This is a genomic window from Variovorax sp. PDC80 (assembly GCF_900115375.1).
Classification (GTDB): domain Bacteria; phylum Pseudomonadota; class Gammaproteobacteria; order Burkholderiales; family Burkholderiaceae_C; genus Variovorax.
Window position 1 is genome coordinate 441,149 of record NZ_FOWG01000003.1, and the last position, 56,127, is coordinate 497,275.

Sequence of the window (56,127 nt, forward strand, 5' to 3'; positions counted from 1 at the left end):
GGCATCGCCCTGCGCAAGGCGGGCTACGGCGTCTGGCAGGCCTGAGCTTCAGGAGTAGGTAACCCAGTCCTCGTACGCCGGCCCGTCGAGATGCGGCAGCGTGTTGTAAGTCACCAGCATGTGGCGCTTGGGCGTGAAGGCGAACTCGGTCACCGACGAGTTGCGGATGCGCAGGTTGAGCTCGATCGTGGTCTCGGCGCTGGTGCCCAGCACATGGCCCACCGCCGTGCTGATCGGCCCGCCGCTCGACACCACGAGCACCTTGGCCCCATGGTGCTTGTCGCGCACGTGATCGAGCGCGGTGGTCACGCCCGCGAGAAAGTCCACGTAGCTGGGCATGCCGACCGGCTTCGTGCGCCCCTGCATCCACGCGCCCAGCCCTTCGCGCAGCAGGCGGAAGTGATGCCGGTACATCTCGGGCGAATCGGGCTTCTCGAGCTTGCCCTCGTGGATGGTCGCGATCACCGCCTCGCTGTCGTACTCGTTGAGGCCGGGCCATGGCAGCACGTCGTTGCGCGTCAGACCGAGGCCCTGCGCGATGCCTTCCCAGGTCTGCCGATGCCGGCGCAAGGTGCCGGTGATCACGGCGTCGAAACGCATGCCGCGCTCGCGCCAGTACTCGCCGAGCCGCACGGACTGCCTGTGGCCCAGTTCGCTCAGGTGGTCGTAGTCGGCCGCGCCGAAGCTGGCCTGGCCATGGCGCACGAGGTAGAGAGTTCCCATGCGCGGATTCTGGCAAGAAGCGACCGCGGCGCTTGTCCCACGCGAGACGGAAAAAGCAACGGGCCGCACAAGGCGGCCCGCGAAGGGAAGAGGAAGCGCCTCGCGGCGCGACCCGGTCAGCGTGCGCCGGCGAACGGCAGTCCGTCGGTCGCGGGACGCGGCACCAGGATCTCGGCCTTGTAGCGGTCCTTCAGCAGGTTGTAGTAGGCGGCGTCTTCGGCGGCGGCGATCGACTGGCCGACCTGCGCGTTCTCCTGCTTGGCGACTTCCGCCGTCGGCGCGGTGCGCGGCACGGCCTTGGTCACACGCACCACGGCATAGCCCTGCGTGCCGAGGTCGACGCCGACCAGGGTCGGCAGCTTGCCGGCGTCGGCGCGCAGCGCGGCCTCGACCACCACGCCCGGCTGCGCCTTCGCATCGATGCGCGACACGGTGACGGGCGCCGCGAAGTTGGCGCCGTCGGCCTTCGTGGTCCAGGCCGCGAGCTTGGCCTCGCCCTCGGTCTTCGCAAGGGCGGCGGCGCGCTCGGTGACGAGCTGTGCGCGGATCTTGTCCTTCACGTCGGCCAGCGGAATCGGATGCGCGGCCGAGTACTGGGTCACGCGGCCCGAGGCGAGCTGGTTGGTGCCGACCTCGATCGCTTCGGTGTTCTGCTTGCGGCTCAGCGAATCGGGCGAGAACAGCGCGCTCAGGAAGTTGCGGCTCGCGAGCGGTCCGGTCGCACCGGGTGCGGCCGTGCGGCCGATGTTGGTCGCGGTCTGGATCGTGAGCTTGAGCTTCTCGGCCGCTGGCTTCAGGCTGTCGGGCTGCTGGTACACCGCATCGGTGAAGGTCTCGGCAGCCTTGGCGAACTCCTGCGTGGCCTGCTGGGCGCGGTAGTCGTTCTCGAGGGTGGCGCGCACCTGCTCGAACGGAGGCACCACGGCCGGCTTGATGTCGTCCAGGCGGATGATGTGATAGCCGAACTCGGTCTCGACGACGTTGCTGATCTCGCCCTTCTTCAACGCGAACATCGCGTCTTCGAAAGGCTTGACCATCGCGCCGCGCGTGACGAAGTCGAGGTCGCCGCCCTTCTCGGCCGAGCCCGGATCCTGCGAGTTCTTGCGCGCGACATCGGCGAAGGTGTTGGGCGCCTTGCGCACGTCGGCCAGCAGTTGCTCGGCCTTGGCCTTCGCCTTGGCGCGATCGGCCGCCGGCGCGCTGGCGGCCGCGGTGATCAGGATGTGGCTCGCACGACGCTCTTCCTTGGTGCCGAAGCGCGAGGTGTTCTGGTCGTAGTAGCTCTTGAGCTCGGCCTCGTTGACCGTCACGTTCTTCTTGGCTGCTTCGAGGTCGAGCAGCAGGTACTCGATGCTCGCCTGCTCGGGCGCCTGGAACTGCGACGTGTGGTCCTTGTAGTAGGTCTCGATGTCGGCATCGCTGACCGTGACCTTCGACGCGAAGCCCTCGGGCGCGAAGCGCGACACCTGGATCTCACGCTGCTCGTAGAAGGCGTTGATGGTGGCGGCGGCCAGCGCGGGCGGCGTGAAGGTGGTGCCCGACACGCCCAGCAACAGTTGCTGCGTGGCGAGCTCGGCGCGCATCGACGCTTCGTACTGCTCGGGGGTGCGGCCGGTCACGCGCTGGAAGGCGTCGCGGTCGAACTTGCCCTCGGGCGTGCGGAAGGTCGCGAGGCCCGGATCCTGCGCGAAGATGCGCGAGAGGCGCTCCTCGGAGACCGTCATGTTGGCCTTGTTGGCCGCCACCGTCAGCACGCGGTCGCGAACCATCTTCTCGAGCGTGGCGTAGCGCAGCGCATCGGAGTCGAGCACCAGCGGGTCGACGTTGGGCGACTGCTGGCGGATGCGGTCGGTTTCCACGCGATGCTGCGCATCCCATTCGGGCCGCGTGATGCTGGCGCCATCGACATGCGCGACGGCCTCGTCCTTGGAAAAGCCCTGGTAGCGCTCGACGCCGAACAGCACGAACGACGGGATGATCAGCAAGAACAAGACAATCATCATGATCTTGTTGTACTTGCGGAAGAAATCAAACATGCTTGAACACTCTCATGCGGTGGCTGTCGGACGGCAATAAAAAAGGCGAACCGTTGTTCGCCTTTGCATCGGGTGGTGGTGGGTGCTGAGGGGCTCGAACCCCCGACCTACGCCTTGTAAGGGCGCCGCTCTACCAGCTGAGCTAAGCACCCCACCGGGAATACTTTTCTTCCGAGTTCTCGTCGTCGACTTAGTTCAACGCGTCCTTGAGGGCCTTGCCGGGACGGAACTTCGGAATCTTGGCGGCCTTGATTTTAATCGCGTCGCCGGTGCGGGGATTGCGACCCGTACGGGCTGCACGTTTACCGACTGCAAAAGTACCGAAACCGACGAGCGACACGGAGCCGCCCTTCTTGAGCGTTGTACGAATGGCGCCGATGGTGGATTCGAGCGCGCGCGTGGCGGCTGCTTTGGAAATATCGGCGTTCTTTGCGATGTGCTCAATCAGTTCGGTCTTGTTCACAAGGGCCCCTTGTAGAAAAAAGTTGGTCGGCTTTCGTCGGCTGGCGAGTCGGTCGCGACGTGGTGCGACGCAGAAGCTTGGCAGGCCTGACGCCCCGGCAGCGCGCTGCCATCGGGGATTACAACCACTGGCCTGCGGGGTGTCAATACGACATCAGCCCGTGCGGCGCAGCGGAGCGCGCGATTCTAGGGGCGTTTCGCGAAGACCTTTTTCCGCCGGGGCCGCGGCCGTCTCACAAGGCCTCGGCGATCGCTTTTCCGAGGTCGCTGGTGCTCGCCTTGCCACCGATATCGGGTGTGCGCGGCGCACCGCTTCCGGGCGCGAGCACCTTCTCGATGGTCGACAGGATCGCGTCGTGCGCGTCCTTGTGGCCGAGGAACTCCAGCATCATCGCGCCGCACCAGATCTGGCCGATCGGGTTGGCGATGCCCTTGCCTGCGATGTCGGGCGCCGAGCCGTGCACCGGTTCGAACAGCGAGGGCGTGGTGCGCTCGGGGTTGAGGTTGGCGCTCGGCGCGATACCGATGGTGCCGGTGCAGGCCGGTCCCAGGTCGGACAGGATGTCGCCGAACAGGTTGCTCGCCACCACCACGTCGAAGAAGTCGGGCCGCTGCACGAAGTGCGCGGTGAGGATGTCGATGTGGAACTTGTCGAGCGTCACGCCCGGGTAGGCCTTCGCCATCTCGGCCACGCGCTCGTCCCAGTAGGGCATGGTGATCGAGATGCCGTTCGACTTGGTGGCGCTGGTCAGGTGCTTCTTCGGCCGCGACTGCGCGAGTTCGAACGCGAACTTGAGCACGCGGTCCACGCCCACGCGCGACATCACGGTCTCCTGCACCACGATCTCGCGCGGCGTGCCTTCGTACATGCGCCCACCGATGCTCGAGTACTCGCCCTCGGTGTTCTCGCGCACGATGTACATGTCGATCTCGCCGGGCTGGCGCGGCGAGCCGTCGCGGCGCACCACCGGTGCGACGATGCCGGGCATCAGGCGCGCGGGACGCAGGTTGATGTACTGGTCGAACTCGCGGCGGAACAGCAGCAGCGAGCCCCACAGCGAGATGTGGTCGGCGATCTTCTCGGGCCAGCCGACCGCACCGAAGAAGATGGCGTCATGACCGCCGATCTGGTCCTTCCAGTCGTCGGGCAGCATCTTGCCGTGCTTCTCGCAGTAGTCCCAGCTCGAGAAGTCGAAGTGGTCGAACTTCAGGTCGATGCCGAACTTGCGCGCCGCCGCATCGAGCACGCGCACGCCCTCGGGCGTGGTTTCCTTGCCGATGCCGTCGCCGGCGATGACTGCGATTCTGTGGGTGGTCATGGTCTGGGTCCTTCCGATGGGATGAGCGGTGCAAAGAAGTCGAGTGCCTCGGCGAGCAGTTCGCCCGGCGCCTCCTCGGGAACGTAGTGGCCGCAGGGCAGCGCATGCCCCTCGACCCGGTCGGCGCGCTCGCGCCACAGCGCCAGCACGTCGAAGGCGCGGCCGACCACGCCGTGCGCGCCCCACAGCACGCGCAGCGGCATCGCGAGCCGCGCGCCCGCGGCGATGTCGGCACGGTCGTGGTCGAGGTCGATGCCGGCCGAGGCGCGGTAGTCCTCGCAGATCGATTCGGCGCTGCCCGGGATGGCCGCGCAGCGCTCGTACTCCGCGAGCACCTCGGGCGCGAAGGGCGCGAGCCCCGCATGGCGCCCGCCCATCACGCTGCGCACGTAGCGCACCGGATCGGAGGCGATCAGCGCCTCGGGCAGCGGCGGCGGCTGGATCAGGAAGAACCAGTGCCAATAGGCGCGCGCGAAGGCTTCCGAGGTGTGCTCGTACATGGCGAGCGTGGGCGCGATGTCGAGCAGCAGCATGCGCTCGACCGCCGCCGGATGGTCGGCCGCGAGCCGGTGCGCCACGCGCGCGCCGCGGTCGTGCGCGAGCACGCCGAAGCGCTCGAAACCGTGATGCCGCATCGCCGCGAGCGCATCGAGCGCCATCGCGCGCTTGCTGTGGTTCTCGTGCGCGGCATCGGCGGCAGGCCGGCCCGAATCGCCGTAGCCGCGCAAATCGATCGCCACCACGGTGAAGCGCTCGGCCAGCGCGGGCGCGACACGGTGCCAGATGGCGTGCGTCTGCGGGTGTCCGTGCAGCAGCAGCAGGGGTGCCCCACTGCCGCCGATGCGGCCATGCACGCGCACGCCATCGCGTTCGATGTCGAAGACGGGAAAGTCGAGGAAGGAGGCGGTCACGCGGCGATTGTGCGTTGCGCACCCGGGTCCATCAAGCAACAATCGGCCAATTCATACTTTCCGTTCTGGCATGAATTCATTGGCACTGGAGCGCGGCGACCTGGCACTGGCGCTCGCCATCCGCGAACACGGCAGCCTCGCGGGCGCGGCCGGCGCGCTCGACGTCGTGCCCTCGGTGGTCACCAAGCGGCTCGGCGCGCTCGAGGCGCGGCTGGGCCAGCGGCTGTTCGACCGCACCACGCGGCGGCTCAGTGTCACGGCCGAAGGCGAGGCCGTGTGCCGGCACGCGAAGCAACTGCTCGAAGGCTTCGCGGCGCTCGAGGGCGAACTCGGCGAGCGCCAGAACGAGCTCACGGGCGCGGTGCGGCTGGCCGCCACCTTCGGCTTCGGCCGGCGCTGGCTCGGTCCGGCCCTGGCGGAGTTCCAGGCTGGCCACCCGGCCCTGCGCATCGAGCTGCAACTGACCGAGCGCCTGCCCGACCTCGGCGCCGAAGGCTACGACGGTGCGCTGTGGTTGTGGGCGGTGCAGCAGCGCCACGCCTCGGACTGGGTCTCGCGCCGCATCGCGCGCAACCAGCGCGTGCTGGCGGCGTCGCCCTCCTACCTCGCGCGCCGCGGCACGCCGGCCAGCGTCGAGGCCCTGGCAGCGCACGACTGCCTGGTCGCGCGCGAGAACGGCGAGCTCCATCGGCAGGAATATGCGCTGTGGTCGCTGCGGCACGGCCGCGACGGCAGCACGGCGCGCGTGCGGGTGCAGGGGCCGCTGTCGAGCAACTCGGGCGAGATGGTGCGCGACTGGTGCTTGGCGGGCCACGGGATCATGCTGCGCAGCCTCTGGGACATCGCGCCGCAGCTGGCCTCGGGCACGCTGGTTCGGGTGCTGCCACAGTACGCGATGCCCGATGCCGACATCCACTGGATCGCGCCCTGGCGGCCGAAGACGCCGCGGCGGGTGCGGCTGCTGGTCGACCACCTGGCCGAACGCTTTCGTGGCGAGCCCTGGAAGCCAGCGCGCTAGGCGAAAGCCCCGAGCCTCAGCGGGCCGCGCGCACCACCAGGCTCACGCCCACCGCCGTGAGCGCGGTGCCCAGCAGCGTGGCCAGCGTGATCTGCTCGCGGAACAGCAGCCAGGCCATGAGGGCCGTGCAAGGCGGCACCAGGTAGAGCAGGCTCGTGACCGCGGTCGCGGTGCCGCGCTGGATCAGTATGTAAAGCAGCGAGCTCCCACCCAGCGAGAGCGCGAGCACCGACCAGGCCATCGCGCCGATCGAATGCGCGTTCCACGCGATGGCCTCGGGCTCGAGCAGTGCGAACGGCAAGGTCACGACCACGGCCGCCGCCATCTGCACCGCGCTGGCGCTGCGCACGTCGCAGGGCGCGACGAAGCGCTTCTGATAGAGAGTGCCCGCGGTGATCGCCCCCAGCGCCATGAGCGCCAGGCTCATGGTCTCGGCATTGACCTCCGAGCCGTCACCCAGCTTGCGCCACACCACCAGCACCAGCCCCGCGAAACCCAGGGCCAGGCCCAGCCACTGCCGCGGCGACACGCGCCCGCCGTTGAAGGACATCCAGATCGCGGTCAGCACCGGCTGGATACCGACCAGCAGCGCGACCAGCCCCGAGCCCATGCCCGCGCGCACCGCGGCCCAGACCCCGCCGAGGTAGCCGGCCTGCATCAGGATGCCGGTGACCGCGAGGTGCCCCCACTGCGCCCGGGTCGACGGCCACGCCACGCGCGCCAGCGCGACCCACAGGCCGAAGCAGAGGAACGAGAGCACGAAGCGCACGGCCAGGAACTTGAAGGGCGGCGCATGCGGCATGCCGTAGCGCGCGACGATGAAGCCCGTGCTCCAGATCAGCACGAAGACCGCGGGCATGGCCCGCAACCAGCCCGCCTCGCGGGCTGAGGCGGCGCTCATTTGGCCCGGGCCCGGATCTCGGGAATGGCCTTTTGCAGGTAATAGACCATCGACCACACGGTGAGCACGGCCGAGACCCAGATCAGCCACTGGCCCCACAGGCCGGTGTCGATGAAGCCGAACAGCTGCCCGTCGTAGAGCAGGAACGGGATCGCGACCATCTGCACGGTCGTCTTGACCTTGCCGATCATGTGCACTGCCACGCTCTTGCTGGCGCCGATCTGGGCCATCCATTCGCGCAGCGCGGAGATCGCGATCTCGCGGCCGATGATGATCAGCGCCACGAACACGTCGGCCCGGTTCAGGTGCACCAGCACCAGCAGCGAGGCGCAGACCAGGAACTTGTCGGCCACCGGATCGAGGAAGGCGCCGAAGGCCGAGGTCTGGTTGAGCTTGCGCGCCAGGAAGCCGTCGAGCCAGTCGGTGGCCGCGAACACGATGAACATGACCGTGGCGATCACATTGCGCATCGGGTCGGCGATGGGCAGGTAGAACACGCCGACGATCAGGGGGATCGCGACGATGCGCGTCCAGGTCATGATGGTCGGCAGGGTCCAGAACATGCGCTCGATTGTGTCACGCGAAAACGATGGATTCGAGAACGGGGGCAAAGCCGTGCCGGCGGCCTGCTCCCGCGCCGTCAAGTTCAGTGCAGCGCACGGTAGATTTCCTCGGCCAGGTCGAAGGCGATGCCCTCGACCGAGGCGATGTCTTCCACGCTCGCCGCCGCCACGCCGCGGATGCCGCCGAAGCGCTGCAGCAGACGGGCCCGGCGCTTCGGGCCGATGCCCGGGATGTCCTCGAGCTGGCTGCCGCCCACGCGCACCTTGGCGCGCTTGGCGCGCATGCCGGTGATGGCGAAGCGGTGCGCCTCGTCGCGGATCTGGGCCACCAGCATCAGCGCCGCCGAATCCTTGCCCAGGTAGACCTTCTCGCGGCCGTCGGCGAACACCAGTTCCTCGAGGCCGACCTTGCGGCCCTCGCCCTTCTCGACCCCGACGATCAGCGACAGCGGCAGGCCCAGCTCGCTGAACACCTCGCGCGCCATCGACACCTGGCCCTTGCCGCCATCGACCAGCACCAGCTCCGGCATGCGCGCGCCGCGGGCTCGCACCGGAGCCGCCGCACCCTCGACGCCCTCTGCACCTTCGCTCTCGGCATCGCCGGGCGGCAGCGCCTCGGTCTCGGCCGCCATCGCCTCGGCCAGCTTGCCGTAGCGGCGATGGAGCACCTGGCGCATCGCCGCATAGTCGTCGCCGGGCGTGATGCCGTCGATGTTGTAGCGGCGGTATTCCTTGTTCTGCATCGCGTGGTGCTCGAACACCACGCACGAGGCCTGCGTGGCTTCGCCCGCCGTGTGCGAGATGTCGAAGCACTCGACGCGGAAGTTGTCGAGGTCGTCGCTCGCGAGCTCCAGCGCATCGGCCAGCGCGCGGGTGCGGGCCTGCTGCGAACCCTCTTCGGCCAGCAGCCGCGCTAGTTGCAGGCTGGCGTTCTTCTCGGCCATCTCGAGCCAGTGGCGGCGCTGCTCGCGCGGCTGGAACACGGCCGTCACGCGCGTGCCCGACTGCAGCGACACCGCCTCGATCAGCTCACGGCCCACGGTTTCGCTGAGCACCAAAGTGGCCGGCACCGGCACGTCGATGTAGTGCTGCGCGATGAAGGCTACGAGCACCTGCACCTCGACCGAATCGGTGACGGCGGGCACGGCGCCCTCGCCCTCGCCCTCGCCCTCGTCGTTGTCGAGCTCGCCATGCTGCATCAGCGAGGCATCCTCGACGTGCACCGGGAAATAGGGCCGGTCGCCCAGGTGACGGCCGCCGCGCACCATGGCCAGGTTCACGCAGGCCTTGCCGCCCTGCACCTTGACCGCGAGGATATCGACGTCCTTGTCGGAGGCGATCTCGATCGACTGCTGGTGCAGCACGCGCGAGATGGCCGACATCTGGTTGCGCAGCTCGGCCGCCTGCTCGAACTCCAGCTTCTCGGCATGCGAGGTCATGCGCTGCTCGAGCGTGGTGAGCACCAGTTGCGTGTCGCCGCGCAGGAAGGCCTCGGCGCTCGCCACGTCCTGCGCGTAGGCCTCGGTCGAGATGTGGCCCACGCAGGGACCGGTGCAGCGCTTGATCTGGTAGAGCAGGCAGGGCCGGGTGCGGTTGGCGTACACCGTGTCCTCGCAGGTGCGCAGCTTGAACACCTTCTGCAGCAGCTGGATCGACTCCTTGACGGCCCAGGCGCTCGGGTACGGCCCGAAGTAGCGGTGCTTCTTGTCGACCGCGCCGCGGTAGTAGGCCAGCCGCGGAAACTGGTGCGAGGCGATCTTCAGGTAGGGGTAGCTCTTGTCGTCGCGAAACAGGATGTTGTAGCGCGGCTTGAGCGTCTTGATGAGGTTGTTCTCGAGCAGCAGCGCCTCGGCCTCGGAGCGCACCACGGTGGTCTCCATGCGCGCGATCTTCGAGATCATGTGGCCGATGCGCGTGCCGCCGTGGCTCTTCTGGAAGTAGTTGGCGACCCGCTTCTTGAGGTTGCGCGCCTTGCCCACGTAGAGCACGGCGCCGGCCGCGTCGAAGTAGCGGTAGACGCCCGGCAGCTGCGGCAGGGCCGCGACTTCGCTGAGCAGTTGATCGGAATGCACGTCTGACATGGCGGCTATTGTGGCGCGCGGCGGCGGGTGCCATGGCCGGCCCCGCGCAAACCCCGAGGTGGGTGGAACGGAATCTGCAGATGATGGGATGCGGGCACGAGGAGCGCCCGCGTCGTTCCATCAAAACTATTCGGGAAAACTCTCCATGACAAAGAAGATTCAGCCGCTGGGCTGGCGGGCGCTTTCGCCCTTGGCGCTCGCATTGGCCGTGGCCGGTTGCGGCGGCGGTGGTGGCGGGCAGGACAACGCGGCGCTGATCGCGGCGATCGCCGCCATCAACGCGGCCAACCCGCCGGCGCCGCCTCCCCCGGCGGCCGACAAGGGCTGCCTGATCGGCGACAGCGGCACGCCGGTGACGGTGGGCTCGGGCGACCCCGGCGACCCGGCCGCGCCCGAACCGGCCTCGGGCTACGTGGTCGGCCACAAGCTGGTCTATGCCAAGAACTACATGGTGGTGGCCAACCATCCGCTGGCCACGCGCGCGGGCTGCGACATCCTCAAGGCCGGCGGCAGCGCGGTCGACGCCGCGGTGGCGGTGCAGGTGGTGCTGGGCCTGGTCGAGCCGCAGTCCAGCGGCCTGGGCGGCGGCGCCTTCATGCTGCACTACGACGCGAAGACCAAGAAGGTGCAGGCCTACGACGGACGCGAGATGGCGCCCGCCGCAGCCACCGAGAACTACCTGCGCTACATCGACGACGTCAGCGACAAGAACCCGCCGCAGCCCACCTCGCGGCTGCGCGCGAGCGGCCGCTCCATCGGCACGCCCGGTGCCGTGCGCATGCTCGACATCGCCTACAAGGACCATGGCAAGCTGCCGTGGAAGGATCTGTTCGGCTACGGCATCACGCTGGCCTCCGACGGCTTCCCGATCGGTGGCCGCATGGCCACGGCCATCTCCGGCGCGGCCACCGACATCAAGCGCGACGCCGACGCGACCGCCTATTTCTTCAACGAGGACGGCACGCCGAAGGCGCTGGGCACGCGGCTCAGGAACCCGGCCTATGCCAAGACCCTCACGACCCTCGCTACGCAAGGCGCGGACGCGTTCTACACCGGCGCGATCGCCCAGGGCATCGTCGACAAGATCGCGGTCTCGAAGGCCGTCGACGGCTCGGCCATCACACCCGGCAAGACGACCATGGCCGACATGGCGAACTACGTGGCCAAGCGCCGCGATCCGGTCTGCGGCACCTACCGCGATTACTACATCTGCAGCATGTCGCCGCCCTCCTCGGGCGGCATCGCGGTGGTGCAGGCGCTCGGCATCCTCGAGAACTTCAACATGGGCCAGTACAAGCCGACGGCCATCGACCTCGAGGGCGGCAAGCCCAGCGTGATGGGCGTGCACCTCGTGAGCGAAGCCGAGCGCCTGGCCTATGCCGACCGCGACAAGTACGTGGCCGACACCGACTTCGTACCGCTGCCTGGTGGCTCGCCCGACAAGATGCTTCGCAAGTCCTACCTGCAGGAGCGAGCAGGCCTGATCAGCCTGACCAAGAGCATGGGTCTGGCCGACCCCGGCAACCTGGACAACGTACCGCGGGGCATCGACAAGACCGAGGAGCGCGGCACCACCCACTTCACCGTGGTCGACAAGCAGGGCAACGTGGTGACGATGACCACGACGGTGGAAGCCTCGATGGGCTCGTTCCACATGACCCAGGGCTTCCTGCTGAACAACCAGCTGACCGATTTCTCGGCCGACCCCAACGACGCCAAGGATCCGAGCATCAAGGTTGCCAACCGTGTCGAGCCGGGCAAGCGCCCACGCAGCACGATGGCGCCAACCCTGGTGTTCAAGAAGAACGCCGACGGCAGCATGGGCGATTTCGTGATGGGCACGGGCTCCCCGGGCGGCGGCACGATCATCCAGTACGTGGTGAAGACGCTGGTCGGCGCGCTCGACTGGGGCCTCGATGCCCAGCAGGCCACCTCGCTGGTCGATTTCGGCGCCACCAACAGCAAGGCGAAAGCCGAAGACAAGTTCTCGCCCACCAACGTGGGCGGCGAACACCCCGCCATCGACACCTCGAACTCGGGCAACAACGATCCGCTGATCGCCGGCCTGCGCGCACTCGGCCACACGGTCAACTTCGGCGCCCAGTCCAGCGGCATCAGCACCATCATCCGCACCAACGTGGGTGGCCAGCCAGTGCTCACGGGCGGCGCCGATCCCCGGCGCGAAGGCATCGTGCTCGGCGATACCTTCACGCCCTGATCCGGGCCCGAAGCCCGGCGGCGCCTACTTCGCGAGTTCGCTCACCAGCCGGTAGAGGAACTCGCGCCCGTCGTAGAGCCGCTGGATCTCGATGCGTTCGTCCAGCCCGTGGGCGCGCGCATCCGAGGGCTCGAGGAACATGCCGGTCACGCCGTACATCGGAATGCCGGCATTGCGCAGGAAGCGGCTGTCGGTGGCGCCCGTGCTCATCGCGGGAATCACCGGCACGCCCGGCCACATCTGCTCGGTCAGCCGCTCCACCGTCTTCACCAGGTCGCCCTGCAGCGGCGACGCCGGGCTGCGCAGCGGCTTGCCGAGGTTGCGCACCACGATCTTGTCGTTGCCCACGGCCTGGGTCAGCAAACGCTCGACCTCGTCCGGATCGTCGTGCGGCAGGATGCGGCAGTTGACCGTGGCCTTGGCCGACTGCGGCAGCGCGTTCTCGGCGTGGCCGGCCTGCACCATGGTCGCCACGCAGGTGGTGCGCAGCTGGGCGTTGTAGGCCGGGTTGGCCGTCATGCGCTCGAGCACGCCGGCGTCGGGGTTGCCGGTGCCGATGGCGCGCATGTCCTCGGCCAGCTGGCCGGTGGCGAAGGGCGCGCTGCGCGCGAAATAGGTCTTCGTGACGTCGGCGAGCTTGATCGGGAAGGCGTAGTTGCCGAGCCGCTCCAGGCCGGCCGACAGCGCGTAGATCGGGTTGTTCTTCGTCGGCACCGAGCTGTGGCCGCCGACGTCGCGCGCCTCGAGCATGTAGGTGGTGTACATCTTCTCGGCCACCTGCAGCCGGTGCAGGTTCGGCTTGCCGTTGCGCAGTTCGCCGCCGCCGCCCTCGTTGATGCCGAACTCGGCCTGCAGCAGCTCGGGCTTGTTGTTGATGAGCCAGAAGGCGCCGTTGCTCAGCGCATCGCCACGTTCCTCGTCCGCGGTCAGCGCGAGGATGATGTCGCGGCTGGGCTTGAAGCCCTCCTGCTTCAGTTGGCCGAGCACGGACACCAGCGCCGAGGCCATCGCCTTGTCGTCGATGGAACCGCGTGCCGTGAAGTAGCCGCCCGACTCCTGCAGCTTGAACGGGTCGGTCTTCCAGTCTTCGCGCCGGGCCTCGACCACGTCGATGTGGGCCAGCAGCAGCAACGGCTTCTTCGAGCCATCGCCCTTGAAGCGCATCACGAGGTTGCCCTTCTTGGGGAAGGGTTCGAAGATCTGGATATCGCCGGGTGCGAAGCCCGATTCGACCAGGCGCTTTTCCATCGCGCGCGCGGCCTGCGTGTTGTCGCCCACCGAGTGGGTGGTGTTGATCTCGATGAGCTCCTTGTAGATCTCGCGGAAGCGCTGCTGCTGCGGCGTGAGCGTCTGGGCCGCCGCCGTGGCGAGGCCGCCGAGCGCGAGGGACAGAGCCAGCGCGCTGCGCAACGTGCGCAGTCGCGAGGTCGCAGGCAAGGCGGCGCCGGGATGGCGGGCGCGGATCTTCTTCAGGCTCATTAGCTCTCTCCGTTGTGGTTGTGGTGTGCGGCCAGCATAGCGACGGCCCCGCGCGAGGGCCATTCAGAAGAAAGGCGCAAGGTGCACACTCGCGGCCATGCAACGCGACTGGGACATCTTCTGCAAGGTCATCGACAACCATGGCGACCTCGGCGTCTGCTGGCGGCTCGCACGCCAGCTCGCCGGCCTCGGCGAACAGGTGCGGCTCTGGGTCGACGACGCCAGCGCGCTGGCCTGGATGGCGCCCGAAGGCTGTGCGGGCGTGCGCGTGATCGACTGGAGCGATCCGGCCGCGGTGAGCGCGGCCGCGGCCGAGCCGGCGCCCCAGGTGCTGATCGAGGCCTTCGGCTGCGACCCGGCGCCCGCGCTGATCGCGCGCTTCGCCGCAGCCTCGGCCGCCGACGGCGCCCCGCGCGCCTGGATCAACCTCGAATACCTCTCGGCCGAACCCTATGTGGAGCGGCTGCATGGCCTGCCCTCGCCGGTCTTCAGGGAACCGGGCGCCGGGCTCACCAAGCGCTTCTTCTATCCAGGCTTCACCCAGGCCACCGGCGGCCTGCTGCGCGAACCGGACCTGGCCCGGCGGCGCGCGACCTTCGATCGCGCTGCCTGGCTCGCGCAACGGCAATTGCCCTGGCGCGAAGGCGAACGCCTGGTGTCGCTGTTCTGCTACGAGCCGCCGGCCCTGGCGGCGCTGCTGGCGCAACTGGCCGATGACGGCACGCCGACCCGGCTGCTGGTGACGCCGGGCCGGGCGACCGAGGCCGTCAAGGCCTGCCTTTCGAGTACGGAATGGCTCGAACGCTCGCCCAGCCATGCGAGTGCGCTATCGATTTCATACCTGCCGCCCCTCGACCAGCCCGATTTCGACCACCTGCTCTGGGCCTGCGACCTGAATTTCGTGCGCGGCGAGGATTCGCTGGTGCGCGCCCTCTGGGCCGGCGCGCCGCTGGTCTGGCAGATCTATGCGCAGGACGACGACGCGCACCACGTGAAGCTGAACGCCTGGCTCGACTGGCTGGAAGCGCCGGCCTCGATGCGGCGCTTCCACCACGCCTGGAACGGCTTCGGCAACGCGACCCTGTCGCTCGCCGACATCGGCGAAGAATGGCGTCTTGCCGTGACCCGAGGGCGCGAGCGCCTGCTCGCGCAGGACGATCTCGTGACCCAACTGCAGCATTTCGTCGCCGGAAAAAGCTAAAATAGCGGGCTTTGCGGATTTCGGCCCGGATCCTGGGAAATTCCTGGGGGTTCGAGATGCACTCCGCTGAACCTGCCGCGGGACATGTACCGCGGGGCTTTTTCCAACCGGCACTCCTGCCCGGATTCTGGAAACCCCGCGCACCGAGCGGCTTACATCCAGAGACCCTGATATGAAAATCGCTCAAGAAATCCGCGCCGGCAACGTCATCATGCACGGCAAGGATCCGATGGTCGTGCTCAAGACCGAATACAGCCGCGGCGGCCGCAACAGCGCCACCGTGCGCATGAAGATGAAGAGCCTGATCGCCAACTTCAACACCGAAGTGGTCTTCAAGGCCGACGACAAGATCGACCAGATCGTGCTCGAGAAGAAGGACTGCACCTACTCCTACTTCGCCGACCCGATGTACGTCTGCATGGATGCCGACTACAACCAGTACGAAGTCGAAGCCGAGAACATGGGCGACGCCCTGAACTACCTCGAAGACGGCATGGCCGTCGAAGTGGTGTTCTACGACGGCAAGGCCATCTCGGTCGAACTGCCGACCAGCGTCGAGCGCGAAATCACCTGGACCGAGCCGGCTGTCAAGGGCGACACCTCGGGCAAGGTCCTGAAGCCCGCCAAGATCGCCACCGGCTTCGAAGTGCCCGTGCCGCTGTTCGTCTCGCAAGGCGACAAGATCGAAATCGACACGCGCACCGGCGAATACCGCAAGCGCGTCTGAGCGCCGCCTTCCCCGGCTGACCACCACCCGCAAGAGGCTCCGCAAGGAGCCTTTTGTCTTTGCGGCCCGTCCGCACGCAACGAATCCCGCGCTGCACAATCCCATCCTTATGACCAACAGCACGCACGACCTTCACGACAAGCGCCTCGCCGATGCCTGGGCCACGCTCCAGTCCCATGCCGACAAGGGGCTGCCGCTCGATCCCGATCCCTCGCGCATCGCCTTCGCCGATCCCGAGTTCCTGCTGCGCCGCGAAACCCGCGGCGTGCGCATGCAGCTCGAGCTGATGAAGCCCGACATCGAGCAGCGCGCCCACGGCATCGAGAACACCATCGTGGTCTTCGGCAGCGCGCGCTTCCGCAGCGAGGAAGAAGCCGCCGCGCTGATCGTCGAGGCCGACAAGGCCGGCGACACCGCCGCGGCCGAGCGCTGGCGCCGGCTGGCGCGCAGTTCGCACTACTACGAGAAGGCGCGCACCTTCGGCAAGCTGGTCGCGCGCCACAGCGAGAACAAGGAGCCGCAGGACAAGCTCTTCATCTGCACCGGCGGCGGCCCCGGCATCATGCAGGCGGCCAACCGCGGCGCGCACGAGGCCGGCGGCCTGTCGGTCGGCCTGGCCATCGCGCTGCCGATGGAGGAAGCGGCCAATCCCTACGTCACGCCAGCGCTGAGCTTCAAGTTCCACTACTTCGCGATCCGCAAGATGCATTTCATGATGCGCGCGAAGGCACTGGTGGCGTTCCCGGGCGGCTTCGGCACGCTCGACGAACTGTTCGAGGTGATCACGCTGGTGCAGACGCGCAAGTCGAAGCCGGTGCCGATCGTGCTGTTCGGCTCGGACTACTGGAAGCGCCTGATCGACTTCGACTTCCTGGTCGACGAAGGCGTGATCTCGCCCGGCGACGTCAAGCTCTTCGAGTACGTGGATGCGCCCGAAGACGCGTGGGAAGCGATCAAGCGCTTCTACAAGCTCTGATCCGAGCGGGCGCGGGCCGCGCCTCGACTAGGCGGCCTCGTCGTCGCCATCGTCGTCATCGGGCCGCAGCGCGTGCTCGAAGAAGCGCGTGAGCGCCTTGGCGCGCCGGCGCCGCTCGGGCCCCGGCCCGGTCGCGAGGCCCATGGCCACGGCATCGTCGGCCACGCCGTGCAGCGCATTGAACAGGATCACGGCCGTGAGGGTCGGGTCCTCGACCTCCCACACGCCCGCCGCGTCGCCATGCTTGAGCAGGCCGACCAGCTGCGTGATGACCGCGTTGTCGTTGCGCATGCGCCGGTCCTCGGGCCGGTACTCGTGGAACACCACGTCGTGCAGCGCGACGTTGTCGAGGTAGGTCTCGAGCCCCGTCTCGACCCAGGCCTTGATGCGGCCATTGTGGTCCTCGGGACGATGACGGTCCATTGCCTCCTGCAGCCGCGCGCAGAAACTGTCGACGAAGCGCTGCTGCAGCGCGCCGAGCAGCGCCTCCTTCGACGGGAAGTACAGATAGAAGGTGCCCTTGGCCACCTGCGCGCCGGCCGCGATGTCGTCGATGCTGGTGGTGGCGATGCCCTTCTCGATGAACAGCCGCTCGGCCGCGTCCATCAGCGCCGCGGCGCGGGTTTCGGGCGCCTTGACGCGGCGGCGCGGTTCGGACGCCTCCGAAGGCGGTGACGGGTCCGCCGCATCGGGCGTGGAAGAAGTGATGGTGCGGCGCCCCGTCGTCATTCGGTTCCCTCAGGTTGTGGCTGCGGCGGCACGTGCCGCCGCGATGGCCGCGTTCACCGCGGCCGCGTCGAGCGCCAGGCCGCGCGGCGCCAGCACGCGCTCGCCGAGCCAGGCGATGGCCTCGTCGGTGCGCGCGAAGGTGTCGGCCGGCACGCCGAAGAGCTTCTCGACATTCATCTTGCGGATTTTCTCGTATTGATCGGGCGGCACCACGCTGGCCATGCCCATCATATGGCGCCGGATGTCGGCGCCGCGCGCCTGCAGCCACTGCTTCGCGCTCTGCGCGCTGCCCTCGGGATGCACCAGCGCGTCGGCGTCGGCGAACACGCGCAGCGAGGCAAAAGGCTCGCCACGGTCGAGCCAGCGGTTCCAGTCCTCGGTGAAGACCTGCATGTCCTCGAGGGTCTGCAACCCCGAAGACACGCTGATGACCAGCGGCCACTGGCCGAGTTCGTGATGGATCATGGACAACTCCTTGATGACGGTCCGGGAACGAAGAACGGGAAGGCGACGCGCGGACAGGCGCAGCGGCACGCGCGCGGCGGGCATTGGAGAGACGCTCCTCAGGCGCGGGCCGGCACCGCGGCGGTGCGCGGCCTGACGCCGAGCAGCAGCCCGGCCGCCAGCAGGCCGGCCAGCCCGGCACAGGCCACGGCCGCATGGAAGCCGCCGGCCAGCGCACCCGACACCAGGCCATGGGCCAGCGAAGGATCGAGCGCGCCCAGCGCGGCGGTGTCGTGCCGCGCCACGGCGGCCACCGCCATCTCCTGCGCGCGCGCCGCCGGCAGGCCGCTGCGCTCGAGTGCCGCCGCCAGCAGCGCGGTGGCGCGGCCGCTCATCAAGGTGCCGAGCAGTGCGATGCCGATCAGCATGCCGGCCTGGCGCAGCGCATTCATCGTGGCCGAGGCCATGCCCGAGCGCTGCGCCGGCACCGAGGCGATCACCGCCGTGCTGGTGGCCGGCACCGCGAGCCCCGTGCCGGCGCCGAGCACCACGAACAGCAGCGCGAGCACCACGTAGGGCGTGTCGGCCGCCAGCAGCGTCATCGCGAGCATCGCGGTGCCGATCAGGCCGTAGCCCGCCACCATCAGCGCGTGGACGCCATGGCGCCGCGACAGCCGGCCGAACTGCGAGGACACGATGCCGGTCGCGACGAACTGCGGCACCATGCGCCAGCCGGTGTCGGTGGCCGACCAGCCCTGCACCTGCTGCAGGAACAGCGAGAAGAAGAACAGGCTCGCATAGGCCGAGAAGCCCAGCACGAAGGACGCGAAGTTGGTGACCGAGAAGCGCGCGTCGCGAAACAGGCCCAGCGGCAGCAGCGGCCGCTGCACGCGCGCCTCCACCGCCAGGAACAGCACCAGCCCGAGCGCGGCCAGCGCCAGCGATACCGTGGTGCGCCCCGACAGCCAGCCGTGCTCGCCGGCTGCGATCAGCCCGAAGGTCAGCGCCCCGAGCCACAGCACGCTGAGCACCTGCCCCGCCGGATCGAGCGCCGCATGCTCGGGATGCGAGGTCTCGCGGATGCCCCAGAGCCCCAGGCCCACGGTCAGCAGGCCGATCGGCAGGTTGATCAGGAAGATGCTCTGCCAGCCCGTGTGGTCCACCAGCAGGCCGCCGAGCATCGGCCCGAGGATCAGCGAGATCGCGGTGAACGAGGACCAGCCGCCGATCACGCGCGCGCGGCTCGCCGGCTCGGGAAAGGCATGGGCCAGGATCGACAGCGCGCCCGGGATCAGCAGCGCGCCCGCGATGCCCTGCACCGCGCGGCCGGCCAGCAGCGTGCTCAGGGTGCCGGCCATGGCGCACATCGCCGAGCCGACGGTGAACACCACCACGCCGGCCAGCCAGGCGCGCTTGCGGCCGTAACGGTCGCCGAGCGGACCGGCCGAGAGCATGAAGGCCGACAGACACAGCGCGTAGATGTCGATCACCCACTGCAGGCCCGCGAGGTCGGTGGCGAGCGCGCGCTGCAGGGTGGGCAGCGCGACGTTGACGATGCTCACGTCGAGCGTGGCGATGAAGCTGCCGAGATAGACCGCGGCGACGAGCGCGAGCCGGCGGCGCGGATCGTCGATCGCCGCCCGGGATGGGGAGTCCATGGGACCGCCTTCGGGATTCGTTGAAGAGGCGGCGATACTGACTTCAAGTCACTATCTTGTCAATCAGATGAGAATTAATCTTATTTGGATCAGGGTCTCCCGGAAGGCGGCAGTGGCTTCCGCGCCGTTCAATGCCCCTCCTCCCTCACCTTCAAGCCCCAGGTGGCGCGCGCACCGAGCGCCACCACCCCGCCCACGACCCAGAACACGCCGCCGATGCCGATCAGCGCACCCAGCGAGCCGAACAGCATCGGCATCGCCACGCTCGAGGCATTGATGGTCATCAGCCGCAGCCCCAGCGCCTCGCCGTGGCGGCTGTGCGGCGTGATCTGGTGCAGCATGCTCATCACCATCGGCTGCACCGCGCCGAGCGCGAAGCCCAGCACCACCGAGCACACGCCCATGCTCAGGGCCGAGGGCAGCAACGGGTAGACCAGGAAGACGCCGACCGTGACCAGGGTCGAGACGAAGATCACGCTGCGCTCGGAAGCGCGCGAGGCGATCGCCGGCAGCACGATGCGGATCACGGCCGCCGCGATCGCGAAGGCGCCGAGGATCGAGCCGATCACCGAGGCGCTGATGCCGCGCTCGTGCCCCAGCACCGGCAGCACGAAGGCATGCACGTCCCAGCTCGAGGACTGCAGCCAGTTCACGAACAACAGGCGGCGGAACATCGGTTCGCGCAGCAGGTCCCAGGCGCGCGTGGGCACGGCCCCGGGCAGCGGCGGCGTGGGCGGCGGCTCGTGCGCCCCGCGCGCCATCAGCCAGCACAGGATCGGCAGCAGCGCCATGGCGGCGAAGCAGACGCGAAAGGCCAGCATGTCGGCCGCCGCGCGGCCCGCGTGGTCGATCAGCAGGCCGGCCAGGAACGGGCCGACGAAGTTCGCCACCGCGGGCGCGATCGCGAGCCAGCTGAACACCCGCTTGAGCTCGGTCGGCGTGGTGGCCGAGCGGCCCACGTGGCGCTGCAGCGCGATCACGGTCGCGCCGGTGGCGCCACCGGTCAGCAGCGCCGCCACGCACATGGCCGGAAAGACCGGGAACGCCCAGACCAGCCCCGCGCCCAGCGAGGCCGCGATCACCGACAGCAGCAGCGGCCGCTTGAAACCGTGGCGGTCGGCGAAGCGCCCGGCCGGCAGCGCGAGGAAGACCTGGGTCAGCGCGAACAGCGCGATCAGCACGCCGACGGCCGCCGCGCTGTAGCCCTGCTGCAGCGCCAGCAGCGGCGTGGCCAGCCGCATGCCGGCCATGGTGGCGTGGAGGCAGACCTGCGCGCCGATGACGCGCAGTAGTTCGCTGCCCTTCACGGCTTGCCGCCGGTGTCGGGATCGGCGTCGATGCCTTCGGCGCCCGCGGCCAGCGGCGGCAACAGCGCCTGCGCCTGGCCCTCGGGCAGCGCCTCGACCTTGCGCAGCGCCAGGCGCATCTGCCTGGCGCGCGTATCGGCCTTGTCGAGCGTGTCAGAGGCTTTCGCCACCTGTTCCTTCACACGCTCGACCCACTCGCCGTAGCGCTCGAACTCGGTCTTGACCGCGCCCAGCACCTTCCAGACCTCGGAGGCCTGGCGCTCGAGCGCCAGCGTGCGAAAGCCCATGTGCAGGCTGTTGAGCATCGCGAGCAAGGTGGTCGGGCCGGCCAGGGTCACGCGGTGCTGGCGCTGGATCGCGTCCATCAGGCCCGGACGCCGCAGCACCTCGGCGTAGAGGCTCTCGACCGGCAGGAAGAGGATCGCGAAATCGGTGGTGTGCGGCGCCGCGAGGTAGCTCTCGGCGATGGACTTGGCCTCGGCGCGGATGCGCGCCTCGAGCGCCTTGGCGGCGAGCTCGGCCGCCACCGCGTCGGCCTGCTCGTGGGCTTCGATCAGGCGCTCGTAGTCGTCGCGCGGAAACTTGGCGTCGATCGGCAGCCAGACCGGCGCGCCCTCGTCGCCACGGCCCGGGAAGCGGATCGCGAAGTCCACCCGCTGCCCGCTGCGCGGCTTGGTCTCGACCTGCCGCGCGTACTGCTCGGGCGTGAGCACCTGCTCGAGCAGCGCCTCGAGCTGCACCTCGCCGAAGATGCCGCGCGTCTTCACGTTGGTCAGCACGCGCTGCAGGCTGCCGACACCAACGGCCAGCGTCTGCATCTCGCCCAGCCCCTTGTGCACCTGCTCGAGCCGCTCGGCCACCTGCCGGAAGCTCTCGCCGAGGCGCGCCTCGAGCGTGCTCTGCAGCTTCTCGTCGACGGTCTTGCGCATCTCGTCGAGCTTGGCGGCATTGCCCTGCTGCAGTTGCGTGAGCTGGCTTTCCATCGTGGCGCGCACCTCGGCGAGACGGCGCGCATTCGATTCCGACAGGCCCTGCAGCTGCGACGCCAGCGTGTCGGCCAGCGTCTTCTGCAGCGCGGCGAGCTGCAGCGCGAAGGCATCGAGCTGGGCGTTCTGCGTGCGCGTGGCCTCCGCGCCCTGCATCACCAGCGACTGCTGGAAGGTGGCGAAGGCCTGCGCGGTTTCCTGCCGCGCGCCGCGCGAACTCTCCGCGATCTCGCGGCGCAGTTCGCGCTCGGTGCGCTCGTTGGCGGCGAGCAGTTCGCCATGATCGGGCGGCGGCGCCCGGCGGGCCAGCAGCCAGACGAGGAGCACGAGCTGGATGACGGCCACGACCGCCAGGGCCAGAAGAATCAAGTCGGTGAGTTCCAAGGGGATCGCGGGGCGCTTTCTATTCTTTTTTGTTCGGCGGAGATGGCTTACCTGGCGGCCACCGGCGTGACCGGCGTCAGCGGGCCCTTGCCCGTGAAGAAGGCGATCAGGTTGTCGGCCGCGAGCCCGGCCATGGCCTTGCGCGTGGGCACCGTGGCGCTCGCGATGTGCGGCGTGAGCACGACGTTGGGCACGGTCAGCAGGTCGGGATGGACCTTGGGCTCGCCCTCGAACACGTCGAGCCCCGCGGCGGCGATGCGCTTCTCGCGCAGCGCCACGGCCAGCGCCGCGTCGTCGACGATGCCGCCGCGCGCGATGTTCACCAGCGTGGCGGTGGGCTTCATCAGCGCGAGTTCGGCCGCGCCGATGGTGTGGTGCGAGGCGGCCGAGTACGGCACCACCAGCACCACGTGGTCGGAGGTCTTGAGCAGATCTTCCTTGCTCGCGTAGGTGGCCTTGCACTCGGCCTCGAGCGCGGCGTCGAGCCGCGAGCGGTTGTGATAGATCACCTTCATGCCGAAGCCGTGCGCGCCGCGCTTGGCGATGCCCTGCCCGATGCGGCCCATGCCGATGATGCCCAGCGTGGCGCCGTGGATGTCGGAGCCCGCGAACATGTCGAAGCTCCACTTCTGCCACTTGCCGGCGCGCAGGAAATGCTCGCTCTCGGCGATGCGGCGCGCGGTGGCCATCAGCAGCGCGAAGCCGAAGTCGGCGGTGGTCTCGGTCAGCACGTCGGGCGCGTTGGTGCCGACCACGCCGCGCGCGGCCATCGCGTCGACGTCGAAGTTGTTGTAGCCCACGGCCATGTTGGCGCAGATCTTCAGGTCGGGGCAGGCGTCGAGCAGCGCCGCGTCGATGCGCTCGCTGCCGGTGGTGAAGGCGCCCTGCTTGCCCTGCAACTTCGCGGCGAGCTGCTCCCTGGTCCAGCTCTCGTCGGACTGGTTCGACTCGATCTCGAAATGCTGCGCCAGGCGCTCGAGGGTCTCGGGGAAGATCGCGCGGGCGACCAGGATCTTGGGCTTGCTCATGGGCTTTGTCTCGCTAGCGGAAGAAAAGGAAGGTGGAGAGGACGAACAGCGGCAGCAGGATGGCCATCGACCAGGCCATGTAGCCGAAGAAGCTCGGCATGCGCACGCCGCGGCTCTCGGCGATGGCCTTGACCATCAGGTTGGGCGCATTGCCGATGTAGGTATTGGCGCCCATGAAGACCGCGCCGGCCGAGATGGCCGCGAGCGTGGTCGCGTAGGTGGTCATTAGCACCGCGGGATCGCCGCCCGCGGTGTTGAAGAACACCAGGTAGGTCGGCGCGTTGTCGAGGAAGGAACTGAGCGCGCCCGTGGCCCAGAAGTACATCGCGGGGTCGGGCTGGCCGTCGGGCCGCGTGACCGCCGAGACGACCGCGCCGAACGGCCCCTGCGTGCCGGCCTTGAGCATCGCGATCACCGGGATGATGGTCAGGAAAATCCCCGCGAACAGCTTGGCCACCTCGGCCATCGGACCCCATTCGAACTGGTTGGCCTGGTGCACCGACTTCGCCGTGATCTTGAGCGAGACCAGCGTGATGGCGATCAGCCCGGCATCGCGCAACAGGCCCGGCAGGCCGACCTCGGTGCCGGCCACGTCGAAGTGCACGCCGGACTTCCAGAAGCCGCTCATGAGCACCAGCGCCACCACGCCCGCGAGCAGCCAGAAGTTGGCGGCGCCGTCGAAGCCGATGCCGCGCGTGTCGGGCGTGGGGTCGACCGGCAGGATGCCTTCCTTGCGGTAGTAGTGGCGGTCGATCAGATAGAACAGGACCAGCAGCACGCCGAGCACGAACATCGTGTCGGGCAGGATGTTGCGCGCGGTCCAGAAGAAGTCCACGCCCTTGAGGAAGCCGAGGAACAGCGGCGGATCGCCCAGCGGCGTGAGCGAGCCGCCCACGTTCGAGACGATGAAGATGAAGAACACGACCACGTGCACCCGGTGCACGCGGTTGTCGTTGGCGCGGATCAGCGGGCGGATCAGCAGCATCGAGGCGCCCGTGGTGCCCATGAAGCTCGCGAGCACCGCGCCGATCGCGAGGATGGCGGTGTTGAGGCCCGGTGCCCCGTGCAGGTTACCGCGGATATGGATGCCGCCGGCCACCGTGAACAGCGTGGTCAGCAGCACGATGAACGGGATGTACTCGGCCACCAGCGCATGCATGAGCTGCGTGCCCGCGAGCGCCGGGCCGTGCAGCGCCGCGAAGGGCAGCAGGAAGGCCAGCGCCCAGGCCGCCGAGACTTTGCCGTAGTGGTGGTGCCAGAAGGACGGCGCCAGCAGCGGCATCAGCGCGATCGAGAGCAGGATGCCCGCGAACGGCACGCCCCACAGCGGCGACAGCGAGCCGCCGTCGAAATCCGCGGCCAAGGCCGGCCCGGCAACGAGCAGCGGCACCAGGGCCGCCACGAGACGCATCGATTTTTTCATGGGGCCGTACCGTAACAGAGCCAGGCCCCGCGGCGGCCCGCGTGAACCCGCATCAGGCGGCAGGCTGCTCGATCTCGAACACCTGGCGCAGGTAGGCCAGGTATTTCTCGTCCTCGCACATGTTCTTCGACGGGGTGTCCGAGAGCTTGGCCACCGGCTGGTCGTTGCAGCGGATCATCTTGATCACGATCTGCAGCGGCTCGTAGCCCAGGTCGTTGGTGAGGTTGGTGCCGATGCCGAAGGCCAGTTGGCAGCGGCCACGGAACTGCTGGTAGAGCTCGATGGTGCGTGGCACCGTGAGGCCGTCGCTGAAGATCAGCGTCTTGGTGCGCGGGTCGACGCGGTTCGCGAGGTAGTGCGCGATCATGCGCTCGCCCCACTGGAACGGATCGCCGCTGTCGTGGCGCGCGCCGTCGAACAGCTTGCAGAAGTACAGGTCGAAGTCGCGCAGGAAGGCGCTCATGCCGTAGACGTCGGACAGCGCGATGCCCAGGTCGCCGCGGTATTCGCGCGCCCAGCTCTCGAAGCCGAAGATCTGGCTGTCGCGCAGCCGCGGGCCCAGCGCCTGGCAGGCCTGCAGGTACTCGTGCGCCATGGTGCCCAGCGGGATCAGCCCGAGCTTCATCGCGTAGAGCACGTTGCTGGTGCCCGCGAGCTGCGGCAGCCGGCCGCCGGGCTGCGAGCTCGAGGGCGGCGAGGTCACCGCGCCGAGCCGCGCGTTGAGGGTGCGCAGCACCTCCTCGTGCCAGTCCTTCGAGAAGCGGCGGCGCGTGCCGTAGTCGGCGATCTTGAGGTCGCCGAGGCCGGCCTCCTGCAGCTGCGCGATCTTGATCTCGAGCCGGCGGCGGCCCTCGTCGAGGTCGGGGCGCTTCTGCGTGTTGCGGAAGTAGACCTCGTTGACGATCGCCAGCACCGGGATCTCGAACAGGATGGTGTGCAGCCACGGCCCCTGGATGCGGATCTCGAGCTCGCCCGAGGGCTGGGGAATGATGTTGATGTACTTCTCGTTGAGCCGGAACAGCCCGAGGAAGTCGATGAAGTCGCTCTTGATGAAGCGCATCGAGCGCAGGTAGGCCAGTTCGGCATCGCGGAACTGCAGCGAACAGAGGCTGCGCACCTCCTCGCGGATCTGGCTGGCGAACTGCGCGAGGTCGACGCCGGGGTTGCGGCACTTGAAGCGGTACTCGACGCGTGCCCCCGGGAAGTGATGCAGCACGACCTGCATCATGGTGAACTTGTAGAGGTCGGTGTCGAGCAGGCTGTGAATGATCATGGTGCGGCGCGCGTTGTCTCTCTGTCGTCCCGGCCCGAAGTTTTTCGGGCGCCGCTCGATTATCACGGCCCCCGTCGGCCTGTGCCTACGGACCCTGCACTGCACGTCCTACCGCTGGGGTGAATGCACCTGTAGACAGTGTTTTTCACGGCGGCGAAATGGCCCGCCGAATCAACCTCTCAAGGAGATTCGCATGAACAAGGACACCATCGAAGGCAACTGGAAGCAGCTCAAGGGCAAGGTCAAGGAGCAATGGGGCAAGCTGACCGACGACGACTTCGACGTCATCGCCGGCAAGCGCGACCAGCTGCTGGGCCGCATCCAGGAACGCCACGGCATCAGCCGCGACGAGGCCGAGAAGCAGGTCAAGGACTGGGAATCGCGCGACGGCCGCACGCCCGACGCGCTCTGGTTCGAACGCTACTGAGGTCCTGACTTCCGCTTTCCCTCATCCATCGACTAGGAGAACTCCAAAATGAAAAAACACCTGCTCATGCTCGCGCTCGCCTCCACCTGCTTCGTCGCCACCCAGGCCGGCGCCCAGATGAACAAGGACGAGCACAAGGTCGCCAAGGAAAAGATCGAGGCCGACTACAAGGTCGCCAAGACCCAGTGCGACACGCTGAAGGACAACGCCAAGGACGTCTGCCAGAAGGAAGCCAAGGGCAAGGAGAACGTCGCCAAGGCCGAACTCGAACAGCAGTTCAAGCCCAGCGACAGCAACGCCCGCAAGGTGGCCGAGGAAAAGGTGAAGGCCACCTATGAAGTCGCGAAGGAAAAGTGCGACGACCAGACCGGCGATGCCAAGTCCGCCTGCGTGAAGCAGGCCAAGGCCGACGAGGACAAGGGCAAGGCCGACATCAAGGCGATGGCCAAGAAGTAAGCCGCGTCTCTTACCTCGCAACGACAACGGCGCCTCGAGGGGCGCCGTTTCTCTTGGGGCTCAGGCCCGCAGCGAATCGACCACGCGCTGCAGCGCCTCGGGCAACGGCACCGGCCGCTGGGTCGTGCGGTCGACATAGACATGCACGAAATGCCCCTGGGCCGCCGCCGTGTCGGCACCCTGCGCGAACAGGCCGACCTCGTAGCGCACGCTGGAACGGCCGGCCTGCGCCACGCGGATGCCGGCCTCGACGGTCTGCGGGAAGGCCAGCGGCGCGAAGTAGTTGCACTGCGTCTCGACCACGAAGCCGATGGTCGAGCCCTGGTGAATGTCGAGGGCGCCGCGCTCGATCAGCAGCGCGTTCACGGCCGTGTCGAACCAGCTGTAGTAGACGACGTTGTTGACGTGGCCGTACATGTCGTTGTCCATCCAGCGCGTGGGAATGCTGCGGAAGACGGGGTAGCTGGCGCGCGGTTGCGGCACGGGCTTGGGGCTGGGAGAGGCAGGCGTCGTCATCGCGCGAGATTCTGCCAGCGGGCTTCGCCGGCTCCAGGCGACTGCGCGACACCCGCGGCCGCCATCGCGTTTCAAGGCCGGCCGGCCCGGTTTAGAAAGCCGCTTCTAAATTGCTGCAAAGCAACAAAAACCCCTTGCCCGGAGATTTCAGCTGCCTATACTTGAGGCCATGCTGCACCGCAACAAAGACGACGAGGCGCAGCGCAACGTGAATAGACCAACCATCATCCCTTTCGGAGATTCCAAATGGCCCTGACCGCTGACCAGATCCTCGCCGCCCAAAAAGCCAACCTCGAAACCCTGTTCGGCCTGACCACCAAGGCATTCGAAGGCGTCGAGAAGCTCGTCGAACTCAACGTGACCGCCTCCAAGGCCGCCCTGTCCGAAGCCGCCACCACCGCCCAGGCCGCCCTGAGCGTGAAGGACGCGCAGGAACTGCTGACGCTGCAAGCCAGCCTGTTCCAGCCCCTGGCCGAGAAGACCGCCGCCTACAGCCGTCACCTGTACGAAATCGCCCAAGGCACCGGCGCCGAATTCACCAAGGCCTTCGAATCGAAGGCCAGCGAAGCCCAGCAAGCCTTCGTCGGCCTGGTCGACAGCGCTTCGAAGAACGCTCCCGCCGGTTCGGAAACCGCCGTCGCCGTGCTGAAGAGCGCCGTCGCCGCCGCCAACAACGCTTTCGAATCGGTGCAAAAGGCCGTCAAGCAAGCGTCGGACGTCGCCGAAGCCAACTTCAACGCCGTGTCCACGCAAGCCGTCGCCGCTGCCAAGACCGCGACCGCTTCGTCGCGCAAGCGCTAAGCCGCCGACCACCACCAGTTGTCTCCTTGGGTCCTCACGGATCCAATTCAGGGCCTCGTCTTCGGACGGGGCCTTTTTTTATGCGCGCGCCGAAACCGCGGCGCGCCGGGCCGTCTTCGATAATGCAAGGCTTTTCTTCCTCAGGAGACTCCTACATGCAGATCGACGGCAAGGTTTTCATCGTGACCGGTGGCGCTTCGGGCCTCGGCGAAGGCGCGGCACGCATGCTGGCCGGCAACGGCGCCAAGGTCGTCATTGCCGACATGCAGGCCGACAAGGGCGAAGCCGTCGCGCGCGACATCGGCGGCGTGTTCGTGAAGTGCGACGTGAGCCAGGAAGCCGACGGCCAGGCCGCGGTGGCGGCCGCGCTGCAGCTCGGCAAGCTGGTCGGCCTGATCAACTGCGCCGGCATCGCGCCGGCCGAGAAGACCGTGGGCAAGAACGGCCCGCACGCGCTGGCGGTGTTCAGCAAGACCGTCACGGTCAACCTGATCGGCAGCTTCAACATGATCCGGCTGGCTGCCGACGCCATGAGCAAGAACGAGCCCGAAGCCACGGGCGAGCGCGGCGTGTTGATCTCGACCGCCTCGGTCGCGGCCTACGACGGCCAGATCGGCCAGGCCGCCTACAGCGCCTCGAAGGGCGGCGTGGTCGGCATGACGCTGCCGATCGCGCGCGACCTGGCGCGCAACGGCATCCGCAACATGACGATCGCCCCCGGCATCTTCGGCACGCCCATGCTGTTCGGCATGCCGCAGGAGGTGCAGGACGCGCTCGCCGCCAGCGTGCCCTTCCCCTCGCGCCTGGGGACCCCGGCCGACTACGCGAAGCTGGCCAAGCACATCATCGAGAACGACATGCTCAACGGCGAGGTGATTCGGCTGGACGGAGCGATTCGACTCCCGCCCCGCTGAGCGGCGCACGCGGCGGCTTGGCGCTGCCGGTGCGGTCCAGGCGCTCGTAGTTCGCGATCACCTGGGCGCCCAGCAGCACCAGCGTGGCCGCGATCTCCAGGCTCAGCAGCACCACGATCGCCGTGGTCAGCGAGCCGTAGACCACGTTCACCTGCGACAGCGTCGAGAAGTACCAGATCAGGATCCGCCGCGTGGCCTCCCACAGCAGCGCGGCCGTGATGCCACCCAGCAGCGCGTGGCGCAGCGACATGCGCCCGGCCGGCATCACGAGGTAGAGCGAGGTCAGCATGAAGATCTCGCCGCCCAGCCCCAGCAGGTACAGCAGCAGCCCCGACACGCCCGACAGCGACCAGCTGCGCCCGAGCAGGTCGACGCTCTCCTGCCCCACGAGCTGCAGCGCGCCCGACACCAGCGTGACCAGCAGCAGCCCCACGCACAGGCACAGGATGTAGACGTAGGGCATGGCCACCGACACCAGGAAATGGCGTTTGTGATCGGCCTTGCGGTGGTGGAAGATCACCGCCATCGCGCTCTCGAGCACACTGAAAGCCAGCGAACTGAAGAACACCATCGTCACCAGCAGCACCGGCCCGAGCACGTCGCGGTGGTCCAGGAAGCTCGAGAGTTCGGCCACGATGGCCTTCGACTGCCCCGGCAGCAGCCATTCGAGGTAGCGGCCGATGGTGCGCAGCAGCTCGGCCTGGTCGATCACGTGCGACAGCGCGATCACGCTGACGATCAAGAGCGGCACGATCGACAGCAGCGCGTAATAGGCCACGGCACCGGCCAGCAGCAGCCCCTGGTTGGCGCGGAACTCCTTCAGGGCGTCCCAGCCGAAGCGAAGCGGGTGGCGCAGCAGCGGGGCGGCGTGTTTCAGCGGATTGATCGTCGTCATGCGGGCGGGGTGGTCGGTCGCCGCCAGTATGCCGTCGGGTCGCGGGGGACCCGCGGCTTGCGTATGATTTGCCGCTCCCCGCCTACATGACCATCCCCGCTTCATTCATCCAGGAACTCATCGCGCGCGCCGACGTGGTGGAAATCGTCGGCCGCTACGTGCAGCTCAAGAAAGCCGGCGCCAATTTCATGGGGCTGTGCCCCTTCCACGGCGAGAAATCGCCCTCCTTCTCGGTCAGCCCGACCAAGCAGTTCTATCACTGCTTCGGCTGCGGCGCCCACGGCAACGCCATCGGTTTCCTCATGGAGCATGCCGGCATGGGCTTCGTGGAGGCCGTGCACGACCTCGCGGGCCAGTACGGCCTGCAGGTGCCGGAAGACGACGCCTCGCCGGCCGAGCGCGCCCGCGCCGCCAGCCAGCGCCAGAAGCAGGCCACGCTGACCGACGTGCTCGAGAAGGCCGGCGACGCCTTCCGCAAGCACCTGCGCCAGGCGCCCGGCGCCATCGACTACCTGAAGGGCCGCGGCGTCTCGGGCGAGATCGCCAAGCAGTTCGGCATCGGCTACGCGCCGCCGGGCTGGCGCACGCTCGCGGGCGTGTTCCCCGACTACGAGGACCCGCTGCTGGCCGAAAGCGGCCTGGTGATCGTCAACACCGAGGACGGCCAGGTCGAGGCCAGCGAGGCCAAGCGCTACGACCGCTTCCGCGACCGGGTGATGTTCCCGATCCGCAACGTCAAGGGCGAATGCATCGGCTTCGGCGGCCGGGTGCTCGGCGACGAGAAACCCAAGTACCTGAATTCGCCCGAAACCCCTGTCTTCAGCAAGGGCCGCGAGCTCTACGGCCTCTACGAGGCCCGCGCCGCCTTCCGCGACCGCGGCTACGCGCTGGTCACCGAGGGCTACATGGACGTGGTGGCGCTGGCCCAGCTCGGCTTCCCGAACGCGGTGGCCACGCTCGGCACGGCCTGCACCACCGAGCACGTGCAGAAGCTGTTCCGCTTCACCGAGTCGGTGGTGTTCAGCTTCGACGGCGACGCCGCCGGCCGCCGCGCGGCGCGCAAGGCGCTCGACGGCGCCATGCCCTATGCCACCGACACGCGCAGCATCAAGTTCCTGTTCCTGCCGGCCGAGCACGATCCCGACAGCTTCATCCGCGAGTTCGGCGCCGAGGCCTTCGCGCGCTTCGTGCAGGAGGCCACGCCGCTGTCGCGCTTCATGATCGAGGCCGCGCGCGAGGGCTGCGACCTCGGCACCGCCGAGGGCCGCGCCCACATGAGCAGCAACGTGCGCCCCTTGTGGAGCGCGCTGCCCGACGGCGCGCTCAAGCGGCAGCTGCTGAGCGAGATCGCCACGCTGGTGCAGCTCGACGCGGCCGCGCTGTCGGACCTCTGGGCCACGGCGGCGGCACCGCGCGGCGGCGGCGGGGCCTCGCGCCAGGCCGAGCGCAGCCAGGAACGCCCGCCCGACGACGACGGCTACTTCCCCGAACCGCCGGTCTACGAAGAGCGCGAGCGATACTACGAAAACGATAGCAAGAAACGGCCTTTCAACAAGCGTTTCGGCCGTAAGGAGCCGCCGCGCGAACCGATGCGCGGGCGCAGCCAGCCGCTGAGCCGGCCCGACATCGCGGTGCGCCTGCTGCTCGCCAACATGGCGCAGTGGGAGCCGCTGTCGCACGAGGTGCACCTGATGCTGTGCGAACTGCCCGGGCCGCACGGCGCGCTGTTCACCTGGCTCGACAGCCAGCTGCACGAGCACGGCGCCCAGCCGTGGGCCGCGCTGCGCGAAGGCATGCGCGGCCAGGAGTTCGAGGCGCTGGCCGACAAGCTGATGACGGCCTCGGAAGGTGGCGCCCCCGTCGATCCGGAAGCGAGCGAGAACGATCTGCTGGCCGAGGCCGCGCGCGAGCTGGGCAGCGTGCTCGATTTCATGCTCGACGACCGCCTCAAGTTCCAGCAGAGCGAGGCCATCGCGGCCGTCGGCAAGGATCCGAAGGCGCTCGAACGCTACAAGGCGCTCGAGGCGCGGCGGCTCGAATTGCGCGCCCGCATGCGTCCCAAGACGGTGTAATTGCTTGAAATTTGCGCAAGACGCTATAATGTAGGGCTTCGCAACTGGCGAAATCGGCAAGAGCGACAGCAGCACCTCCGGACCGGCCCCTCGCGCAACGCACTCCACGGCAACCCCGCTGGAAAGGGCCAATAACCGCAAGGACTGCACACCAAATGATCGCCCGACATCTTGCCTATTGAGGATTTATTCCTCTTTTGCCCAATTGTTCCTGTCCGGCTGTGCCGGGCTGGCGGCGCTGTCTTCGCGGACCGCGCCCGTGTGATTTCGTGTGATCCCGCTTGTCCATTCTTGTTGTAACGAGGTCGTATGCCCAGTTCAAAGAAGCCTGCTCCTTCACCCGCCAAAAGCGCCGCCGCCAAGCCTGCAGCCGAAAAACCGTTGAAAGCAGCCGCTTTGCCGGCAACTAAGACGGGTGCAGCCGCGTCAAAGGCGGCAGCCGCAACGAAAGTGAAAACCGTGCCCACGAAATCGACGACCACCACCGACGACACCAAGAAGACAGCCGCCAAGACGGCTGCGGCAGGCGCTGCCGCCCCCGCCGCCAAGAAGGTCGGCCGCCCGCCCAAGGCCGCCAGCACCGCTGCCGCCGCGCCCGCCACCGGCGCCAAGCGCGGCCGCAAGCCCAAGGCCGACAAGGATGCGCCCGAGAGCGACGTCGACCTGTCGGACATCGAGGACGACCTGGCCGGTGACGAGCCGGTGGCGGCCGTGGCGACGACCGAAGAGAAGGTCAAGCCGCTGCGCATGAAGATCAGCAAGGCGAAGGAACGCGCCTTGATGAAGGAATTCGGCCTCGACGAGACCGTGCTGTCCGAGGAAGACCTCGCCAAGCGCCGCTCGCGCCTGAAGACCCTGATCACGCTGGGCAAGACCCGCGGCTACCTCACGCACGGCGAAATCTCCGACCACCTGCCCGACAAGCTGGTCGACGCCGAGACCATGGAAGTCGTGGTCACCATGCTCAACGACATGGGCGTGGCCGTCTACGAGCAGACCCCCGACGCCGAAACCCTGCTGCTGAACAACACCGCCCCCACCGCGACCACGGTGGAGGAAGCCGAGGAAGAAGCCGAAGCGGCTCTCTCCACGGTGGACAGCGAATTCGGCCGCACCACCGACCCGGTTCGCATGTACATGCGCGAAATGGGCACGGTCGAACTGCTGACCCGCGAAGGCGAAATCGAGATCGCCAAGCGCATCGAAGGCGGCCTGATGGCGATGATGGAGGCCATCTCGGCCTCCCCCGCCACCATCGCCGAGATCCTGCGCCTGGCCGCCGAGATCCGTGAAGGCAAGGTCGTCATCTCGACCATCGTCGACGGCTTCTCGAACCCGAACGAGGCCGACGACTACGTGGCCGAGGAAGACTTCGACGAATTCGACGAGGAAGACGACGACGACGGCAAGGGCGGCTCCAAGGCCCTGACCAAAAAGCTCGAGGAACTCAAGAACGAGGCCCTCTCGCGCTTCGACCGCATCGCCGAGATGTTCGAGAAGGTGCACAAGGTCTACGACAAGGAAGGCTACGGCACGCCCTCGTACACCAAGGCCCAGCAGTCCCTGTCGGACGAGCTGATGACCATCCGCTTCACCGCGCGCACCATCGAGCGCCTGTGCGACCTCGTGCGCACCCAGGTCGACGACGTGCGCAAGAAGGAACGCGAGCTGCGCCGCATCATCGTGGACAAGTGCGGCTTCCCGCAGGACGAGTTCATCCGCGACTTCAGCGGCTTCGACAAGAACGGCAACCGCATCGCCTCCAACCTGCTGAACCTCAAGTGGGTCGAGAAGCAGGCCGCCGCCGGCAAGCCCTGGAGCGCCGTGCTCGCGCGCAACATCCCGCCGGTGCAGGAACTGCAGCAGAAGCTGGCCGACATCCAGTCGCGCGTGGTGGTGCCGCTGACCGAGCTCAAGGACATCAACAAGCGCATGAACGAGGGCGAATCGTCCTCGCGCGATGCCAAGAAGGAAATGATCGAGGCCAACCTGCGCCTCGTGATCTCGATCGCCAAGAAGTACACCAACCGCGGCCTGCAGTTCCTCGACCTGATCCAGGAAGGCAACATCGGCCTGATGAAGGCGGTGGACAAGTTCGAATACCGCCGCGGCTACAAGTTCTCGACCTACGCCACGTGGTGGATCCGCCAGGCCATCACGCGCTCGATCGCCGACCAGGCGCGCACCATCCGCATCCCGGTGCACATGATCGAGACCATCAACAAGATGAACCGCATCTCGCGCCAGCACTTGCAGGAGTTCGGCTTCGAGCCCGACGCCGGCATCCTGGCGGCCAAGATGGAGATCCCGGAAGACAAGATCCGCAAGATCATGAAGATCGCGAAGGAGCCGATCTCGATGGAAACCCCCATCGGCGACGACGACGATTCGCACCTGGGCGACTTCATCGAGGACAGCAGCAACACGGCCCCGATCGAGGCCGCGATGCAGGCGGGTCTTCGCGACGTGGTCAAGGACATCCTCGACTCGCTGACGCCGCGCGAAGCCAAGGTGCTGCGCATGCGCTTCGGCATCGAGATGTCGACCGACCACACGCTGGAAGAAGTCGGCAAGCAGTTCGACGTGACGCGCGAGCGCATCCGCCAGATCGAGGCGAAGGCCCTGCGCAAGCTCAAGCATCCGTCGCGTTCGGACAAGCTGCGCAGCTTTATTGATACGCTCTGAGCCGGTCTCCCGGTATTTCCCCGACAAGGAGGCGCCCGCAAGGGCGCTTTCTTTTTTGGGCCCCTCTGCGACAGATGCAAAGATAAGAAGAATGGAGCAATCCTCATCATGAATCCCGATGCAGACAAACTCTGGCAAGCCCCGCGCTGGGCGCTGGCCGTGCTGCTCGCGGTGCTCGGCATGCTCGGGCCCTTCTCCATCGACACCTACATCCCCGCCTTCTCGGGCATCGCCCGTTCCATCGGCGCGACGCCGGCCGAGATGCAGCAGACGCTCTCGGCCTACCTGTTCGGCTTCGCGTTCATGAACCTGTTCCATGGCGCGCTGTCCGACAGCTTCGGGCGTCGGCCGGTGGTGCTGTGGGGCCTCGCGGTGTTCACGCTGGCCTCGCTGGGCTGCGCGCTGTCGCAGACGATCACGCAGCTGGTGCTGTTCCGCGGCCTGCAGGGCCTGTCGACCGGCGCGGGCATCGTGGTCTCGCGCGCGGTGATTCGCGACATGTTCCCGCCCGCCGAGGCCCAGCGCGTGATGAGCCAGGTCACGATCTACTTCGGCGTGGCGCCCGCCATCGCGCCGATCGTCGGCGGCTTCCTGTTCGTGCACGCGGGCTGGCACGCGGTGTTCTGGTTCCTGGTGGCCGTGGGCGTGGTGCTGTTCGCCGCCAACTACAAGCTGCTGCCCGAGACGCTGCATCCCTCGCACCGCCAGTCCTTCCACGTGCGCCACCTGCTGCGCGGCTACTGGGACCTGTGCTCCGACCCGCGCTTCCTGCTGCTGGCCTTCGCCAGCGGCGTGCCCTTCAACGGCATGTTCCTCTACGTGCTGGCGGCGCCGGCCTTCCTCGGCGACCACCTCGCGCTGCAGCCGCAGCAGTTCTTCTGGTTCTTCCTGCTGACCATCGGCGGCATCATGCTCGGCGCGCGCGCCAGCGGACGCATGGCCGGCAAGGTGGCGCCCAAGCGCCAGATCCGCGACGGCTTCCTGATCATGCTCGTCACCTCGGTGGTCAACGTGATCGCCAACACCTTCTTCCAGGCCCACGTGGCCTGGGCGCTGTGGCCGCTCGCGGTGTTCGCCTTCGGCTGGGCGCTGATGGTGCCGGTGGTCACGCTGCTGGTGCTCGACCTGCATCCCGAACGCCGCGGCATGGCCTCCTCGCTGCAGGCCGTGATCGGCTCCACCGCCAACGGCATCGTGGCCGGTGCGGTGGCGCCGCTGGTGATGCACTCCACGCTGGCGCTCGCGCTGACCTCGACCCTGATGCTGGCCATCGGCCTGGTGGCCTGGGTCTGGCTGCACGGCCGCTGGCCCGACATCGGACGGCGCGTCGCCCACGAGGGCTGAAGCGGCGGCAGGCGAACGAACAAGAACAACACAGAGACACTCTTCGATCCGCATGTCCTCCGCCAACAAGCTCCTCGTCTATCTGCGCGCCTGGCTGCCGGGCCGCACCACCGTCGATGCGCGCGAGCGCCTGCGCGCCATGGGCGGCGCGGCGCTCGGGCTGCTGATCACCGCGCTGATCTGCCGCTGGATCGCGCAGACGCTCGGCGGCAATGCCGTGTGGCTGATCGCGCCGCTGGGCGCCAGCGCGGTGCTGGTGTTCGCGGTGCCGGCCAGCCCGCTCGCGCAGCCCTGGTCGGTGGTGGGCGGCAACACGCTGTCGGCCATCGTGGGTATCGCCAGCGTCAACTGGATTCCCGACCCAGCCGTGGCCGCAGCGGTCGCAGTGGGCGGCGCCATCGGCCTGATGTTCGTCGCGCGCTGCCTGCATCCGCCGGGCGGCGCCGCGGCGCTGCTCGCGGTGCTCACGCACACCACGCACCTATCGTCGGCCTTCTTCCCCTTCTTCGTCAACTCGCTGCTGCTGGTGCTCGCGGGCGCGGCCTACAACAGCTTCACCGGCCGGCGCTATCCGCACGTGCAGGTGGCGCAGCCGCCGCGCGCCGACGCGCGCTTCAGCCAGGCCGACATCGATGCCGTGCTCGCGCGCTACAACCAGGTGCTCGACATCAGCCGCGACGACCTCGAGTCGCTGATCCAGCAGACCGAGCTCGAGAGCTACAAGCGGCGGCTCGGCACGCTGCACTGCGACGACATCATGTCGCGCACGCCGATCACGGTGGAATTCGGCACGCCGCTGCAGGAGGCCTGGGCGCTGATGCACGAGCGTCGCATCAAGGCGCTGCCGGTGGTCGACCGCACGCGCCGCGTGGTGGGCATCGTCACGCAGGCCGACTTCTTCCGCCAGCTCGACCTGGCGCACCACGAAGGCATCGCGGGCCGGCTGCGCGACTTCATCCGCGCCACCCGCACCGTGGTGTCGAACAAGCCCGAGGTGGTGGGCCAGATCATGACGCGCCAGGTGCGCGTGGCCAGCGCCGACCGCCCCGTGGTCGAGCTGGTGCCGCTGTTCTCCGAGGGCGGCCACCACCACATCCCGATCATCGACGCCGAGAAGCGCCTGGCCGGCATGATCACCCAGTCGGATTTCGTGCGCGCGCTCTACAGCGCGGTGCGGCCCGGGAACTGACTCCCCTTTTTCTTCAAGGAGGCATGCGCATGGCCTGGATCGTGTTGTTCTTCGCCGGCCTGCTCGAGGTGGGCTGGGCCATCGGCCTCAAGTACACCGAGGGCTTCAGCCGCTTCTGGCCCTCGGTGGGCACCATCGCGTCGATGGCGCTCAGCGTGGTGCTGCTCGGCTGGGCGATGCGCACCTTGCCGGTGGGCACGGCCTACGCGGTGTGGACCGGCATCGGCGCGGTCGGCACCGTGGTGCTGGGCATCGTGCTGTTCCAGGAGCCCTCGAATGCCGCGCGGCTGGTCTGCGTCGGACTGATCGTCGCGGGCATCCTGGGCCTGAAGCTCACGAGCGCGCACTGAGCGCCCGCGCGCTCACTCCAGCACCACGTTGGCCTTCTTCACCAGCGCCGCGTAGCGCGCCGCCTCGCTGCGGAAATAGGCCGCCGCCTGCTCGGGCGTGGTGGGCTTGATGAGGTTGCCCTGCTTGTCCATGGCCTCGCGCACCTCGGCGCTCGCGAAGGCCGCGGCCACGGCATCGTGCACGCGCTGCACCTCGGCCGCCTGCATCTTCGCGGGCCCGATCACCGCGAACCAGCCCTCGACCACGTAGTTCGGCAGCCCCTGCTCGGCGATGGTCGGCATCTCGGGCGCGGCCGGCGAGCGCGCCGGGCCGCACAGGCCGATGGCGCGCAGCGCGCCGCTCTTCAGGTGCGGCTGCACGGCCGGCAGCGCCACCACGCCCATCTCGACCTGGCCCGCGATCATGTCGGTGACCATCGGGCCCGTGCCCTTGTACGGAATGTGCCGCGCCTTCACGCCGGCCTCGTCCATGAACATCTCACCGGCCAGGTGGATGATGGTGCCGTTGCCCGAGGAGGCGTAGTTGTAGCCCTCGGGCTTGGCGCGCAGCAGCGCCACCAGCTCCTTCACGTTCTTCGCCGGCAGCTTCGGGTTCACCGCCAGCACCAGCGGCGTGGCGCCCACCACGCTGATCGGCGTCACGTCGGCGATCGGGTCGAAGGGCATCTTCCTGAACACCGCCGGGTTGATGACGTGGTTGTTCGACACCATGCCCAGGGTGAAGCCGTCGGGCGCGGCCTTGACCACGGTCGAGGTGCCCGTGATGCCGCCCGCGCCCGGCTGGTTCTCGACCACCACCGGCTGGCCGAAGGCCTTGCCGAGCGCCACCGTGGCGGCGCGCACGATGGCGTCCACGCCCGAGCCCGCGCTGATCGGCAGGATGAAGCGCACGGGCCGGTCGCCCTGCGCCCAGGCGGGCCAGGCGGCGAGCGCGGCCGCGCCGGCACCCAGGCCCAGCAGCGCGCGGCGGTTGATGAAGGAAGGCAGTGGGTTGCGCATCGTCTTGTCTCTCGTTGTAGTGGGGAAAGAAAACCGGCCTAGGCCACGGCCGCGTCGTCGAGCAGCGCCTGCATCTGCGCCTCGCCATAGCCGAGCTCGGCCAGCAGCTCGCGCGTGTGCTGGCCCAGCGTCGGCGGATCGAGGCGCACGCCCAGGCGCTCGCCGCCCAGCGTGATCGGGAACAGCGTGGTCTGCGCGGTCTGGCCCGCGCGCTCGCCGTCGGGCAGGCGGATGTCGGCCAGGCCGCCGGTGGCCAGCAGGTGCGGATCGGCGTAGAGGTCCTCGGGCCGCACGATCGGCGCGAACGGCAGGCCGCGCGCCTCGAAGAGCGCCGACAGCTCGGCGGCCGGACGAGAAGCCAGCCGCGCGCGCAGGTCCGCCAGCAGGCTCGGGCGCAGCCGCACGCGGTCGTTGTTGGTGCGCAGCGCCGGGTCGGCCTTGAGGTCGTCGAAGCCCAGGGCGTCGCAGAAGCTCTGCCACTGCGCGTCGCTGACCGCGGCCAGGAAGATCTGCTCGCCGTCCTTCACGGTGAACACGTCGTACAGCGCCCAGGCCGAGATGCGCTCGGGCATCGGCGCCGCGGCCTGGCCCGTGATCGCGTACTGCAGCATGTGCTGTCCGACCAGGAACACGTTGTTCTCGAACAGCGCCGAATGCACCTCCTGGCCCTCGCCGGTCTGGCCGCGCTGCATCAGCGCGGCCATCGCGCCGATGGCGCCGAACATGCCGCCCATGATGTCGTTGACGCTGGTGCCCGCGCGCAGCGGGTCGCCGGGCCGGCCGGTCATGTAGGCCAGCCCGCCCATCATCTGCACCACCTCGTCGAGCGCGGTGCGGTGCTCGTAGGGGCCGGGCAGGAAGCCCGTGTGGTTGACGTACACCAGACGCGGGTTGAGCCGGCGCAGCGCCGCGTAGTCGAGGCCGTACTTCCCCATGGTGCCGGGCTTGAAGTTCTGCGCCACCACGTCGGCGCCGGCGCACAGGCGCAGCGCGGCCTCGAGCCCCTGCGGGTGGCGCAGGTCGAGCGCGATGCTCTTCTTGTTGCGGTTGAACATCGGGAAGAAGCCCGCGCCCGCGCCCAGCAGCTGGCGCGTGCGGTCGCCCTCGATCGGCTCGACCTTGATGACCTCGGCGCCGAGGTCGGCCAGCACCATGCCGCAGGTCGGCCCCATCACCATGTGGGTGAACTCGACCACGCGGATGCCGGCCAGCGGCAGAGGCTTGTCCTGGGACGTGCTCATGCCGCCACCTCTTCCAGCGCGAAGGTCTTCGGGAAGCCCGCGCGCCACAGCGTGCCCTGCAGGGTCTCGCCGTCCAGCCATTGCGCCACGCGCTCGCGCAGCGCGAGCAGCTGCCGCAGGTCGACGCCCGTGGCCACGCCCATGCTCTGCAGCATGAACAGCAGGTCCTCGGTGTCGACGTTGCCGCTGGCGCCCGGCGCATGCGGGCAGCCGCCGATGCCGGCCAGGCAGGCGTCGAAGCGCGCGATGCCGACCTCGAGCGCCGCATAGACGTTGGCCAGCCCCAGCCCGCGCGTGTCGTGAAAATGGCCGCACCACAGCCGCTCGCCCGCGATGGCCCGCGCGCGCTCGAACAGGCGGCGCACCATCGCCGGATCGGCATAGCCGACGGTGTCGGCCAGGCTCACGCGGTCGGCGCCCGCATCGAGCAGCGCCTGCATCAGCCGCAGCACCTCCTCGGGCGCCACGGGGCCCTGCAGCGTGCAGCCGAAGGCGGTGCCCACGCCGCCCTCGATCAGCGTCCTCGAGCCCGCGGCATCGCGCGCGGCGCGGATGCGGCCGACCTCGGCCACCACCTCGTCGGGCGTCTTGCGCAGGTTGGCGAGGCTGTGCGCATGGCTGGCCGACAACGGCACCACCAGCAGGTCGGCCTCGCCCTCGATGGCGCGCTCGGCGCCCTTCAGGTTGGGCACCAGCACCGAGGCGAACAGGCCCGGCAGCGTCTTCGCGAAGGCCAGCAGCTCGGCGGTGTCGGCCAGCTGCGGCAGCAGCCGCGCGGGCACGAAGGAGCCGACCTCGATCTCGCGCTGGCCGGCCGCGTGGGCGGCGCGGATCCATTCGCGCTTGTGCGCGGTGGGCAGGGTGCGGGCGATGCTCTGCAGGCCGTCGCGCAGGCCCACTTCGCGCACGGTGGCGCGCGGCGGCAGGAAGGCGTGCGGGCGCGCCGGGGCGGAAGGTTCGGTCAAGGCGGTGTCTCCGTGGGATGGGTATCTGGAATCGGCGTCATTCTTAGACTTTCCGATTCGATGCAGAAGCTATATTTCGGAAGCCGATTCGTTCCGAATCGGAACACCACGAAAACCACGGAGCCGACGCCATGCGCGACCTCGACCTCACCACCCTGCGGCTGTTCGTCTCGGTCTGCGAGACCCGCAGCATCGCGCGCGCCGGCGCCCAGGCCAGCATCGTCGGCTCGGCCATCAGCAAGCGGCTGGCGCAGCTCGAGGACACGCTGGGCACGCCGCTGTTCGTGCGGCGCCGCCGCGGCGTGGTGCCCACGGCCGCCGGCGAAACCCTGCTCGAGCATGCGCGCGCCATGCTCGGCAGCGTGAACCGCATCGAGCGCGACATGGCGGCCTACGCGGGCGGCATGCGCGGCCACGTGCGCATGCTGGCCTCGGCCTCGGTGATGGCCGAGTCGCTGGCCGAGGACGTGGCCGATTTCCTGCAGGACCCGGCGCACCGCAACATCCGCGTCGACATGGAAGAGCGCGTGAGCCCCGAGATCGTGCGCGGCATCCGCGAGGGCGTGGCCTCGATCGGCCTGTGCTGGGACGCGGCCGACCTCGAGGGCCTGCAGCGGCGCGACTACCGCAGCGACCACCTCGCGGTGGTGGCGCATCCCTCGCACCCGGTGGCACGCATGCGCGAGGTGCGCTTCGAGCAACTGCTCGACCACGAGTTCGTCGGCATGCCCGCGCTCAGCGCGGTGCAGCTGCTGCTCGCGCGCGAGGCCACGGCCGCGGGCAAGCCGCTGGTGCACCGCGTGCTGGTGTCGAACTTCGACGCCGCGCTGCGCGTGGTGCGCGCCGGCCTCGCGATCAGCGTGGTGCCGGCCGAGGTGGCGCAGCCCTTCACCGCGGCCTACGGCCTGTGCCTGATGCCGCTGGCCGACCCGTGGGCGAAGCGCCGCTTCGCGATCTGCTTTCGCGACGAGGCCTCGCTCTCGCCCGCGGCGCAGCTGCTGGTGGCGCACCTCGAGAAGCTGGCGCGGCGCGACTGAGCCGGCTCATTCGTCCAGATTTCGAAATGATCCTTTGCGCGGGAGCCGGTTTTTGTTTCGTTCGGCGCAATCCACACTGCGGGCTTCACCTGTCACACCCTCCTCCGCAGAAAGAATCATCGCCATGTTCCGCCGCAGCTTCCTTGCCGCCACCGCGCTCGCCGCCCTCTCAACCTTCCCCACCTTCGGCATCGCCGCATCCGCCGCACCCTTGACCCTCGAGGTCTACAACCCGGGCGCGGCCTCGCTGTTTCCCGTCTCCTCGAGCATCGTCTCGGGCGAGAAGGAGGCCGTGCTGATCGACGCCCAGTTCCAGCGCAACGACGCCCAGGCGCTGGTGAAGAAGATCCAGGCCGGCGGCCGCAAGCTCGCCGCCGTCTACATTAGCCACAGCGACCCCGACTACTACTTCGGCCTCGACGTGATCCGTGCCGCCTTCCCCGACGCGAAGATCGTCGCCACGCCGCAGACCGTGGCCGCGATCCAGGCCTCGAAGGACGGCAAGCTGGCCCACTGGGGCCCGATCCTCAAGGACAACGCGCCGCAGTCGCTGGTCGTGCCCGAGCCGCTCGCGGGCAACACGATCGAGCTCGAGGGCCGCAAGATCCAGGTCGTCGGCCCCACGCCCGCGCGCACCGTCGCCTGGATTCCCTCGCTCAAGACCGTGGTCGGCGGCGTGCCGGTGTCGGCCAACATCCACCTGTGGGTGGCCGACACGCAGACGCCCGAGTCGCGCCGCGACTGGCGTCGCACGCTGGACCGCATCGCGGCGCTCAAGCCGAAGACCGTGGTGCCCGGCCACTACCTGCCGAACGCCGACGGCTCGGCGCCCTCCACGCTCGCCTCGGTGAACTTCACGCGCGCCTACCTGCGGGACTTCGAGACCGAGGCCGCCAAGGCCAAGGACTCGGCCGCGCTGATCGCCGCGATGAAGAAGCGCTACCCCAAGCTGGAAGACGCCTCCTCGCTCGAACTGAGCGCGAAAGTCATCAAGGGAGAGATGAAATGGCCGCAATGAACCCGGGCAGCCACGAAGGCACCACCCTGCACTGCATCTTCGACCCGCTGTGCGGCTGGTGCTATGCCGCCGCGCCGCTGGTCGAGGCCGCGCGCGAGGTGCCGGGCCTGCGGGTCGAACTGCATGGCGGCGGCATGATGACCGGCGCCAACCGCCGCGCCATCACGCCGCAGTGGCGCGACTACGTGCTGCCGCACGACCGCCGCATCGCCGAGCTCACGGGCCAGCCCTTCGGCGAGGCCTACTTCGAGGGCCTGCTGCGCGACGGCACGGCCGTGATGGACTCCGAACCGCCGACCACCGCGATCCTCGCGGCCGAGTCGCTGCGCGCGGGCGGCGCGCTCGACATGGCGCATCGCGTGCAGCGCGCGCACTACGCCGAGGGCCGGCGCATCGCCGATGCCGAGGTGCTGCAGGCGCTGGCCGTGGAACTGGGCTTCGACGGCGAAGCCTTCGCCGCGGCCTTCGCGCGGCTGTCGGGCGAAGCGACCGCCCAACACATCGAGGCCAGCCGCGCGCTGCTGCGCCGCGTGGGCGGCCAGGGCTTTCCGACCTTCGTGCTCGCGCGGCCCGATGGCGGCGCGAGCCGGGTCGACATCGGCCCGTGGCTGGGGCGGCCGGACGCGTGGAAGGCGCAGCTCGCGAGCTTCGCAACGCCGTCCGCGCCGGGACATCCGACCCTGGACAGCTGCGGCCCCGACGGCTGCGCGATCTGAAAACGGCCCGCCGGCCTGGACAGCCGGCGGCCGTGTTTCGTCGCGGAAGCGCTGAATTCGGAGGCTTCGCGGACAAATGAGAACTATTCTCGACAATAATCCGCCGGCGATCCGCGCGCCATCCCCCTTCCCATGTCCGCCCAACTCTCCCCCAGCCCGCTGTTGAAAGCCTTCCAGGACAGCTACCAGGAGCTGGTGCGGTTCATCGCGCGCCGCACCGGCAGCACGCACGATGCACGCGAGCTGGCGCACGACACCTGGGTCCGGCTGGCCGAGCGCGCCGAGACGCGCGAAACCGAGCCCGCGCCGCACGAAGGCGCCGCGCGCGCCTACGTCTACGCCGTGGCCGAGAACATCGCCATCGACCACCTGCGCCGCCGCCAGCGCAGCGCCGAGCGCTTCAGCCCGGTGGCCGTCGACATCGAGGCGGAACCGGCCGCCCAGGACCCCAGCACGCGCGACGTGGCCGACGGCGTCGCCCACCGGCAGGCGCTCGACGCGGTGGATGCCGCGCTGCGCGCGCTGCCACCGCGCAGCCGCGACATCTTCCTGGCCGACCGGCTCGAGGGCGCCTGCCATGCCGAGCTGGCGCTGCGCCATGGCGTATCGGTCAAGACCGTCGAGCGCGAAGTGATGCGGGCCCTCGACAGCGTCGAGGCCGCGCTGCACCGCTGGCGCGGCGAGGCGGCGCCCGCGCGCACCGGCCGGCGCCGCGCGCTGTCGGCGCTGCTCGGCGTCTGTGGCCTGGGTGTCGGCAGCGCCACGCTCTGGCAGGCATGGCGCCAGTGGGTGCCGGGCTACAGCGCCCTGTTGTCGACCCCGATCGCCCGCATCCGGACCCAGGCGCTGCCCGACGGCAGCAGCCTCACGCTCGATGCCGCGAGCCGCGCCGAGGTCGTCTACTACGCCACGCGCCGCACGGTGCAACTGCTGGCCGGCAGCGCCTTCTTCGAGGTGGCGCGCGACGAGGCGCGGCCCTTCGTGGTCCATGCGCTGGGCCACGAGATCACGGTGCTCGGCACGCGCTTCGAGGTCGCGTTGCAGGACGGCGGCGTGCGCGTGGCGGTCGAATCGGGCCAGGTGCGGGTGCGCAGCGCAGGCGGCGAGGAACGCACCCTGGGCGTGGGCGATCGTGCCTTCATCGATCCGGTGCGGCCGCTCTCCACCTCGCATCCGGCCGGCGCGGCGGCGGTCGCGCCGTGGCGCGAAGGCTGGCTCGACTTCGACCGCCAGCCGCTGGCCGAGGTGGTGGAGCGTCTCGCGCGCTACAGCCCGCGCCCGCTGCGCGTGGCGCCCGATGCCGCGCAGCTCCCGGTGTTCGGCCGGGTGCGCATCGGCGAGGCCGGCGACTGGCTGCGGCTGCTGCCGCGCAGCCTGCCGGTGCGCGTGCGCGAAGACGACGGGGCCGACCGCGCCCTGGTCATCGAACGCCGGCCCTCCTGAAGGCCGGCTTCGCTCGCCGCGTTTTTTTTGGCGCCGCGCGTGAGGGATCGCTGCCGCTCGCTCGTATCAGTCCATGGAGCCCGGAACATCCGCCACGCGGAAGCCCGGGAGATTCATGAACCCGACCCGAAGCCAGAGAACCGCATGCCTTCCCGCCACCGTCCCGCCCCCACCCTTCGACGCCATCTGGTCGCCGCCGCCGCGCTGTCCCTGGTCGCCCAGGCCGGCACGGGCGCCTGGGCCCAGAACAGCCCGGCCGCCGTCGACGCCCAAGTCATGGCGGACGCCGCCGTCGTGGCGTTCTCGATCCCCGCGCAGCCGCTGGACCAGGCGCTGAACCAGTTCGCGCGCCAGGCCGGCCTGCAGTTGCTGGCGGCGCCCGCGCTGCTGCAGGGGCTGCGCGGGCAGCCGGTCCAGGGCAGCCTGGCGGTCCACGCCGCGGCCGCCCAGTTGCTCCAGGGCAGCGGGCTGGCCGGCCGCGTGACGGGCAGCACGCTGGTGATCGAGAAGGCGCGCGATGCCACCGGCGCCGCGCTGCCGACCGTGACCGTGAACGCCGCCGCCGAGCGCGAGACCGGCCTCGGCCCGGTGCCGGGCTATGTCGCGCGGCGCAGCCAGACCGCGACCAAGACCGACACGCCGATCATCGAGGTGCCGCAGTCGCTGTCCGTCATCGGGCGCGAGGAACTCGAGGCCCGCGGCGTGCAGACCATCATGGAAGCCGTGCGCTACGCGCCGGGCGTGGTGGCCGGCAACTGGGGCTACGACGCCCGCGGCATCGACTGGCTGCTGCTGCGCGGCTTCGATGCCACGGCCGGCAACGCCATGTACCGCGACGGCATGCTGCTGCCCGCCTACTCGCTGACCGAGCCCTACGGCCTCGAGCGCGTCGAGGTGCTGCGCGGCCCGTCGTCGGTGATGTTCGGCCTGGGCGACGCCGGCGGCATCATCAACCGCGTCAGCAAGATGCCCGGCACCACGACCACGCGCGAGATCGAGGTCCAGTACGGCAGCTTCCAGCGCAAGCAGCTCGCGGTCGATCTCGGCGGCGCCCTGAGCGACACGCTGAGCTACCGGCTGGTGGGCGTCGAGCTCGACAGCGACAGCCAGCAGCGCTACCCCAACGGCGCGCCCGCCGAGGTCAAGCGCAGCTACCTCGCACCCTCGCTGCGCTGGCAACCCTCGGCCGCCACCTCGTTCACGCTGCTCGGCGAGTTCCTGAAGAGCGACGCCAGCGACGACACCTTCAACGTGACCGACGCACGCGGCCGCGACACCGGCCTGATCCAGGGCGAGCCGAACTACAGCCGCATCAAGCAGCAGCAATCCTCGCTCGGCTACCTGTTCGAACACCATCTCGACGACAACTGGACGGTGCGCCAGAACATGCGCTACTTCGGCTTCGACACCGACAAGCACCACGTGGTGGTGAACCTCGCGCCCGATGGCTACACGCTGCGGCGCACGGCCCGCTTCGCCCCCGAGTGGGTCAACCAGTGGACCGCCGACACGCAGTTGCAGGGCCGCGTGCGCACCGGCGATGTCGAGCACACGCTGCTGTTCGGCGTCGACTGGTCGCGCGTGCGGTACACGGCCAAGCAGTTCTCGGGGCCGGCCCCCAGCCTCGACCTGCGCTTCCCGGTCAACGGCCTGCCGATCGCCGAGCCGGTGCAGCCCGACAGCAACTTCACCCAGACCACCGAGCAGCTCGGCGTCTACGCGCAGGACCAGGTCAAGTTCGGCCCGCACTGGCTGCTCACGCTCGGCGGCCGGCAGGACCACGTGAAGTCCACCACCTTCGACCGTCTGAAGAGCGGCCGCACGACCCAGACCGACGACCGGTTCAGCGGCCGCGCCGCGCTGAGCTACCTGGTCGGCAACGGCTGGGCGCCCTACCTCAGCTATTCGGAATCCTTCATGCCGACCAGCGGCGTCGACCTGAACGGCGAGCCCTTCCGCCCGAGCCGCGGCAAGCAGGTGGAGGCCGGCCTCAAGTTCCAGCCCGAGGACGCGCGCTCGCTGTTCACCGCGGCCCTATTCGACGTGCGCAAGTCCAACGTCGTGACCTACGACCAGAACACCTTCGAGGCCCGCCAGATCGGCCGCATCCGCTCGCGCGGCCTCGAGCTCGAGGCCAAGGCCGAGCTGGCGCGCGACCTGAACCTCACGGCCTCCTACACCTGGCTCGACACCAAGGTGCGCGAGAGCGCCAACGCCGCCGAGCGCGGCAAGACGCCGATCCAGGTGCCACGGAACACGGCCTCGCTGTGGCTCGACTACACGCTGGGCAACGGCTTCGGTTTCGGCGGCGGCCTGCGCTACATCGGCAAGCGCTGGAACGACGTGGGCAACACCTCGTCGGAAGGCGGCGTGGCGCTGATCGATGCCACCGTGCACTACAAGCGCGGCCCGTGGCGCTTCGCGCTGAGCGCCACCAACCTCGCCAACCGGCAGTACGCCGCCTCGCGGGCCTACGGCAAGTACTACCCCGGCAGCGACCGCGCGGTGGTCGCGAGCGCGAAGTACCAGTTCTGAACGCCCGAACGCGCGCGGGCGCGCGACTCAGCGCGCCACGCCCAGCAACCGATCGAGCACCTGCGGCTGCGCGCGCAGCGCGGCCGCGCTGTCGGCATGCACGATGGTCCCGTGGTCGAGCACCACGGCCTCGTCGGAGATCGCGAGGATCGCCTGCGGATGCTGCTCGACCACGATCGCGGCCAGGCCCTCGTCGCGCGTGATGCGGCGGATGGCGCGCAGCAGTTCCTCCACGATGATCGGCGCCAGGCCCTCGAGCGGCTCGTCGAGCAGCAGCAGCTTCGGGTTCAGCACCAGCGCGCGGCCCACGGCCAGCATCTGCTGCTCGCCGCCCGACAGCTGCGTGCCGAGGTTGGTCTTGCGCTCGGCCAGGCGTGGGAACATCTCGTAGACGCGGCGCGGATTCCACGGCCCGGGCCGCTCCACGGCCGTGAGGTTCTCGTGCACGGTGAGCGACTTGAAGATGTTGCGCTCCTGCGGCACCCAGCCGATGCCGGCCGCCGCGCGCTGATGCGGCGCGAGCCGGTGCAGCGCCTGACCGCCGAGCGCGATGCTGCCGCCGTGCTGGCGCGTGGCGCCCGCGAGGGTGTTGATCAGCGTGGTCTTGCCGGTGCCGTTGCGGCCCAGCAGCGCGAGCGTGCGGCCCTCGCCGAGCGCGAAGGACACGTCGTGCAGCACCACGGCCTCGCCGTAGCCGGCGCTCAGTTTCTCGATGCGCAGCAGCTCAGACATGGGCGGCCTCCGCGGACTGGCCATGGCCGAGGTAGACCTCCTTGACCCGCGGGTCGTTGGCGATGGCCTCGGGATCGCCCTCGGTCAGCAGGGTGCCGTTGACCAGCACCGTCATGCGGTCGGCGAAGCTGAACACCAGGTCCATGTCGTGCTCGATCAGCAGTACCGACACGTCGGCCGGCAGCGCGGCCACGGTCTGCAGCAACTCCTCGCGCTCGCCCGCGGGCACGCCGGCCACGGGTTCGTCGAGCAGCAGCACGCGCGGCTCGCAGGCCAGCGCGATCGCGATCTCGAGCAGCCGGCGCTTGCCGTAGGCCAGGTGCTTCGTCTGCTGGTGCGCCACGTCGGCCAGATGGAACTGCTCGAGCAGCTGCCCCGCGCGCTCGGCCACCGCCTGGGTCGCGCCGAGCGGGCGCCACCATTGCGCGCCGATGCCCTGGTGCTGCGACACGACCAGTGCCAGCGTCTCGAGCGGCGTCATCGAGTCGAACAGCTGGTTGATCTGGAAGGTGCGCACCAGCCCGCGCGCCACGCGCTTGTGCGGCGCGAGGCGCGTGATGTCCTCGCCGAGCAGCGTGATGCGGCCCTCGGAGGGCGTGAGCACGCCCGTGAGCTGGTTGATCAGGGTGGTCTTGCCGGCGCCGTTCGGGCCGATCAGCGCATGGCGCGCGCCGCGCCGGAGTTCCATCGAGACGTTGTTGGTGGCGGTGATGCCGCCGAAGCGCATCACCAGGCCATGGGTCGAAAGCACGGTGTCGGTCATGCCGCACCGCCCTTCTTGCCGGCACCGAACCAGGTCCAGGGCTTGAGCAGACGATCGCGGCCCACGAGCACCAGCAGCACCAGGATCAGGCCGATCCAGAACATCCAGTACTGCGGCGTCACCGACGACAGCCAGGTCTGCAGCAGCTTGAAGACGATGGCGCCCGCGACGCCGCCGTAGAGCCAGCCCACGCCGCCGATCACCAGCATCAGCAGCACGTCGGCCGAGCGGTCGAAGGCCAGCACGTCGAGCGAGGCGAAGCCGGTGGTCTGCGCGAGCAGCGCGCCCGCGGCACCGGCCACGCCGGCGGCCACGGTGTAGATCACGGCCAGCCGCGACACCACCGGGATACCGATCGCCATGGCGCGCAGCCGGTTATCGCGGATCGCCTTGAGCGTGGCGCCGAAGGGCGAATGCACGAGCCGGCGCATGACGAGGAACAGCACCAGCATCACGGCCAGCGAATACCAGGCGGCCGTGCGGCCGTAGAGATCGAACTCGAACAGGCCGAGCACCGGCCCCATCACCACGCCCTGCAGGCCGTCGGCGCCGCCGGTCAGCCAGTCGAGCTTGTTGGCGAGCTCGAGCAGCAAGAGCGCGGTGCCGAGCGTGACCATCAGCCGCGTGAGGTCGCTGCCGCGCAGGATGGTGACGCTGGCCACCAGCCCGAGCAGCGCCGACACGACGATGGCGAACAGCAGGCCCACGGTCGGGTCGGGCATCACCAGCTTGGCGAACAGTGCCGCGGCGTAGGCGCCGAAGCCGAAGAAGGCCGCATGGCCCAGCGAGACGATGCCGGTGTAGCCGAGGATCAGGTCGAGCGACATCGCGAACAGCGCGACGATGGCGATCTCGTTGACCAGCAGCGAGTGCGAGGGCGTGACCAGCGGCAGCGCGAAGGCCACGGCCCACACGACGAACTCGACCGGGTGCCAGCGCGCCTTGCGCAGCAGCGGCGACTGGAAGTCGGAGGAGGAAGAAGAAGGCGCACCCATCAGCGGCCTCCCTTGCGCGTGAACAGGCCCTGCGGGCGCCACATCAGGATCAGGATCATCAGCAGGTAGACGGTGAAGGCGCCCATCTTCGGAATGAAGTACTTGCCGGCCACGTCGGCGATGCCCAGCAGCAGCGCGGCCGCGAGCGGACCGGTGATCGAGGAGGTGCCGCCGACCGAGACCACGATCAGGAAATAGATCATGTACTTGAGCGGGAAGGTCGGATCGAGGCCGAGGATCTCGGCGCCGAGCGCGCCGCCCAGCCCCGCGAGCCCCGAGCCGACCGCGAAGGTCAGCAGGAACACCACGTTGACGTTGATGCCCAGGCCCGCGGCCACGCGCGGGTCGTCGACCGCGGCGCGCAGCCGGCTGCCGAAGCGGGTCTTCGAGAGGATCAGCTGCAGCACCACGGTGAGCACCGCGCAGACCGCGATGATGAACAGCCGGTAATGGCCCATGCCCAGCATCAGCGCGCCGTCGCCGAGCTCGGTGCGCCCGCGCAGCCATTCGGGCAGCTGCACGTTCTGCTGCGAGGAGCCCACGAAGTAGTCGATGGCCGCCACCGCCATGAAGGCCAGCCCGATGGAGAACAGCACCTGGTCGAGGTGCGGCTTGCCGTACATGGGCCGGTAGAGCGTGCGCTCGAGCAGCGCGCCGGCCAGCGCCACGACCACGAAGGCCAGCGGCAGGCACAGCATGAACGGCACGCCGAACTTCTGCATCGCGAACACGGTGAGATAACCGCCCGCCATCGCGAAGGCGCCGTGCGCGAGGTTGATGAAGTTCATCAGCCCCAGCGTCACGGCCAGCCCCACGGCGAGCACGAACAGCAGCATGCCGTAGGCGATGCCGTCGAAAAGAATGGTGAGCATGCAGCTTCTGTGGGATGCGGTCTCGAACGCGGACAGCCGAACGCAGAAGTCGCGAAGGTCACGCAGAAGTCGCAGAAGGAATCAACAAGGATTCTTCCGCGACTTCTGCGTGATTCTGGTTTTCCTTCCGCGTTCGGCTGTCCGAACCCGCATTGCTATTACTTGGCTTTACCCGGGTCCTTGACGCCCTTGATGACGTCGAACTCGACGTTGTAGAGCTGCCCGTCCTTCTTCTCGACCTTGCGCAGGTACACGTCCTGCACCACGTCGCGGGTCTGGGCGTCGATCAGCACCTGGCCGCGCGGGCTCTCGAAGACCTGGCCCTTCATGCCGGCCAGCAGCGCCTCGCCGCCGCCCTGGCCCTTGCTGGTCTTGAGCGCCTCGTAGATCACGCGCATGCCGTCGTAGCCGCCCACGGCCATGAAGTTGGGGCGCAGCTTGGGGTTGGCCTTCTCGAAGGCCTCGACGAACTTCTTGTTGGCGGCCGAGGGATGGGCGGCCGAGTAGTGGTGCGAGGTGACCACGCCGAGCGCGCCGTCGCCCATGTCGTTGAGCTGGTCGTCGTCGGTCACGTCACCGGTGGCGATCAGCTTGATGCCGGCCTTGTCCATGCCGCGCTCGAGGAACTGCTTCATCACGGCCGCGCCCGCGCCCGAGGGCACGAAGACGAACAGCGCGTCGGGCTTGGCGTCGCGCACCTTCTGCAGGAAGGGGGCGAAGTCGGGGTTGCGCAGCGGCACGCGCAGCTTGTCGATCACCTTGCCGCCGTTGAGCGCGAAGCGCTCGCTGAAGAACTTCTCGGCATCGTTGCCGGGGCCGTAGTCGCTGACCAGCGTGACCACCGTCTTGATGCCGTTCTTCGGCGCCCAGTCGCCCATCGGCACCGACACCTGCGGCAGCGTGAAGCCGCTGCGCACGATGAAAGGCGAGGCCTCGGTGATGCTCGAGGTGGCCGCGGCCATCACGACCTGCGGCGTCTTCGACTGGGTGGCGATCGGCGCCACCGCGAGCGCCAGCGGCGTCAGGCCGAAGCCCGCGAGCACGTTGACCTTGTCGTTCACCACCAGTTCCTGCGCCAGGCGCTTGGTGACGTCGGGCAGGCCGGTGTCGTCCTTGACGATCAGCTCGATCTTCTTGCCGGCCACGGTGTCGCCGTTCTGCGCCATGTACAGGCGCGCGGCGGCCTCGATCTGGCGGCCGGTCGACGCCGACTGGCCGGTCATCGGCAGGATCAGGCCGATCTTGAACTTGTTGTCCTGGGCCTGGGCGGCCGTCACGGACAGCGCGCCGGAAAGCGCGAGCGCGGCGAGGCTCGCGGACTGGATGAGTTGACGCCTTTGCATGAGTTCTCCTTTGGGGGCGACGAGCGGAATCGGCCTATTTTTCAACACTTTGCAACATTCCTTGTCGCGGACCTTCACCTAGGCGCGGGCCCGCGCGGCGCTTTGTTGCGCGATAGACAAATGAACTGCGCGATGATCGCGCAACGGGGGTGAGTCGGGGATCTCGCACCACCGTTCGGGCTGAGCTTGTCGAAGCCTTGCACCCGGCTTCGACAAGCTCAGCCCGAACGGTTGGGGGAGCGATCAACCATCCGCGCGGTACGCGGAATCGAGCGTGAGCGTACCCACCGCGCGTGACACGCAGGCACAGATGCGGGTGGTGGCCTGCTTCTCATGCGCGCTGAGGAACACGTCGCGGTGGTCGATCTCGCCGTCGACCGCCAGCACGTCCATCGCGCACAGCCCGCATTCGCCGCGCCGGCAGTCCCACAGGGTCTGCACGCCGGCGGCGTCGAGCGCATCGAGCAGCGAGCAGTCGGCCGGCACGGTGATCGCGAGGTCGTGCCGCGGCACGCGCACGGTGAAGGCCTGCGCGGCCAGCCGGCCGCTGCTGCCGAAGGTCTCGAAGCGCAGGTCGGCCGCGGCGCGGCCGGCCGCCGCCCAGGCGCGCTGCACGGCCTCGAGCATCGGTGCCGGGCCGCAGGTGTAGAGCTGGCCGCCCGCGGGCAGCGCGGCGATGGCCGCCGCGAGGTCGATGGCCGCGGCGCCTTCGTGCGTCTGCAGCTTCTCATCGCCGAGCGATGCGCGCAGCTCATCGAGGTAGGCGAACTCGCCCGCATGGCGCGCGCCGTAGTGCATGGCCAGCGGCACGCCGCTGCGCCGCGCATGCGCGCCCAGCCGCTGCGCCATGCCCACCAGCGGCGTGATGCCGATGCCGCCCGCCACCAGCAGGTAGCCCGGCGCCGACAGGTCGAGCGCGAAGTGGTTCTGCGGCGCGCTGACCTGCAGGCGATCGCCCACGGCCAGCCGCCACATCGCGAGCGAACCGCCACGGCCGTCGTCGAGCCGCTTGACGGCGATGCGCCAGCCGCCCTGCTCGCCCTGCCCCACGAGCGAATACGAGCGCGTCTGCAACTGGCCCTGCGCGCTCGTCACCTGCACCTGCAGATGGGCGCCGGGCTCGTGGCCGCCGGCCGTGCCCGCCTCGGGTCGCAGCTCGAATTCGCGCACGGTGGGCGTGAGGTCGCGCAGCGCCACCACCTGCGCCTGCATCCATTGGAGATCGCTTTTCATCGGGGAACCAGGACCGGAAAAAAGAAGGAAGCCGCTCAACCGCGGCGGCGGATCAGTTGCACGCCGGGCAGCGGACGCTGCTGCTCGGTGGGCGCGCCGTGCAGCGCCTCGCGCAGGTTGCGCCGCGCGATGCGGCTGTGCTCGCGCATCAACGCCTCGGCGCGCGAGCCCTCGCCGGACTCGATGGCATCGAGCACCTGCACATGCTGGTCCTGCGCGATCACCAGCATGTCGCGCGCGGCCGGCGAATTGGCCTGCACGATCACGAAGCCCGAGGGCGAGGCGAACGGCAGGTTGACCACGCGCTCGAGCTGCTGCGCGATCACCGGGCTGCCGGCCATCTCGCACAGCAGCGCATGGAAGCGCTCGTTGTGCGTCACGTAGCGCGAGAAGGCGGCGTCGTCGAGCGCGGGCTCGCGCAGCAGCTCGTCGATGCGCTGCAGGCAGCCGCGCGCCTCGCGCAGCACCACGGGCGCCGCGCCGCGTTCGGCCGCGAGCCGCGCGACCAGGCCCTCGAGCGTGCCGCGCAGCTCGATCGCATCGGCCACGTCGCGCTCGGAGAAAGTGCGCACCGCATAGCCGCCGTTGGGCAGGGCCTCGAGCAGGCCTTCCTGCTCGAGCCGCATCAGCGCGGTGCGCACCGGCGTGCGCGAGACGCCGAGCTGCTCGGAGATCGCGACCTCGGCGATGCGCGCGCCGCCCGGCAGCTCGCCGGCCAGGATCATCTCGCGCAGCCGCAGCTGCGCCTTCACGGCCTGCGAGGCACCGCTGTCGCCGGGCTCACCCGCGCTGCTGCTGGCGGCGACCTTCATGCGGCCTGCCGCTGGTCGACGCGGATCGGGATCGCGGCGCGCGCGGGCCGCTCCTTGTCGACCATGCGGTCGATCAGCCGCCGCGCCCACATCGAGCCGGCGTCGATGTTGAGGTTGTAGAAGCGGTGGTCGGGATGCTCGTTGATCGCCTTCTGCTGCGCCTCGAGCACCAGCTCGTCCTCGCGGAAGATGCCCGAGACGCCCTCGCGCAGCTCGTGCGTGAGGCGCTGTTCGCCCAGGCAGTAGTTGCGCGCGAAGGCCCAGAAGTAGAGGCAGGTCTTGTCGGTCTCGGGCGTGATGGTGTTGAGCACATAGCCGTTGACGCCCTTGCCGCGGTCGCCCGGGTTGCCGTTCTTCGGCACCGCGCCGCTGCCGGCCTCGGCCACGCCGACGTCGATGTTGACCGTGCACGGCGCCTCGAAGCGGATGATCTGCCAGCGGTCGACCTTGCCCGCGTAGCCGCGCGCATGGCGGATCTGGCCGCCCCAGAACGGCGGCGCCTCGATGTTCTCCATCCAGCGCGTGACGGTGGCCGAGCGGTCGCCATGGGTGGCGACGAAGGGCGCCTCGGCCACCTCGCGGTTGCCGATCGAGGAGCCGTGCACGAAGGTCTCGTGCGTCAGGTCCATGAGGTTGTCGACCACCAGCCGGTAGTCGCAGTTCACGCGGATCATCTTGCCGTCGCCGGCCCAGGCCGGATCGTCGTTCCAGTGCATGTCGGGCACCAGCGCGGGGTCGGCCAGCGCCGGATCGCCGGGCCAGATCCAGATGAAGCGGTGCTTCTCGGCCACCGGAAAGCTGCGTACGCAGGCGGAAGGATTGAGCGTTTCCTGGCTCGGCATGTGGGTGCAGCGGCCCTGGCTGTTGTAGACCAGGCCGTGGTAGCCGCAGACCAGTTCGTCGCCCTCGAGCCGCCCCATCGACAGCGGCAGCAGCCGGTGCCAGCAGGCGTCCTCGAGCGCGGCCACCTGCCCGTCGGTGCGGCGGAACAGCACCAGCTTCTGGTTGCAGACCGTGCGCGGCAGCAGCGCATGCCGCACCTCCACGTCGTAGGCGGCGGCATACCAGGCGTTGAGCGGGAAATGGGGCGATCGCGTGTCCATGGATACCCAATGTATACAGAAATACGAGAATTTCCAGAGAATTCAGCCGATTCAAGGGAAAACACCAACCCCTCTGTACACATCAACGTCGTCACACAAGGCGATACGATGTTCCGTTCCACCTCTTTCGTTCAGACAAGCCGGAGTTCCATCCTCATGTCCCAGCACGCCACCCTGCCCGCCCGCTACGACCACGTGGGCAGCTTCCTGCGTCCCCAATACCTGCTCGAAGCCCGCGAGCAGAAGGCCAAGGGCGAGATCACGCCCGAGCAACTGCGCACGGTCGAGGACAAGGCCATCGCCGAGATCGTCAAGTTCCAGGAAGACATCGGCCTCAAGAGCATCACCGACGGCGAATTCCGCCGCACCTACTTCCACATCGACTTCCTCGACCAGCTCGGCGGCGTGAAGACCGACATCCCGGTCACGATCCGCAAGCCCGACGGCAGCGAGGAATTGGCACCGCCCGCGATGCGCGTCATCGACAAGGTGCGCCACGTCAAGAACATCCAGCTGGCCGACTTCGAGTACCTCAGGAGCCAGGTCTCGGCCGGCCGCACGCCCAAGGTCACGATCCCCTCGCCGACCATGCTGCACTTCCGCGGCGGCCGCGCCGGCATCAGCAAGGAGGCCTACCCCGAGCTCGACCCGGCGTTCTACGACGACGTGGCCCAGGCCTATGGCGACGAGCTGCGCTCGCTGGCCGCGGCCGGCTGCACCTACGTGCAGATGGACGACACCAACCTCGCCTACCTCTGCGACGAGCACATGCGCGAGGCGGCCCGCAAGCGCGGCGACGACCCGAACGAGCTGCCGCACCGCTA

At 68.9% G+C, this 56,127-nt stretch carries 50 protein-coding genes, 1 tRNA gene and 1 pseudogene (2 of these 52 only partly in view); 21 read left to right on the forward strand and 31 right to left on the reverse strand.

Annotated elements, in window-relative coordinates; genetic code table 11:
* Window positions 1–45, forward strand: the final stretch of a protein-coding gene (locus BM109_RS11960; protein ID WP_093343026.1) for a hypothetical protein. Its footprint begins 288 nt before the window's first position; only the last 45 of its 333 coding nucleotides appear in the window; its start codon lies off the left edge, out of view; its stop codon occupies window positions 43–45.
* Between the two features lie 3 nt (window positions 46–48).
* Here BM109_RS11960 and BM109_RS11965 read toward each other — a convergent pair whose 3' ends face one another.
* The 6 genes from BM109_RS11965 to BM109_RS11990 form a co-directional block, all read right to left on the reverse strand.
* On the reverse strand, window positions 49–723 hold the full coding sequence (locus BM109_RS11965) for a histidine phosphatase family protein (protein ID WP_093343028.1): 675 nt from the start codon (window positions 721–723) through the stop codon (window positions 49–51).
* A 116-nt stretch (window positions 724–839) separates the two neighbouring features.
* Entirely contained in the window at window positions 840–2,759 is a 1,920-nt protein-coding gene (locus BM109_RS11970) for a SurA N-terminal domain-containing protein (RefSeq protein WP_093343030.1), read from the reverse strand.
* Window positions 2,760–2,835: 76 nt separating this feature from the next.
* Window positions 2,836–2,911: transfer RNA gene (locus BM109_RS11975), tRNA-Val, on the reverse strand.
* A gap of 38 nt (window positions 2,912–2,949) precedes the next feature.
* The gene (locus BM109_RS11980; RefSeq protein WP_007830705.1) at window positions 2,950–3,222 is read right to left on the reverse strand and encodes an HU family DNA-binding protein; all 273 of its coding nucleotides are present in this window, start codon (window positions 3,220–3,222) and stop codon (window positions 2,950–2,952) included.
* Between the two features lie 232 nt (window positions 3,223–3,454).
* Window positions 3,455–4,540: a tartrate dehydrogenase gene (locus BM109_RS11985; RefSeq protein WP_093343032.1), complete on the reverse strand. Its 1,086-nt coding sequence runs from the start codon at window positions 4,538–4,540 to the stop codon at window positions 3,455–3,457.
* Window positions 4,537–5,451, reverse strand: a complete 915-nt coding sequence (locus tag BM109_RS11990) for an alpha/beta fold hydrolase (RefSeq protein ID WP_093343034.1) — start codon at window positions 5,449–5,451, stop codon at window positions 4,537–4,539. The genes BM109_RS11985 and BM109_RS11990 overlap by 4 nt, the downstream gene beginning before the upstream one ends.
* 70 nt (window positions 5,452–5,521) lie before the next feature.
* Between BM109_RS11990 and BM109_RS11995 the strand changes: the two genes are divergently transcribed.
* On the forward strand, window positions 5,522–6,469 hold the full coding sequence (locus BM109_RS11995) for a LysR family transcriptional regulator (RefSeq protein WP_093343036.1): 948 nt from the start codon (window positions 5,522–5,524) through the stop codon (window positions 6,467–6,469).
* Between the two features lie 16 nt (window positions 6,470–6,485).
* Here the strand turns inward: BM109_RS11995 and BM109_RS12000 are convergent, their stop codons facing one another.
* The 3 genes from BM109_RS12000 to uvrC all read right to left on the reverse strand — a co-directional run bounded on the left by BM109_RS12000 (window position 6,486) and on the right by uvrC (window position 10,014).
* A complete protein-coding gene (locus BM109_RS12000; RefSeq protein WP_093343038.1) occupies window positions 6,486–7,370 on the reverse strand; it encodes a DMT family transporter in 885 nt (294 codons plus the stop codon).
* On the reverse strand, window positions 7,367–7,933 hold the full coding sequence (gene pgsA, locus BM109_RS12005; RefSeq protein ID WP_057590401.1) for a CDP-diacylglycerol--glycerol-3-phosphate 3-phosphatidyltransferase: 567 nt from the start codon (window positions 7,931–7,933) through the stop codon (window positions 7,367–7,369). Before pgsA ends, BM109_RS12000 begins: the two co-directional genes overlap by 4 nt.
* Before the next feature lie 83 nt (window positions 7,934–8,016).
* Window positions 8,017–10,014 carry an excinuclease ABC subunit UvrC gene (uvrC, locus tag BM109_RS12010; protein WP_093343039.1) on the reverse strand — a complete coding sequence of 666 codons (1,998 nt, stop codon included), beginning with the start codon at window positions 10,012–10,014 and terminating at the stop codon, window positions 8,017–8,019.
* A 145-nt stretch (window positions 10,015–10,159) separates the two neighbouring features.
* On the opposite strand from uvrC, the gene ggt reads away from it, so the two are divergent.
* On the forward strand, window positions 10,160–12,232 hold the full coding sequence (gene ggt, locus BM109_RS12015; protein ID WP_093343041.1) for a gamma-glutamyltransferase: 2,073 nt from the start codon (window positions 10,160–10,162) through the stop codon (window positions 12,230–12,232).
* A gap of 24 nt (window positions 12,233–12,256) precedes the next feature.
* On the opposite strand, the gene BM109_RS12020 is transcribed toward ggt, so the two are convergent.
* Complete coding sequence (locus BM109_RS12020) at window positions 12,257–13,711, reverse strand: M20/M25/M40 family metallo-hydrolase (protein WP_093343042.1); 1,455 nt, start codon at window positions 13,709–13,711, stop codon at window positions 12,257–12,259.
* A 97-nt stretch (window positions 13,712–13,808) separates the two neighbouring features.
* Between BM109_RS12020 and earP the strand changes: the two genes are divergently transcribed.
* From earP to BM109_RS12035, 3 genes are all read left to right on the forward strand, one after another.
* The gene (earP, locus tag BM109_RS12025; RefSeq protein ID WP_093343044.1) at window positions 13,809–14,912 is read left to right on the forward strand and encodes an elongation factor P maturation arginine rhamnosyltransferase EarP; all 1,104 of its coding nucleotides are present in this window, start codon (window positions 13,809–13,811) and stop codon (window positions 14,910–14,912) included.
* 172 nt (window positions 14,913–15,084) lie between these two features.
* Entirely contained in the window at window positions 15,085–15,639 is a 555-nt protein-coding gene (gene efp, locus BM109_RS12030; RefSeq protein ID WP_007830687.1) for an elongation factor P, read from the forward strand.
* A gap of 109 nt (window positions 15,640–15,748) precedes the next feature.
* Window positions 15,749–16,615 carry an LOG family protein gene (locus BM109_RS12035; protein WP_093343045.1) on the forward strand — a complete coding sequence of 289 codons (867 nt, stop codon included), beginning with the start codon at window positions 15,749–15,751 and terminating at the stop codon, window positions 16,613–16,615.
* A gap of 27 nt (window positions 16,616–16,642) precedes the next feature.
* On the opposite strand, the gene BM109_RS12040 is transcribed toward BM109_RS12035, so the two are convergent.
* From BM109_RS12040 to pncB, 8 genes are all read right to left on the reverse strand, one after another.
* A complete protein-coding gene (locus tag BM109_RS12040; protein WP_093343047.1) occupies window positions 16,643–17,344 on the reverse strand; it encodes a TetR/AcrR family transcriptional regulator in 702 nt (233 codons plus the stop codon).
* A gap of 9 nt (window positions 17,345–17,353) precedes the next feature.
* Window positions 17,354–17,809 (reverse strand): hypothetical protein, encoded by a 456-nt coding sequence (locus tag BM109_RS12045; protein WP_093343048.1) that lies wholly within the window; start codon window positions 17,807–17,809, stop codon window positions 17,354–17,356.
* Between the two features lie 98 nt (window positions 17,810–17,907).
* Window positions 17,908–19,446 (reverse strand): MFS transporter, encoded by a 1,539-nt coding sequence (locus BM109_RS12050; protein ID WP_093343050.1) that lies wholly within the window; start codon window positions 19,444–19,446, stop codon window positions 17,908–17,910.
* A 128-nt stretch (window positions 19,447–19,574) separates the two neighbouring features.
* Window positions 19,575–20,753 (reverse strand): MFS transporter, encoded by a 1,179-nt coding sequence (locus BM109_RS12055; protein WP_093343051.1) that lies wholly within the window; start codon window positions 20,751–20,753, stop codon window positions 19,575–19,577.
* Window positions 20,750–22,123, reverse strand: coding sequence for a DNA recombination protein RmuC (locus BM109_RS12060; protein WP_093343052.1), 1,374 nt, complete (start codon window positions 22,121–22,123; stop codon window positions 20,750–20,752). Before BM109_RS12060 ends, BM109_RS12055 begins: the two co-directional genes overlap by 4 nt.
* A 47-nt stretch (window positions 22,124–22,170) precedes the next feature.
* The gene (locus BM109_RS12065; protein WP_093343053.1) at window positions 22,171–23,151 is read right to left on the reverse strand and encodes a 2-hydroxyacid dehydrogenase; all 981 of its coding nucleotides are present in this window, start codon (window positions 23,149–23,151) and stop codon (window positions 22,171–22,173) included.
* Window positions 23,152–23,164: 13 nt separating this feature from the next.
* The gene (locus BM109_RS12070) at window positions 23,165–24,574 is read right to left on the reverse strand and encodes a sodium:proton antiporter (RefSeq protein ID WP_093343055.1); all 1,410 of its coding nucleotides are present in this window, start codon (window positions 24,572–24,574) and stop codon (window positions 23,165–23,167) included.
* A gap of 52 nt (window positions 24,575–24,626) precedes the next feature.
* Window positions 24,627–25,847, reverse strand: coding sequence for a nicotinate phosphoribosyltransferase (gene pncB, locus BM109_RS12075; protein WP_093343057.1), 1,221 nt, complete (start codon window positions 25,845–25,847; stop codon window positions 24,627–24,629).
* 193 nt (window positions 25,848–26,040) lie between these two features.
* Here pncB and BM109_RS12080 point away from each other — a divergent pair, with 193 nt between their 5' ends.
* Window positions 26,041–26,274, forward strand: a complete 234-nt coding sequence (locus BM109_RS12080; RefSeq protein WP_057590415.1) for a CsbD family protein — start codon at window positions 26,041–26,043, stop codon at window positions 26,272–26,274.
* A gap of 48 nt (window positions 26,275–26,322) precedes the next feature.
* Window positions 26,323–26,730, forward strand: coding sequence for a hypothetical protein (locus BM109_RS12085; protein WP_057590416.1), 408 nt, complete (start codon window positions 26,323–26,325; stop codon window positions 26,728–26,730).
* Between the two features lie 60 nt (window positions 26,731–26,790).
* Here BM109_RS12085 and BM109_RS12090 read toward each other — a convergent pair whose 3' ends face one another.
* On the reverse strand, window positions 26,791–27,246 hold the full coding sequence (locus tag BM109_RS12090; protein WP_093343058.1) for an acyl-CoA thioesterase: 456 nt from the start codon (window positions 27,244–27,246) through the stop codon (window positions 26,791–26,793).
* A 246-nt stretch (window positions 27,247–27,492) separates the two neighbouring features.
* Between BM109_RS12090 and BM109_RS12095 the strand changes: the two genes are divergently transcribed.
* Both BM109_RS12095 and BM109_RS12100 read left to right on the forward strand, forming a co-directional pair.
* Window positions 27,493–28,047, forward strand: a complete 555-nt coding sequence (locus BM109_RS12095; RefSeq protein WP_057590418.1) for a phasin family protein — start codon at window positions 27,493–27,495, stop codon at window positions 28,045–28,047.
* Window positions 28,048–28,202: 155 nt separating this feature from the next.
* Complete coding sequence (locus BM109_RS12100) at window positions 28,203–28,961, forward strand: 3-hydroxyacyl-CoA dehydrogenase (RefSeq protein ID WP_057590419.1); 759 nt, start codon at window positions 28,203–28,205, stop codon at window positions 28,959–28,961.
* Here BM109_RS12100 and BM109_RS12105 read toward each other — a convergent pair.
* Window positions 28,909–29,856 carry a YihY/virulence factor BrkB family protein gene (locus tag BM109_RS12105; protein WP_093343060.1) on the reverse strand — a complete coding sequence of 316 codons (948 nt, stop codon included), beginning with the start codon at window positions 29,854–29,856 and terminating at the stop codon, window positions 28,909–28,911. The two genes, BM109_RS12100 and BM109_RS12105, sit on opposite strands and share 53 nt — an antisense overlap.
* Window positions 29,857–29,942: 86 nt before the next feature.
* Here BM109_RS12105 and dnaG point away from each other — a divergent pair, with 86 nt between their 5' ends.
* The 5 genes from dnaG to sugE all read left to right on the forward strand — a co-directional run bounded on the left by dnaG (window position 29,943) and on the right by sugE (window position 37,496).
* Window positions 29,943–31,928 carry a DNA primase gene (gene dnaG / locus BM109_RS12110; protein ID WP_093343061.1) on the forward strand — a complete coding sequence of 662 codons (1,986 nt, stop codon included), beginning with the start codon at window positions 29,943–29,945 and terminating at the stop codon, window positions 31,926–31,928.
* Window positions 31,929–32,237: 309 nt separating this feature from the next.
* Entirely contained in the window at window positions 32,238–34,613 is a 2,376-nt protein-coding gene (gene rpoD, locus BM109_RS12115) for an RNA polymerase sigma factor RpoD (protein WP_093343063.1), read from the forward strand.
* Window positions 34,614–34,721: 108 nt separating this feature from the next.
* Window positions 34,722–35,957, forward strand: coding sequence for a multidrug effflux MFS transporter (locus BM109_RS12120; protein ID WP_093343064.1), 1,236 nt, complete (start codon window positions 34,722–34,724; stop codon window positions 35,955–35,957).
* A gap of 52 nt (window positions 35,958–36,009) precedes the next feature.
* The gene (locus tag BM109_RS12125; RefSeq protein ID WP_093343066.1) at window positions 36,010–37,146 is read left to right on the forward strand and encodes an HPP family protein; all 1,137 of its coding nucleotides are present in this window, start codon (window positions 36,010–36,012) and stop codon (window positions 37,144–37,146) included.
* A gap of 29 nt (window positions 37,147–37,175) precedes the next feature.
* Window positions 37,176–37,496 (forward strand): quaternary ammonium compound efflux SMR transporter SugE, encoded by a 321-nt coding sequence (gene sugE, locus BM109_RS12130; protein ID WP_093343472.1) that lies wholly within the window; start codon window positions 37,176–37,178, stop codon window positions 37,494–37,496.
* A 12-nt stretch (window positions 37,497–37,508) separates the two neighbouring features.
* Here sugE and BM109_RS12135 read toward each other — a convergent pair whose 3' ends face one another.
* Genes BM109_RS12135 through BM109_RS12145 form a run of 3 tightly spaced genes read right to left on the reverse strand, consistent with a single transcriptional unit; the run spans window position 37,509 to window position 40,701 of the window.
* On the reverse strand, window positions 37,509–38,495 hold the full coding sequence (locus BM109_RS12135; RefSeq protein ID WP_093343067.1) for a tripartite tricarboxylate transporter substrate binding protein: 987 nt from the start codon (window positions 38,493–38,495) through the stop codon (window positions 37,509–37,511).
* Between the two features lie 38 nt (window positions 38,496–38,533).
* Complete coding sequence (locus tag BM109_RS12140) at window positions 38,534–39,736, reverse strand: CaiB/BaiF CoA transferase family protein (RefSeq protein WP_093343069.1); 1,203 nt, start codon at window positions 39,734–39,736, stop codon at window positions 38,534–38,536.
* Window positions 39,733–40,701: a hydroxymethylglutaryl-CoA lyase gene (locus tag BM109_RS12145; protein ID WP_093343070.1), complete on the reverse strand. Its 969-nt coding sequence runs from the start codon at window positions 40,699–40,701 to the stop codon at window positions 39,733–39,735. Before BM109_RS12145 ends, BM109_RS12140 begins: the two co-directional genes overlap by 4 nt.
* A gap of 131 nt (window positions 40,702–40,832) precedes the next feature.
* Here BM109_RS12145 and BM109_RS12150 point away from each other — a divergent pair, with 131 nt between their 5' ends.
* From BM109_RS12150 to BM109_RS12170, 5 genes and pseudogenes are all read left to right on the forward strand, one after another.
* Window positions 40,833–41,738 carry a LysR family transcriptional regulator gene (locus BM109_RS12150; protein ID WP_057590428.1) on the forward strand — a complete coding sequence of 302 codons (906 nt, stop codon included), beginning with the start codon at window positions 40,833–40,835 and terminating at the stop codon, window positions 41,736–41,738.
* A 124-nt stretch (window positions 41,739–41,862) separates the two neighbouring features.
* Window positions 41,863–42,750, forward strand: a pseudogene (locus BM109_RS12155) (MBL fold metallo-hydrolase); the annotation flags it as partial.
* Window positions 42,744–43,472: a DsbA family protein gene (locus BM109_RS12160; protein ID WP_093343073.1), complete on the forward strand. Its 729-nt coding sequence runs from the start codon at window positions 42,744–42,746 to the stop codon at window positions 43,470–43,472. The pseudogene BM109_RS12155 and the gene BM109_RS12160, both read left to right, overlap by 7 nt.
* Window positions 43,473–43,604: 132 nt before the next feature.
* The gene (locus tag BM109_RS12165; protein WP_093343075.1) at window positions 43,605–44,915 is read left to right on the forward strand and encodes a sigma-70 family RNA polymerase sigma factor; all 1,311 of its coding nucleotides are present in this window, start codon (window positions 43,605–43,607) and stop codon (window positions 44,913–44,915) included.
* Between the two features lie 144 nt (window positions 44,916–45,059).
* Window positions 45,060–47,450, forward strand: coding sequence for a TonB-dependent siderophore receptor (locus tag BM109_RS12170; RefSeq protein WP_093343076.1), 2,391 nt, complete (start codon window positions 45,060–45,062; stop codon window positions 47,448–47,450).
* A 27-nt stretch (window positions 47,451–47,477) separates the two neighbouring features.
* Here the strand turns inward: BM109_RS12170 and BM109_RS12175 are convergent, their stop codons facing one another.
* The 8 genes from BM109_RS12175 to BM109_RS12210 form a co-directional block, all read right to left on the reverse strand.
* Window positions 47,478–48,182, reverse strand: coding sequence for an ABC transporter ATP-binding protein (locus tag BM109_RS12175; protein WP_093343078.1), 705 nt, complete (start codon window positions 48,180–48,182; stop codon window positions 47,478–47,480).
* A complete protein-coding gene (locus tag BM109_RS12180; RefSeq protein ID WP_093343079.1) occupies window positions 48,175–48,945 on the reverse strand; it encodes an ABC transporter ATP-binding protein in 771 nt (256 codons plus the stop codon). The genes BM109_RS12175 and BM109_RS12180 overlap by 8 nt, the downstream gene beginning before the upstream one ends.
* Window positions 48,942–49,940 carry a branched-chain amino acid ABC transporter permease gene (locus tag BM109_RS12185; RefSeq protein ID WP_093343081.1) on the reverse strand — a complete coding sequence of 333 codons (999 nt, stop codon included), beginning with the start codon at window positions 49,938–49,940 and terminating at the stop codon, window positions 48,942–48,944. Before BM109_RS12185 ends, BM109_RS12180 begins: the two co-directional genes overlap by 4 nt.
* The gene (locus tag BM109_RS12190; RefSeq protein WP_057595671.1) at window positions 49,940–50,812 is read right to left on the reverse strand and encodes a branched-chain amino acid ABC transporter permease; all 873 of its coding nucleotides are present in this window, start codon (window positions 50,810–50,812) and stop codon (window positions 49,940–49,942) included. The genes BM109_RS12185 and BM109_RS12190 overlap by 1 nt, the downstream gene beginning before the upstream one ends.
* 158 nt (window positions 50,813–50,970) lie before the next feature.
* Window positions 50,971–52,155: an ABC transporter substrate-binding protein gene (locus BM109_RS12195; RefSeq protein ID WP_093343082.1), complete on the reverse strand. Its 1,185-nt coding sequence runs from the start codon at window positions 52,153–52,155 to the stop codon at window positions 50,971–50,973.
* A gap of 243 nt (window positions 52,156–52,398) precedes the next feature.
* Window positions 52,399–53,388, reverse strand: coding sequence for a PDR/VanB family oxidoreductase (locus BM109_RS12200; protein WP_093343084.1), 990 nt, complete (start codon window positions 53,386–53,388; stop codon window positions 52,399–52,401).
* A 35-nt stretch (window positions 53,389–53,423) separates the two neighbouring features.
* Window positions 53,424–54,200, reverse strand: coding sequence for a GntR family transcriptional regulator (locus BM109_RS12205; RefSeq protein WP_093343085.1), 777 nt, complete (start codon window positions 54,198–54,200; stop codon window positions 53,424–53,426).
* Window positions 54,197–55,303 (reverse strand): aromatic ring-hydroxylating dioxygenase subunit alpha, encoded by a 1,107-nt coding sequence (locus BM109_RS12210; RefSeq protein WP_093343087.1) that lies wholly within the window; start codon window positions 55,301–55,303, stop codon window positions 54,197–54,199. Before BM109_RS12210 ends, BM109_RS12205 begins: the two co-directional genes overlap by 4 nt.
* 156 nt (window positions 55,304–55,459) lie before the next feature.
* On the opposite strand from BM109_RS12210, the gene BM109_RS12215 reads away from it, so the two are divergent.
* On the forward strand, window positions 55,460–56,127 hold the 5' portion of the coding sequence (locus BM109_RS12215; RefSeq protein ID WP_093343088.1) for a 5-methyltetrahydropteroyltriglutamate--homocysteine S-methyltransferase. 454 nt of this gene lie beyond the right edge of the window; 668 of the gene's 1,122 nt are visible here — the first part of the coding sequence; it begins with the start codon at window positions 55,460–55,462; its stop codon lies off the right edge, out of view.

Excerpts from the sequence above, each read along its gene's own strand:
- BM109_RS12140 (WP_093343069.1), bottom strand. The coding sequence starts at position 39,736 with ATGAGCACGTCCCAGGACAAGCCTCTGCCGCTGGCCGGCATCCGCGTG.
- BM109_RS12170 (WP_093343076.1), top strand. The coding sequence starts at position 45,060 with ATGCCTTCCCGCCACCGTCCCGCCCCCACCCTTCGACGCCATCTGGTC.
- ggt (WP_093343041.1), top strand. The coding sequence starts at position 10,160 with ATGACAAAGAAGATTCAGCCGCTGGGCTGGCGGGCGCTTTCGCCCTTG.
- BM109_RS12100 (WP_057590419.1), top strand. The coding sequence starts at position 28,203 with ATGCAGATCGACGGCAAGGTTTTCATCGTGACCGGTGGCGCTTCGGGC.
- BM109_RS12125 (WP_093343066.1), top strand. The coding sequence starts at position 36,010 with ATGTCCTCCGCCAACAAGCTCCTCGTCTATCTGCGCGCCTGGCTGCCG.
- pgsA (WP_057590401.1), bottom strand. The coding sequence starts at position 7,933 with ATGTTCTGGACCCTGCCGACCATCATGACCTGGACGCGCATCGTCGCG.
- BM109_RS12160 (WP_093343073.1), top strand. The coding sequence starts at position 42,744 with ATGGCCGCAATGAACCCGGGCAGCCACGAAGGCACCACCCTGCACTGC.
- uvrC (WP_093343039.1), bottom strand. The coding sequence starts at position 10,014 with ATGTCAGACGTGCATTCCGATCAACTGCTCAGCGAAGTCGCGGCCCTG.
- BM109_RS12150 (WP_057590428.1), top strand. The coding sequence starts at position 40,833 with ATGCGCGACCTCGACCTCACCACCCTGCGGCTGTTCGTCTCGGTCTGC.
- pncB (WP_093343057.1), bottom strand. The coding sequence starts at position 25,847 with ATGATCATTCACAGCCTGCTCGACACCGACCTCTACAAGTTCACCATG.
- efp (WP_007830687.1), top strand. The coding sequence starts at position 15,085 with ATGAAAATCGCTCAAGAAATCCGCGCCGGCAACGTCATCATGCACGGC.
- BM109_RS12175 (WP_093343078.1), bottom strand. The coding sequence starts at position 48,182 with ATGTCTGAGCTGCTGCGCATCGAGAAACTGAGCGCCGGCTACGGCGAG.
- BM109_RS12165 (WP_093343075.1), top strand. The coding sequence starts at position 43,605 with ATGTCCGCCCAACTCTCCCCCAGCCCGCTGTTGAAAGCCTTCCAGGAC.
- BM109_RS12120 (WP_093343064.1), top strand. The coding sequence starts at position 34,722 with ATGAATCCCGATGCAGACAAACTCTGGCAAGCCCCGCGCTGGGCGCTG.
- BM109_RS12210 (WP_093343087.1), bottom strand. The coding sequence starts at position 55,303 with ATGGACACGCGATCGCCCCATTTCCCGCTCAACGCCTGGTATGCCGCC.
- dnaG (WP_093343061.1), top strand. The coding sequence starts at position 29,943 with ATGACCATCCCCGCTTCATTCATCCAGGAACTCATCGCGCGCGCCGAC.
- BM109_RS11985 (WP_093343032.1), bottom strand. The coding sequence starts at position 4,540 with ATGACCACCCACAGAATCGCAGTCATCGCCGGCGACGGCATCGGCAAG.
- BM109_RS12045 (WP_093343048.1), bottom strand. The coding sequence starts at position 17,809 with ATGATCCATCACGAACTCGGCCAGTGGCCGCTGGTCATCAGCGTGTCT.
- BM109_RS12085 (WP_057590416.1), top strand. The coding sequence starts at position 26,323 with ATGAAAAAACACCTGCTCATGCTCGCGCTCGCCTCCACCTGCTTCGTC.
- BM109_RS11970 (WP_093343030.1), bottom strand. The coding sequence starts at position 2,759 with ATGTTTGATTTCTTCCGCAAGTACAACAAGATCATGATGATTGTCTTG.
- BM109_RS12135 (WP_093343067.1), bottom strand. The coding sequence starts at position 38,495 with ATGCGCAACCCACTGCCTTCCTTCATCAACCGCCGCGCGCTGCTGGGC.
- BM109_RS12105 (WP_093343060.1), bottom strand. The coding sequence starts at position 29,856 with ATGACGACGATCAATCCGCTGAAACACGCCGCCCCGCTGCTGCGCCAC.
- earP (WP_093343044.1), top strand. The coding sequence starts at position 13,809 with ATGCAACGCGACTGGGACATCTTCTGCAAGGTCATCGACAACCATGGC.
- BM109_RS12035 (WP_093343045.1), top strand. The coding sequence starts at position 15,749 with ATGACCAACAGCACGCACGACCTTCACGACAAGCGCCTCGCCGATGCC.
- BM109_RS12070 (WP_093343055.1), bottom strand. The coding sequence starts at position 24,574 with ATGAAAAAATCGATGCGTCTCGTGGCGGCCCTGGTGCCGCTGCTCGTT.
- BM109_RS12000 (WP_093343038.1), bottom strand. The coding sequence starts at position 7,370 with ATGAGCGCCGCCTCAGCCCGCGAGGCGGGCTGGTTGCGGGCCATGCCC.
- sugE (WP_093343472.1), top strand. The coding sequence starts at position 37,176 with ATGGCCTGGATCGTGTTGTTCTTCGCCGGCCTGCTCGAGGTGGGCTGG.
- BM109_RS11995 (WP_093343036.1), top strand. The coding sequence starts at position 5,522 with ATGAATTCATTGGCACTGGAGCGCGGCGACCTGGCACTGGCGCTCGCC.
- rpoD (WP_093343063.1), top strand. The coding sequence starts at position 32,238 with ATGCCCAGTTCAAAGAAGCCTGCTCCTTCACCCGCCAAAAGCGCCGCC.
- BM109_RS12200 (WP_093343084.1), bottom strand. The coding sequence starts at position 53,388 with ATGAAAAGCGATCTCCAATGGATGCAGGCGCAGGTGGTGGCGCTGCGC.
- BM109_RS12185 (WP_093343081.1), bottom strand. The coding sequence starts at position 49,940 with ATGGGTGCGCCTTCTTCTTCCTCCTCCGACTTCCAGTCGCCGCTGCTG.
- BM109_RS12205 (WP_093343085.1), bottom strand. The coding sequence starts at position 54,200 with ATGAAGGTCGCCGCCAGCAGCAGCGCGGGTGAGCCCGGCGACAGCGGT.
- BM109_RS12195 (WP_093343082.1), bottom strand. The coding sequence starts at position 52,155 with ATGCAAAGGCGTCAACTCATCCAGTCCGCGAGCCTCGCCGCGCTCGCG.
- BM109_RS11965 (WP_093343028.1), bottom strand. The coding sequence starts at position 723 with ATGGGAACTCTCTACCTCGTGCGCCATGGCCAGGCCAGCTTCGGCGCG.
- BM109_RS12190 (WP_057595671.1), bottom strand. The coding sequence starts at position 50,812 with ATGCTCACCATTCTTTTCGACGGCATCGCCTACGGCATGCTGCTGTTC.
- BM109_RS12040 (WP_093343047.1), bottom strand. The coding sequence starts at position 17,344 with ATGACGACGGGGCGCCGCACCATCACTTCTTCCACGCCCGATGCGGCG.
- BM109_RS12020 (WP_093343042.1), bottom strand. The coding sequence starts at position 13,711 with ATGAGCCTGAAGAAGATCCGCGCCCGCCATCCCGGCGCCGCCTTGCCT.
- BM109_RS12180 (WP_093343079.1), bottom strand. The coding sequence starts at position 48,945 with ATGACCGACACCGTGCTTTCGACCCATGGCCTGGTGATGCGCTTCGGC.
- BM109_RS12065 (WP_093343053.1), bottom strand. The coding sequence starts at position 23,151 with ATGAGCAAGCCCAAGATCCTGGTCGCCCGCGCGATCTTCCCCGAGACC.
- BM109_RS12090 (WP_093343058.1), bottom strand. The coding sequence starts at position 27,246 with ATGACGACGCCTGCCTCTCCCAGCCCCAAGCCCGTGCCGCAACCGCGC.
- BM109_RS12080 (WP_057590415.1), top strand. The coding sequence starts at position 26,041 with ATGAACAAGGACACCATCGAAGGCAACTGGAAGCAGCTCAAGGGCAAG.
- BM109_RS12050 (WP_093343050.1), bottom strand. The coding sequence starts at position 19,446 with ATGGACTCCCCATCCCGGGCGGCGATCGACGATCCGCGCCGCCGGCTC.
- BM109_RS12095 (WP_057590418.1), top strand. The coding sequence starts at position 27,493 with ATGGCCCTGACCGCTGACCAGATCCTCGCCGCCCAAAAAGCCAACCTC.